Source organism: Chitinolyticbacter albus (genome assembly GCF_024437655.1).
Taxonomy (GTDB): domain Bacteria; phylum Pseudomonadota; class Gammaproteobacteria; order Burkholderiales; family Chitinibacteraceae; genus Chitinolyticbacter; species Chitinolyticbacter albus.
Window position 1 is genome coordinate 1 of the sequence record NZ_JANBVF010000019.1, and the last position, 55,608, is coordinate 55,608.

Below are 55,608 nucleotides of genomic sequence, written 5' to 3' on the forward strand. Positions count from 1 at the left end.
GGCCCTCGTCGGCAGCGCCGAGGAAGTGGCGGCGCTGGTGAAGGAATACCACGCGCTCGGCATCGAGACCTTCATCCTCTCAGGCTACCCGCACCTGGAGGAATCGTACCGCGTGGCCGAGCTGTTGTTCCCGCTGCTGCCGCTCGATCACCTGCCGCCGCCGCAGAAGCAGAATTTGACCGGTCCGTTCGGCGAGGTGATCGCCAACGACATCGTGCCGGTTGCACGCCAGCCCGCGCCCGTAGCGTGAGGATAAGACGATGAGCGTTGCCAACACCCTCTACAAACGACTGGCGCCGTGGGCCGTGCCCGTGCTGCTGATCGCCGGCTGGCAATGGGCGGCCGTGGCCGGTCTGATCGGCAGCCGCATCCTGCCGCCGCCCTTCGATGTACTGAAGGCCGGCGTGACGCTCGCGCAATCGGGCGAGCTGTGGATCCACCTCAAGATCAGCTTCTGGCGCACCGCCATCGGCTTTGCCATTGGCGGCGGCCTGGGGCTGCTCTTGGGGCTGATCACTGGCATGTCGCGCCGGGGCGAGCTGCTGCTCGACACCAGCGTGCAGATGATCCGCAACATTCCGCCGCTGGCGCTGATCCCCCTGGTGATCCTGTGGTTCGGCATCGACGAGGGCGCCAAGCTGTTCATGGTCGCCTTCGGCACGTTGTTCCCGGTCTACATCAACACTTATCACGGCATCAAATCGGTCGATACGGGCCTCGTCGAAATGGCCAAAAGCTACGGCCTGAAGGGCTGGCCGCTGTTTCGCGACGTGATCCTGCCGGGCGCCTTGCCCAGCATCCTCGTCGGCGTGCGCTTCGCCATCGGTTTTGCCTGGATCCTGCTGATCGTCGCCGAGACCATTTCGGCGAGCTCAGGCATCGGCTACCTCGCGATGAACGCGCGCGAGTTCCTGCAGACCGACATCGTGGTGCTCGCCATCCTGCTCTACGCGCTGCTCGGCAAGGCCAGCGATGTGCTGGCCCGCCAGCTGGAACGCATCTGGCTGCGCTGGCACCCGGCCTACCAAGGATGAACGCCATGACCCAGACCACGCTTGAACCCGGCCTTGGCGTCGCCCTCGCCATCCGCGGGCTCGCGCGCCGCTTCGGCACGCAGACCGTGCTGCACGACCTCGATCTCGATATCAGCGCCGGCGAGTTCGTTGCCATCGTCGGCCGCTCCGGCTGCGGCAAATCGACGCTGCTGCGGCTGATCGCCCAGCTCGATACGCCAAGCAACGGCAGCATCGCCGCCGATGGCACGCCGCTCGCCCGCTCCGGCATCGATACCCGGCTGATGTTCCAGGATGCGCGCCTGTTGCCTTGGAAGACGGTGCTGGCCAATGTCGGCTTGGGCCTCACCGGCAACTGGCAGGCCAGGGCACGCGAGGCGCTGGCCGAAGTGGGCCTCGCCGAGCACGCCGACAAGTGGCCCAGCCAGCTCTCCGGTGGTCAGCGGCAGCGCGTGGCGCTGGCGCGCGCGCTGATCCACCAGCCGCAGCTGTTGCTGCTCGACGAACCGCTGGGCGCGCTCGACGCGCTGACCCGCATCGAGATGCAGCAGCTGATCGAACGCATCTGGCAGCACCACCGCTTCACCGTGCTGCTGGTGACACACGACGTAGAGGAGGCCGTTGCCCTGGCCGATCGGGTGATCCTGATCGAAGCGGGCCGCATCGGCCTCGATACGCCGGTGGCACTGTCGCGCCCGCGCACCCGCAGCGCCACAGGCTTCGCGACGCTGGAAGAAAACATCCTCAACCGCGTGCTGCAGCAGCCGGAAGGCCGGCCCAGCACGCCACCCGCCGAACCCGCCATCGCACCCGGCGCACTGCGCTGGGCACTCTAACCAGGTCGCCGCCGAGGCTCGCAACGGATCTCGGCGGCACCCGGCCCTTCGCCTTACCTTCCAGGAGCACCATCATGAGCATCAAGTCGATCAATGTCCGCAACCAGTTCCGCGGCACCATCAAGGAAATCATCGAAGGCCCGGTGGTCTCCGAAGTCGATGTGGCGACGCCCGCCGGTATCGTCACCTCGGTAATCACCACCCGCTCGGTCAAGGAACTCGATCTGAAGCCGGGCAGCGAAGTGATCGCCTTTGTGAAATCGACCGAGGTCTCGATCGCGACGCTGTAGCCCGTCAGGCCACCTGCAGCCGGCGCGCGGCCACGCCGGACAGCGCGAGCTGAATGCAGAATGCGGTCGCCAGCGCCGGCAACGATGCACCCACGTCGCCGGCGTTGCGGCTGACCAGCTGATAGACCGCGATGCCGGCCAACCACGCCACCAGCGCCGGCCATGCCACAGCGCGGCCATCGGGCTGCTTAGGCGTCAGGCCGTGGTGCGCGATCACCACGCCGAACAGCGGCACGAACACCGAGCCGATCAGCAGCAAAAAGCCTTCGTAGTCGTGGATCGGCAAGATGGCGGCGAGCACGGTGGCCAGCACCGCCAGCGCTGGGCCCAGCCGGCGCAGCGCAAGCCGGGGCGCGAGGCTATGCGTCGAAACCGATGCCGAATAGAGATCGCCATAGGCGTTATCGACCTCGTCGCACAGCACCAGCGCCAGCGCGATGGCGCCGCCGCTCGCCAACAATATGGTCGCCATCATGTCTCCGCCCGGATGCAGCGTGGCGATCAGCACGCCGAGCGAGAAGCACCAGGTATTGGCCAGCAGATAGCCGACGACTATGCCGCCGGCCGCGCCGCGACCGCTACGCCCGTAGCGGGTGTAGTCGGCCACCAGCGGCAACCAGCTGATCGGCATCGCAATCGCCAGATCCACCGCGGCGCCGAAGCCCATGCCGCCGGCGCCCGGGCGGGCGAACAACACGTCCCAGCCGGTTCGGTTTGCCTCACCCAGGAACTGCCAGGTGAGCCAACCCAGCGCCAGCAGCATCAATGGCAGGCCGATATGGCGCACCAGCTTGCGCACGATGCCGACCATGGACAGCGACAGCAGCGCAAGCAGGATGGCGCCAACCAGCAGCGTGGCCGCCAGCGGCGCCTCCACCCCCAGCTGCTGCCGGGTGATGGCGTTGATGCCGTCGCGCAGCACCACGATCTCGAACACCGCCCAGCCGATCAGCTGCAGCACATTGGCCGACACCGGCAGCACCGCCAGGCGGCTACCCAGCGCGCCGTGGATCAGTCCGGCACTCGCCAGGCCCGATTGCGCACCGAGCCGGCCCACCCAGGCCAGCAGCGCCACGCCGACCAGCGAGCCCAGCACGATGGCACTCAACGCCTGCGCGAACGACAGCGCGGGCACGAGAAAGGTGCCGGCCTGGATCACCAGAAGGCCGACGCCGAGGCTGCCCCACAACGTGAGATGGTCGAAGAAGCCGAAGCGGCGCTCGGCAGCGGGGATCGCGCTGAGCGCGGAATTGACGGGTTGGGACATGGCCTATCCAAAGCAGTGATGCAAAGCGGATCGGCCAGGAAGCGGTATGAAGACGCTTCCCTACGCTGGCACGACCCAGATCAGGTTCAACGGGTCGGCGCGTGGCGCCTCTCAGCCGCGTAAGCGGCCCCCCGAGCGGGGTCCACCTTGGCATGCATGACAAGGCCGGTCAAGCCGTGGCACGCACCGCCCCCGCTTGCTGCCCGTGCGAACCAGTTTATTGAAGTTGCAATTCCTGCCCTTGAAAACTACTACTTCAGACCACGCCCGCCCCGTCTGGCGTTCCTCTTCGAGGCTAAGCATGAACAATCTCAAGCAGTGGGTCATCTGGCTGGCAGTCACCCTGGTCGGCGCAGGTTCATTCGCCATGCTGGCGCTGTCACGCGGCGAGCAGGTCAATGCCGTGTGGTTGGTGCTGGCTGCCATCGCCTGCTACAGCATCGCCTACCGCTTTTATTCGAAATTCATCGCCGAGCGCGTGTTCGAACTCGACGATACCCGGCTCACGCCTGCGCAGCGGCGTAACGACGGGCTCGATTACGTGCCTACCAACAGGTGGGTGCTGTTCGGCCACCACTTCGCCGCCATTGCGGGCGCTGGGCCCCTGGTTGGCCCTATCCTCGCGGCGCAGATGGGCTTTCTACCCGGAACGATCTGGATCCTGGTCGGCGTGATGCTGGCCGGCGCGGTGCAGGATTTCCTGGTGCTGTTCATTTCCAGCCGGCGCGATGGCCGCTCGCTCGGCGAGATTGCCAAGCAGGAACTCGGGCCTCTTACCGGCATCATCGTGATGATCGGCGTACTGGGGGTGATGATCATCATCCTCTCGGCACTGGCGCTGGTCGTCGTCAAGGCCTTGGCCGAGAGCCCCTGGGGGGTCTTCTCCATCGCCGCCACCATTCCCATCGCCATCTTCATGGGCGTCTACATGCGCTTCATCCGGCCAGGGCGCATTGCTGAGGTGTCGGTCATCGGCTTCGTGCTGATGATGCTGGGCATCATCTACGGCGAGAACGTCGCCGCCAGCCCGACCTGGGGGCCGCTGCTCACGCTGACCGGCCCGCAGCTGACGCTCGCACTGGTGGCCTACGGTTTTATCGCGTCCGTGCTGCCGGTGTGGCTGCTGCTCGCGCCGCGCGACTACCTGTCGACCTTCCTCAAGATCGGCGTGATTGCCGGCCTGGGCATCGGCATCCTCTTCTCCATGCCCGAGCTGAAGATGCCTGCGCTGACGCGCTTCATTGATGGCTCCGGCCCGGTCTTCGCGGGCCAGCTCTTCCCTTTCCTGTTCATCACGATTGCATGTGGCGCCTGCTCGGGCTTTCACGCGCTGGTCGCGTCGGGAACCACGCCCAAGCTGATCGAGAAAGAGAGCCACATGCGTCTCATCGGCTACGGCTCGATGCTGTGCGAATCGGCGGTCGCGATCATGGCGCTGATCTGCGCATCGGTGCTCGACCCGGGCATCTATTTCGCAATGAACGCACCGGCCGCCGTGATCGGCAGCACGGTGCAGAGTGCATCCGAGGTCATCAACGGCTGGGGTTTCGTCATCACGCCGGAAATGCTGACGCAGATCGCCAAAGACGTCGGCGAGCACTCCATCCTGTCGCGCGCCGGCGGCGCCCCCACCTTCGCCGTCGGCATGTCGCACATCATCGCCGAGATCTTCAACAGCCGGGCCATGATGGGTTTCTGGTACCACTTCGCCATCCTGTTCGAGGCGCTGTTCATCCTTACCGCGGTCGACGCCGGCACGCGTGCCTGCCGCTTCATGGTGCAGGACACCGTGGGCATCGTCGTTCCTGGCCTCGCACGCAGCACCTCGTGGTTCGGCAACCTGGTCGGTACCGCGGTAGCGGTGAGCTCGTGGGGCTTTTTCGTCTATCAGGGCGTGACCGACCCGCTCGGCGGGATCAACACGTTGTGGCCGCTGTTTGGCATCGGCAACCAGATGCTGGCGTCCATGGCCTTGCTGTTGGGCACCGTGGTGCTGTTCAAAATGAAGAAGCAGCACTACGCCTGGGTGACGGTGCTGCCCACCGTATGGCTTTTCATCACATCCATGACCGCGGGCTGGCAGAAGATCTTTCACGAAAGCCCGGCAATCGGCTTTCTCGCCACTGCCAACAAGTTCAAGGCCGCCATCGCCGACGGCACTGTCCTCGCGCCCGCCAAGAGCATCGAGGACATGGGTCGCATCGTGTTCAACAACCAGATCAATGCCGTGCTGTGCGGCTTCTTTATGCTGGTCGCGGTGGTGATGCTGATCTCCACCATCATCCACATCCGCAAGGCGCTCGGCCAAGCCCACCCGACCGTGCACGAAGTGGGCGGCCCAGCTGCGGAGGGTGCCCGTGCTTGATCTCAGCGGCATCCTCCCCTCCACTCGCCGCGCGAGTCCGGCTGACGACGCGTCATTGCAGGACGCCTACGAGCAGTACGTCGCCGGTCTGCGCGCCAGCCAGCCCGGCAGCACCCCGATGCAGCCCGACGACTTCCGGCGCCTCAGCCTCGGTTCCGACTGGCTGTCCGGCGTAAAGGATGCCGCGAAGAAGGTGGTGCAGACTTGCCGGCTCATGGTCGGCATCCACGACTACGAGTACTACCTGGCCCACATGCGCGAGCGCCACCCCGAAGCCACTCCCCTCACTCGCAATGCCTTCTACCGCTACTGCCTGGAAGCGCGCTACCCCGGCGAAGGCCGCCCGGGAGGCAGCCGCTGCCCGTGTTGAGCCGAGGACGTTGAGCAGACCTTCGTGAACCTGCCCCAGGATCGCATTTATTGGCATGCGTGACCGGGCTAGCCGCGAACGCGCCTGAGCGCAAGGACCGCAACTTCATGGTGTCCCCTTGCCTCGCTTGTGCCTGGCAAGGGCTGACGCGATTCAGCCTGGCGTCTCGCAGCCGAGCAAGCGCCCCCAAACGGGGGCCACCTTGGAGTGCGGAGCAAGACCGGCCAAGCCGCATGGCGGCCGACGCTTACTGACCAGAATAGTCAGCATCTATTTGGTCGCAGCCTTATTCCACAACGCCATACACATCAAATTTTATAGTCTTTGCCGAGATATCAAGCGCGGCGATAATCGGCACATCCCACTTTCCGGAACCCATCATGATCAAGCGTGCCTCCACCCTGCTCGTCGCCTTTGCGCTCGTCGCTCAGCCGGCCTTTGCCGACGTGACGCTGCTCAATGTTTCTTACGATGTGATGCGTGACTTCTACAAGGACTACAACCCGGTCTTCACCAAGTATTACGAGGCCAAGTTCAAGGACAAGGTGACGCTGCAGCAATCGCACGGCGGCTCGTCCAAGCAAGCGCGCTCGGTGATCGACGGGCTGGAAGCGGATGTGGTGACGATGAACCAGAGCCTCGACATCGATGCCATCGTTGAGAAGGGCAAGCAGGTGAATCCGGGCTGGGAGAAGGAGCTGCCGAACGAGGCCTCGCCGTTCTCCAGCCTGCAGGTACTGATCGTGCGCAAGGCCAATCCCAAGGGCATCCGCGATTGGAACGATCTCACGAAGCCCGGCGTACAGATCATCGTTCCCAACCCCAAGACCAGCGGCAACGGCCGTTACACCTACCTCGCGGCCTGGGGCTACGCCGCCAAGCTGCCGGGTGGCAACGATGCCAAGGCCCGCGACTTTGTGACCGCGCTGTTCAAGAACGTGCCGGTGCTCGATTCGGGCGGCCGTGCCGCCACCACCACCTTTATGCAGCGCCAGATCGGCGACGTGCTCATCACCTTCGAGAATGAAGCCGAGATGATCGCGCGCGAGTTCGGCCGTGGCGGCTTCGAGGTGGTCTACCCATCGATCTCGATCGATGCCGACCTGCCGGTGGCGGTGGTCGACAAGGTGGTCGACAAGAAGGGCACGCGCAAGGCGGCCGAGGAATACCTGAAGTATCTGTGGAGCGCCGAGGGCCAGACGGTGGCCGCACAGAACTACCTGCGTCCGCGTGATGCGGCCGTCGCCAGCCGTTTCGCCAAGCAGTTCCCTGCCGTGAAACTCTTCACCGTGGCCGATTTCGGCGGCTGGGCCAAGGCGCAGAAGACCCACTTCGACGACGGCGGCATTTACGACCAGATCGCGGCCAAGGTCGCCGGCAAGTAAACCCGCCGGTTGCGGCGCGGGCCACAAACCCGCGCCGCCCGGTGCCGTACCGCGTTACCACTAACAACAATAAGCTTTTCCGCCTGGAGTCCTCATGGCTTTCAAACAACACAGCGTGCTGCCAGGCTTTGGCCTGTCGCTGGGCTACACGCTGCTCTACCTCTCCATCATCGTGCTGTTGCCGCTGACGGCGCTGGTGGTCAAGTCCTCGGACCTGACCTGGCCGGCGTTCTGGGCGGCGGTGGCCGATCCACGCGTGATCGCCACCTACAAGGTGACCTTCGGCGCCTCCGCGCTCGCGGCCACGCTCAATCTGTTCGCCGGCCTGCTGCTGGCCTGGGTGCTGGTGCGCTATCCCTTTCCCGGCAAGCGACTGATCGACGCGCTGGTCGATCTGCCGTTCGCACTGCCCACCGCCGTGGCCGGCATCGCACTCGCCACGCTGTATGCCCCCAACGGCTGGCTGGGCCAGTACCTGGAGCCGCTCGGCATCAAGGTGGCGTTCACGCCGCTGGGCATTGTGGTCGCACTGACCTTCGTCACGCTGCCTTTCGTCGTACGCACCGTGCAGCCGGTGCTGCAGGATCTGGAGCACGAGCTTGAGGAAGCCGCCGCCAGCCTGGGCGCCACCCGCTGGCAGATCTTCTGGAAAGTGATCCTGCCGATGCTGCTGCCGGCGCTGCTCACCGGCTTCGCGCTGGCATTCGCCCGTGCGGTGGGCGAATACGGCTCGGTGATCTTCATCGCCGGCAACATGCCTTTCGTTTCCGAGATCACGCCGCTGATGATCATTTCCAAGCTGGAGCAGTACGACTACCTGGGCGCCACCGCCATTGCCGTGGTGATGCTGGGTGTGTCGTTCGCGCTGCTGTTCATCATCAACGGCTTGCAGTGGTGGTCCGCCAAGCGTCTGGGCAGGAGGAAATAACATGGCCGGTGCCATCAACAATACCCCGCGCTCCGTCGTGACCACCGAGTCGCGTCCGGTGCGCTATCTCTTGACCGGCCTCGCGCTGCTGTTCGTCGGCCTGTTCCTGGTCATCCCTCTGTTGTCGGTGTTCGTCGAAGCGCTGCGCCAGGGCTGGAAGCTGTATCTCGCGGCGCTGGTCGAGCCCGATGCGCTCTCCGCGATCAAGCTCACGCTGCTGGTCGCCGTAATCTCGGTGCCGCTCAACCTGGTGTTCGGCGTGGCGGCCGCCTGGGCGATCGCCAAGTTCGAGTTCCGCGGCAAGAGCCTGTTGATCACGCTGATCGATCTGCCATTCTCGGTGTCCCCGGTCGTCGCCGGCCTGATCTACGTGCTGCTCTTTGGCGCGCAGGGCTGGTGGGGGCCATGGCTATCCGACAACGACGTGAAGGTCATCTTCGCCGTGCCCGGCATCGTGCTCGCCACCGTGTTCGTCACCTTCCCTTTCGTCGCCCGCGAGCTGATTCCGCTGATGGAAGCGCAGGGCAGCGACGAGGAACAGGCCGCCATGGTGCTCGGCGCCTCGGGCTGGCAGACGTTCTGGCGGGTGACGCTGCCCAATATCAAGTGGGGCCTGCTCTACGGCGTGATCCTCGCCAACGCCCGCGCCATGGGCGAGTTCGGCGCGGTATCGGTGGTATCCGGCCATATCCGCGGCCTGACCAACACCGTGCCACTGCACGTCGAGATTCTTTACAACGAATACAACTTCGTCGGCGCCTTCGCCTGCGCATCCATCCTCGCCCTCTTGGCGCTGGTGACGCTGGCGGCCAAGAGCTATGTGGAATGGCGTAGCGCGCGCCTCGCCCTCGAAGACCAACGCAACGCCCTGAACGACCAGTAGGTCGCCGGCAAGGACACATCATGAGTATCGAGATCAAGCAGATCAGCAAGCGCTTCGGCCAGTTCCAGGCGCTGAACGACATCAACCTCGACATCCAGGGCGGCGAACTCCTGGCGCTGCTCGGCCCTTCCGGCTGCGGCAAGACCACGCTGCTGCGCGTGATCGCCGGGCTGGAAACGCCGGACGCCGGCCAGATCCTGTTCCACGGCGAGGACGCCACCGACACCCACGTGCGCGAGCGCCAGGTCGGCTTCGTGTTCCAGCACTACGCGCTGTTCCGCCATATGACCGTATTCGAGAACGTGGCCTTCGGCCTGCGCGTGCGCCCGAAAAAGACCCGGCCGTCCGAAGAGGCGATCAAGAAGAAGGTGCACGAGCTCCTGGAGCTGGTGCAGCTTGACTGGCTGGCCGACCGCTATCCGGCCCAGCTCTCCGGTGGCCAGCGCCAGCGCATCGCCTTGGCCCGCGCGCTGGCGGTGGAGCCGCGCGTGCTGCTCTTGGACGAGCCGTTCGGCGCGCTTGACACCAAGGTGCGCAAGGAACTGCGCCGCTGGTTGCGCCGGCTGCACGACGAGATGCACATCACCTCGGTGTTCGTCACGCACGATCAGGAAGAGGCGCTGGAAGTGGCCGACCGCGTGGTGGTGATGAACAAGGGCAGGATCGAGCAATCGGGCACGCCGGCCGAGGTCTACGATGCGCCGGCCACCCCTTTTGTCTACCAGTTCCTCGGCGACGTGAACCTGTTCCATTCCCGCGTGCACGAAGGCTGGGCCGAAGTCGGCGGCACCCGTTTCGCCGCGCCCGAAGCCGGCGACAAGGCCGTGATCTACGTGCGCCCGCACGAGATCGATCTGGCGCGCAACGCCAGCAACGACGCGCTCGCCGGCATCGTCACCCACGTGCGTCTGCTGGGCGCCACCGTGCGGCTGGAAGTGAAGACCGACGCGCACGAGGCACTGGAGGTGGAGCTGACGCGCGAGCGCTATCAGGCTGAGCGCTGGGCTGTGGGCGACGCGGTCTGGCTGACGCCGCGCGAGGCGCGCGTCTACGGCGCGTAAGTACCGACTCACCTCGCCTAGCGGCCCGGTGCAGATGCATCAGGCCGCTTGCATCGGTTTGCGGAAAACCGGGCTGTTGCGGCGGAGACGCACGCAGATGTCGCCGCTTTGCTTGCAAGTAACTTTCCTGCAATATCCCCTTGCCTGCCCGAAACGGAAATGCGTTTTCCATACGGGCAGCCGGGACGCCACAGGGCGCCCCGCAGACCAATACAGGATCAGGGAGCAGGGAAAATGGCAGGATTATTGGGCATGTTGTTCATGCTGGCGGTTGTGGTGTTCATCTTCGCCGCGCAATGGAAAATCTATACCAAGGCGGGCCAGCCGGGCTGGGGCTCGCTGGTGCCGATCTACAACCTTTACCTGCTGGTGAAGATCGCCAAGCGCCCGGACTGGTGGATCGTGCTGGTGCTGATCCCCGTCGTCAACCTGGTCGCTCTCATCATACTGACCTTCGACATCGCCAAGCACTTCGGCCGTGGCTCCGGCTTCGCCCTGGGCATGCTGTTCCTGTCCTTCATCTTCTACCCCATCCTGGCCTTCGGCGACGCGAAGTACGACGCGACTCCGGTCGCCGCCTGATACTCAGGCGGATGGAACGAACAAGGCCCGCAGATGCGGGCCTTGTCGTTGGCAAACCGGCTTGAGTCAGACCGGCGTGGCATCCAGGCGCAGCCGCGTTTGCGCAATACGCGTCTGCAGCAGAATCCGGCGCAGACGTTCAGCGACGGCCGGACCAGGGCGCAGCGCGGCGGCCGTACTGTCGGCGCAGGTGAGGGCCGCGAGCCGCTTGTACGCAAGCAGCGCCGCTCTATGGTCGTCACGGCTCAGCGCCAGATCGGCCAGCAGATCGGCCACATCACGCTGCAACGCCGCCATGCCGCCCTCGCTGGAAAGCCGCATCGCCTCCTGCAGTGCGGCGTCGGCCTCGTCCAGCATGCCCAGCCGCAGATAGCTGCGCCCCAGCGCCAGCAGCACGTGGCTCAGGCCCCACAGGTTCTGGTTGTCGCGGTGTATCGCGAGTGCGCCTTCGAGCGCCTCGCGCGCCGCCGGATAATCGCCGCGCGCGTAATGGATCAGGCCATGATAGCTGCGCACTTCGGCCTCCCACACCTGGTTGCGCACCGCGCCGCGCAGCAGCGCCCCCGCCTCCTGCAGCGCCACCAGTGCCCGGTCATACACCTGCTGCCGGTAGGCATCGCTTGCGATATTGATCAGCACTTCGCAGCTGAGGTAGGGATCGCCGTGGGGATCGGCCAGCTTGAGCGCGAACTCGTGATAGGCCAGCGCCGTGGCGTAGTCCTCGATCGCGTAATAGACTTTGCCCACGCCCAGATAAACGCGTGCGCCATTTTCCACATCGTGTAGCGCATGCACGCGCGACAGGCTGTCCAGCCAGATGCCGAGCGCACGCTGGTAAGCGCCGGCCGCGTAGTAGGCATGCCCCAGCTGCAGCTGCGCCTCGATCATGTCGCGGTCGCGCCGCGCCTCGTCAAACAGCGAGATCGCCGCGCGGAACGCCGCCTGCGCCCGCGGCAACGCGCCAACATGCTGGTGGGCATGGCCCAGCGTGACATAGGCCTGGGCCACGATGGTCGAATCGCCCAGGCGCCGCGCGCGCGCCAGCCAACCCGATATCACTTCGGGTTTTTCCGGCGAGCCATGGCGCGCCGCCTCGATCAGCGGGTTGAATTCAGCCTGAAACTGCGCCAGCGTCTGCATCAGATCCCCGACTCCACCGACACACGATTGCGGCCGTTACGCTTGGCCATGTAGAGCGCGAGATCGGCGCGTGAAAACAGGATGTCACTGCTGTCGCCGCCGGCGAGCTCGGCACAGCCCACACTCACCGTGACCGCCAGGCCCGGCTCCAGTGTGCCCCACTGGAAGGATTCGACCCGCTCGCGCAAACGCTCTGCCGCATCGCGCGCGCGCGCCAGCCCAGCGCCTGGCAGCAACAGCGCGAACTCCTCGCCGCCATAGCGTGCCAGCAGATCGACACTGCGACGTTCGTCACGAAACAGCGTGGCGCCGGCGCGCAGCACCATGTCGCCCACCGCGTGCGAGTATCTATCGTTGATCTGCTTGAAATGATCGAAATCGATCAGCAACAGCGACAGCGGCTGCTGCCGAATCTCGGCTTCGGCCAAGAGCTCGGGCAGGCGCTCGTTCAGCGCGCGGCGGTTATAAACGCCGGTGAGCGCATCGCGATACGCCGCCTCCTGCAGCTCGCGCATGCGCAAGCGCCCCGCGTCGCTTTCCTCACGCAGCTGCCACAGTTCGATCTCGGATGTCAGCAGCTTGAGCCGCGTCTCGATATGCGCCAGCCGCCGGTTCGATACCGCCCTGCGCCTGCGCTGGCCCGCGATGCGCTGCTGGCGCTGGTAGTACTCGACGTAATGCCGGGTCGCGCGCACGAAATCGCCGCGTGCCTCGAACAGGCCGGATAACGCCAGACGCGCATCGCGGCTGAGCAGCGGTGAGCTGAGCTGCTCGGCCAGCGCCAGCGCCGCCTGCAAGGCCTGCTCCGCCGCGTCGTCCTCTGCCGCGCTCAGCGCCAGCCGCCCCAATGCCAGCAGGCTTTCTGCCTGGCCCGCCGCGTTGCCGGCCTGTCGCTGCAAATGGAGCGCCGCTTCGAAACAGCCGCGGGCACGATCGGCATCGCCGGACGCCTCCGCCAGCACGCCATAGAGCTGCTGCAGCCTGGCATGCAGTGGCAGGTGCTCGACCATCGCGCGCTGGCCGTGTGCGACATCGAGCGCGGTTCGCGCCAGCGCAAGCTCGCCCAGCGCGATCAGCGCCGCAGCCAGATCGATATGCGCGCGCATTGCCACCGGCCGGCCATGGGCCAGCCCACAGCCGAGCTCGATGAGCTCGTAGGCCTGAGCCGCTTCGCCCTGTTCGAGATGGAGCTCGCCCAGCAGCAAACAGCCCTCGATGGTGATATCCGGTTCGCCCGCCACCCGTTCCAGCGCGCCCACCCAGGCGGCCATGGCGTCGTTGTGCGCGCCCTGTGCCGCGTGCGCCTGGCCGATCAACAACTGCACCCGCGCCGCAGCCATTACGCCCGACTTGAGCGCGGTCTTCTGCAGACGTTTGAGCTGGGAAAGCGCCGAGGCCGCCTGCCCCTTGCCAAGCAGGGCAGCGGCGAGCGCCAGTTGCGCATTCAGTGCCGCATCGGTCGATGCGCCGGCCACGCGGGCGGGCTCCGCCGCAGAGGCGGGCTTGCAGGAAGTGCCGGCGGAATTCAGGCGGGGGGGCCGGGATGTCATGCAGAAGGCTGGCTCGATTTTGAGCCGCGATAGTGCAGACCGAAACTGCGCTTTGCAAGCAAAAAGCGCCAGGCGTGTGCGGGTGCTCACAACGTGCAAACCCGCGCCAAACCTTGAAACCGCTTACATTGCGGTATAGACCGGACCGCTGCCGCCCTCGGGTGTGATCCAGACAATATTCTGTGTCGGATCCTTGATGTCGCAGGTCTTGCAATGCACACAGTTCTGCGCGTTGATCTGCAGCCGGGTGCCGTTCGCATCGGTGACAATTTCGTACACACCGGCCGGGCAGTAGCGCTGCTCGGGCGCGTCGAACTGCGGCAGGTTATACGCCACCGGCACGCTCGCGTCCTTGAGCGTGAGGTGCACCGGCTGGTTGGTATCGTGCGCGAGGTTCGACAACGCCACCGAGCTCATCCGGTCGAAACTCACCACATTGTCCGGCTTCGGATACGCGATCGGCGGCATCTGGGCGGCGGGCCTGAGGCTCTCGTGATCGGCCTTGCGGTGCTTCAGTGTCCACGGCAGGCGGATGCCGGCTGCGCCCAGCCATAGCTCAAGTCCGGCCAGCGCCATGCCGCCCATCGTGCCGAAGCGCGACAGCATGGGCTTGATGTTGCGCACCATGTCGAGCTCGCGCCCGACCCACGAGGCCTTGAGCGCCACCGGGTAATCGGCGAGCTCATCCTGGGCGCGGCCGGCGGCCAGCGCGACGACGACCGATTCGGCCGCCAGCATGCCGGACTTCATCGCGTTGTGCGTGCCCTTGATGCGCGGCACGTTCACCATGCCCGCAGCGCAGCCGATCAGCGCGCCACCAGGGAAGACGGATTTGGGCCAGGCCTGGATGCCGCCCTCGCTGATGGCGCGCGCGCCGTACGAGAGGCGCTCGCCACCGGCCAAGAGCTTGCGAATCACCGGGTGGGTCTTGAAGCGCTGGAATTCATCGAACGGCGACAGGTGCGGGTTGGCATAGTCCAGATGAACGACAAAGCCGATCGCCAGCAGCTGCTCGCCATAGTGATAGATGAACGAGCCGCCCCCGGTATCGTTGGTCAGCGGCCAGCCCAGCGTGTGCTGCACGTGGCCCGGTCGATGCTGGGCGGCGGGGATGCGCCACACTTCCTTGATGCCGATGCCGTGCTTCTGCGGGCCGCACTCGGCGCGCAGCTGCAGCTTTTCCTCCAGCTGGCGGGTGAGCGAACCGCGCACGCCTTCGGCAAACAAGGTATACGGCGCGCGGATTTCCATGCCCTGCGCGAACTGCGCGGTCTCGCGGCCCTCGGCGTCGCGGCCCATGTCGCCGGTGATCACGCCCGCCACCGCGCCGTTGTCGTCGAACAGCACTTCGGCTGCGGCAAAACCGGCGTAGATCTCGACGCCCAGCGCTTCGGCCTCGGCGGCCAGCCACTTACAGGTGTCGCCCAGGCTCGCGATATAGGTGCCATGGTTGCGCAGCATGGGCGGCAGGCCCCAGCCGGGCAGCGTGTACGACTGGTCTTCGTCGAGAATGAGGAATTCGTCGCCGGTGACGGCAGTCTTGAGCGGCGCACCACGCGCCTGCCAGTCCGGAATCAGCTCATTGAACGCGATCGGATCGATCACTGCGCCCGACAGGATGTGCGCGCCGACTTCGGCGCCCTTCTCCAGCACGCAGACGCCCACCTCCTGCCCGCGCTCGGCCGCCAGCTGCTTGGCGCGGATCGCGGCCGACAGCCCTGCGGGACCGGCGCCGACGATCAAGAGGTCGTAATTCATCACATCGCGTTCCATCGCTCATCCTTGGCATTCAATCCGGGTAACCCGGCATTTTAGCGGGCGAGGCGCCACCGGTCAGCGGCGCGCGGACAAAAACTGTGCGAGGTCAAGACAGGAGGTCCACCCAAGCTTGCCAGCGCCACGGCCAAGTGGCCGCAATGCGGCCCGGCAAAGGCGTAGCTGGCGCCCCTGCCGTGCTCGCCAATCGCTGCGTTACGGCAACACCGGCAGCGTGATTTCGTCGCTGCGGCTCACACCCTCGGTCATCGCGCGACACAGTGCAACGAACTCGCGCATGCCCGGCGTCTGGTACTTCTGCTTGTGCCAGACGAAGCGGAACTGGCGGCGCAGGTCGAGTTCCGGCGTCTCCACCGCAACGAGATTGCCGCGCAGGAAATCCTCACGCAGTGCCAGTCGCGAGATGCAGCCCATGCCCAGGCCCGATTCCACCGCACGCTTGATCGCTTCGGTGTGCTCGAGTTCGAGCCGAATATTGAGGCCGTTGTGCTGGTTGCGCAGCGCGTGATCGAACGTCTCGCGCGTGCCCGAACCATGCTCGCGCAGGATCCACGGCTCGGCCAGCAAGTCGGCCGTGCCGGCGCTGCCACGCCGTGCCAGTGCATGGCCGGGCGCGGCGAACACCACCAGTTCGTCCGCCACCCAGGTCTGCATTTCCAGCTCGGGATGGTGCGCCTCACCTTCGATCAGGCCCAGATCGATGCTGTAGTCGGCAACTTCTTGCACGATGGTCGCCGTGTTGTGTACGCCCAGCTTGACCCGGCTTTCCGGATGGCGCTGCATGAACTGCGAGATCAGGATGGTGGCAAGATAGTTGCCTATGGTCAGCGTGGCGCCGATGTGCAGCTTGCCGAAACCCTCGCGGCCTTCGAGCAGCATTTCCACTTCGCGCGCCTGATCGATCAGCGCCGCAGCGCGCGGCAGCAGGCGGCGCCCCAGCGTATTGAGCTGCAGCGTCTTGCCGACGCGGTCGAACAGCTGCACGCCGAACTGGCGCTCGAACTCGCCCAGTGCCGTGCTCGTGGCCGATTGCGACAGGTTGAGCTCGCGCGCCGCGCTCGACACGTTTTCCAGGCGGCCGATGGTGACGAAGATTTCCAGCTGGCGCAGCGTATATCTCACTTGGCTCTCATATCTTTATCCCAGATAAGGGATGTCGGAAGAATCTACATTTTAGATATTCTATCCGCCACCACCCGCCGCGGCAAACCGCGAGCGGACTGCTTTGCCCGTGATCAATAGAAGATGCGCGCTACCAGGCTACGAACAGCAGCCACCAAGCCGTGGCGAACGGCGCGAGCCCCGCCAGTAGCGGCAGCATGGCCACGCCGCGCCGTGCCAGCGATGCCCCGCGTCGCCCGGCCAGCCGCCACAGCAGCCGCAACGACCAGGCCAGCGCCAACGCCAGCAACGTGAAGCGCGCGTCGTTGGCCCAGCCCACCGGCACCGATTCGTGCTTGAGCAGTGTGATCGTGGTGGCCGACAGGCCCAGGAACACGCCGCTGCCGGCGGCCGGGATCAGCCCCTGCGCCAGCCGGTGCAGGCTCAGCGCATCGCGCCCCGGCAGCAGCCGATCCGCCAACCACAGCGCGGCCAGCAGCGCGCCGCCGATGACTGCGGCGCTCGCCGCGATAAAGCCGACGATGGTCGCGCCATCGAGCCACGAGAAGCTGTCGGCGACCTCGGGGTAATGGGTGAGCAGCCACCACGGCGCGTTGTCGTTCAGCGGCCAGTAGATATCGTGCTCGATCAGCCAGGTGGCGGCCCATTGCTTGGCCGCGACGAACCATGGGCTGGCGCTCCAGAGGAAAGCGCCGACGGCGAGCCCCATCATGCCGAACACGATCAGCGCGGTCTGCCAGCGATCACCGGGTGCGATCTCGACGATCTCCTCCTCCACGCTGCGTGGGACGAGCGCAATGGCGTCGCGATGGCCACTGCAGCGGCCGCACATATGGCAATCACCGGCGCCCTGCATATGCCGCAGCGGCAGCAGCGGCGCGCAATTCACCGGGATCACCCGGGCGTTGCCGTGGCGGCGCCACTGCTGCTCGTCGACGCGGTAGCGCCACGGCGCGAGCTTGGCGAGCACGGTGAACACGCCATTCACCGGGCACAGGTAGCGGCACCATACGCGCTTGCTGCGGCCGAACCAGAAGCCGACAACGATGGCCCCGGCGGTGGAGCCTCCCAGCACCAGCAGCACCGCGAGCGGGTATTGATAGACACTGACCAGTTGGCCGTAGACCGTGGTCAGCGCGAACGCCACCAGTGGCCAGCCGCGCCAGCGCACCCAGCGCGGGATCGGGCGGCCACGGCCACGCTCGCTGGCCCACTCGGTGAGCATACCCTCGGGGCACAGCCAGCCGCACCAGGCCCGGCCCAGCAGCGGCATCGACACCAGCACGAACGGCCACCAGATGCCCCAGAACGCGAACTGCGCCGCCACAGTCAGGTGGTTGAACACCCGCGCGTGCTCGTCCGGCAACGGCAGAAACACCGGCACCACGATCAGCGCCACATAGACCAGTACCACGCCCCACTGCAGCTGGCGCAGCGCGCGTTGGTGCCGGCGCAGGAAGTCGCCGAAGGCGAAGGTGGCGTGGGACAGCGCGATCATGTCAGCGTGCCGCGCGCCGCAGCAGCGACACCGAGGCGGCCCAGAACACCAGCCAGGTCAGCAGCACCGATAGCGCCGGTTGCGCGCGGTAGCCGGCGAAATCGGCCAGCAGCTTACCGAGGCCGCCACTGTCGTCGAGCAGCGCCGAGCTGTTCCACAGCGGATCGACCAAGCCCGGCAGCGTGCCGATGGACACCAGCTTCTCCAGCCCGCCGACCAAGAGCGAGCCCGCCAGCAACAGCAGCAATACTTCGGTCACGCGGAAGAACAGCCGCCAGGTGATAAAGCGGCTTGAGAGCTGCAGCAGCCAGAAGGTGGCGAAGGCACCCACCAGCCCCACTGCGCCGGCCGCGGCATAGTGCAGCAGCTCGCCGCCCTGCGCGGTGGCAATGGTGCCGTAGAGGAACACCACGGTTTCGCTGCCTTCGCGCGCCACGGCGATGGTCACCAGCAGCAACAGCCCCCACCAGTTGGCCCGCGCGACATTGTGTGCGAGGCCTGATTCGAGCTCGCGCTTGAGCGTGCGGCCGTGGCACCGCATCCAGTACACCATCTGCACGATCAGCGCGGCGGCAACTAGGCTCATGCCGGCATGGAAATACTGCTGGCCATCGTCCGACAGAAACGTGGCTACGCCCAGGATCAGCAGCGCCAGCACGCCCGACAGCGCCAGACCCGCCGCCACGCCGCCCCACAGGTAGCGCAGGCCAGACCGGCCAGCAGGGTTGGCGCGCAACCAGGCATAGAGGATGCCGACGACCAAGAGCGCCTCGACGCTTTCGCGCCAGACGATGAAGAGAACCTGTTCCATGGGGAAACCTGCCGGACTACTTGATCACCAGCACGCCCTTGGCCTGCGGGTGGAAATCATCGAAATAGACATGCTGCGCGGGGCTGGTCGGGTTCACCACCACGAAGGAGGTCACGCCGGGGCCGAGCACCTTTTCCTTGCGCAGCGAAATGCTCTCGAACTCCGCCGGCGACTTGCCGGCATTGGTGATCTCGAGCTTGAAGCGGGTACCCGCCGGCGCCTCGATCCGCGGCGGGCTGATGGTGCCGTCGCGGAGGGTGATCTTGAACACCGGCAAATCGGCTGCCTGCACCGGCACCGAGCACAGGACCAGCACGCTCGCCAGCGCGCCAATGCGAACAGCCGGGCCGCCCATTTCAATACCCGCCCTTCTTGCCGGTGCCGGCGTAGGCGAACTCATAGTTGAGCTCGAACGGGGCGAACCACGCGCCGACGCCGGTTTCCTTGTCGACATGGCGGCCGAAGTGCGCCATCGGGTTCTGTGACGGCGGCAGGATGGTGTATTTGAGCTTGTACTTGCCCGGGCCTTCCAGCTTCACGTTGTCGCCGTAGTGCGGGCCGTCGCTCGCCACCATGGGCATGAAGTCGCCCTTGATCACGTTCTTGCTGCCAACCTTCTGGATCTCGTACTTCACCAGCAGATAGGGCATCCACTCGCCTTCGGCAAAGCCGTTCGGGTTGTCCTTCATCGCGTGGATGTCGGCTTCCAGGTGCACGTCCGATTGCTCGACCGCGCGCATCATGCCCGGCGGGTCCATCTTGATCGGCTGCAGGTAGACGGCACCGATCTCCATGCCCGCCTTGATTGCGGGCTTGCCGATCGGGTACTCGGCGGCCTGAGCCAAACCTGTGGCACACAACAGCGCGAGCATCATGAATCTCATCGGAATACTCCTGGTTGGCGGAAACGACGCCGGATGATAAACCGCTGATCCTATGAGCCCAACCTTATCGAGAACCATTCTTGATCGTGAACAATAATTAATTTTATTTCGCCACATGCGAGGCCAGGCGCGGCAAACTCAACGCCCCCCCCCCGAACCCGCCGCCATGGGAACGCGTATTGAGCTATATCATTAACTCAGATAAAAACGATATAACAAATCTACTTCACAGATAACGCGTCGGACCATATAATTCGCTGCAAAGTGAATAGCCAGGACCTGGAAAATGAAAGCACTCGTGGCCGTAAAGCGCGTTGTTGATCACAACGTGCGCGTGCGGATCAAACCCGATGGCTCCGGCGTCGAGACCGCCGGCGTCAAGATGAGCATCAATCCCTTCGACGAAATCGCCGTCGAGGAAGCACTGCGTCTGAAAGAGCGCGGCGTGGTGAGCGAGATCGTTGCCGTGACCCTCGGCGAGGCGGTGTGCCAGGACGTGCTGCGCCATGCGCTAGCCATGGGTGTGGACCGCGTGATCCTGGTCGAGACCACCGCCGAGCTGCAGCCGCTGGGCGTCGCCAAGCTCTTGAAAGCCATCGCCGAGCGCGAGCAGCCGCAGCTGGTGCTGCTGGGCAAGCAGGCGATCGACGACGACGCGGGTCAAGTCGGCCAGATCCTGGCCGCCTTGCTGGGCGCGGCGCAAGGCACCTTTGCTTCCAAGATCGATATCGCTGGCGATGAAGCCATCGTTGTGCGCGAAGTGGATGGCGGCACCGAGACCGTGGCGCTGAAGCTGCCGGCGGTGATCACGGCCGATCTGCGCTTGGCGGAGCCGCGCTTCGTCAAGCTGCCCAACCTGATGATGGCCAAGAAGAAGCCGATCGAGACCCTCGCCGCCGAGAGCCTGGGCGTCGACTTCGCGCCGCGCATCAAGCGCACCGCCGCCGCCGAGCCGCAAGTGCGCGCCGCCGGCGTCAAGGTGGCCAACGTGGCCGAGCTGGTCCAGAAACTGCGCGAAGCGAAGGTGATTTGATGACGACCCTGATTCTTGCCGAACACGACGGCCAGCAACTGAAACAAGCGACCCGCCAGGCGGTGACCGCCGCGCAGGCGTGGAACGCCCCGGTCCACCTGCTGCTGCTGGGTAGCGACACCAGCGCCGCCGCTGCCGATGCCGCCAAGGTTGCCGGCGTGGCGCAGGTGATCCGCGTCGATGCGCCGCATCTTGAGCATGCTCTGGCCGAAGACATCGCCAGCGTGCTGGTCGCGCTTGCCGGCGATTACCAGGTGCTGCTCGGCGCCCACACCGCCTACGCCAAGAACGCGCTGCCGCGCGCTGCCGGCCTGCTCGACGTGGCGCTGATCGCCGACGTGATCCGCATCCAGGCCCCGGCCACCTATGTGCGCCCGGTGTACGCCGGCAACGTGCTCGCCACCGTGCAAAGCAGCGACGCGCTGCAAGTGGTGACCATCCGCACCACCGCCTTTGACGCCGCGGGCAATGGCGGCAATGCCAGCATCACCACGCTGGCCGCACCGGCCGCGACCAGCGCAGCGCGCTGGGTGAGCGAAAGCCGCAATGTCAGCGATCGCCCTGAACTTGCCACCGCCCGCGTCGTGATCTCGGGTGGGCGCAGCCTGGGCGAGCGCTTCGAATCGGTGCTGGGCCCGCTTGCCGCGCAGCTGAACGGCGCGCTGGGCGCCACCCGCGCCGCGGTCGATGCCGGCTTCGCGCCCAACGACATCCAGATCGGTCAGACCGGCACCGTGGTCGCACCCGAGCTCTATATTGCTGCCGGTATTTCCGGCGCCGCGCAGCATCTGGCGGGGATGAAGGACAGCAAGGTCATCGTGGCCATCAACCACGATCCGGACGCCGCGATCTTCCAGGTGGCCGACTTCGGCATCGTTGCCGATCTGTTTGACGCCGTGCCGCAACTGACCGCCGCATTGAAACAGTAACCGAAGGCCGGGATAATCCCGGCCTTTGCCGTCGCGGCCGCTTGGCGCCGCAGTAGCGCTTAACGAACATCACCAATCAGGATTTGCAATGAGTGCCTTCGCTTCCGAACGCGTTCTCTCGGTACACCACTGGAACGACACGCTGTTCAGCTTCAAGACCACGCGCGACCCCGCCCTGCGCTTCGAGAACGGCCAGTTCGTGATGATCGGCCTGCAGGTGAACGGCAAGCCGCTGATGCGCGCCTACTCGATCGCCAGCCCGAACTACGAAGAGCACCTCGAATTCTTCAGCATCAAGGTACAGAACGGTCCGCTGACCTCCGTCCTGCAGAAGATCCAGGTGGGCGACGAGCTCTTGGTGTCGCGCAAGCCGACCGGCACGTTGGTGCTGTCCGACCTGAACCCGGGCAAGCACCTGTACTACCTCTCCACCGGCACGGGCCTCGCGCCGTTCATGAGCCTGATCCAGGACCCGGAAGCGTACGAGCAGTACGACAAGATCATCCTGGTGCATGGCGTGCGTGAAGTGAGCGAGCTCGCTTACGCCGACTTCATCGAGAAGGAACTGCCGAACAACGAGTTCTTCGGCGATGCGGTGCGCGAAAAGCTGATCTACTACCCGACCGTGACCCGCGAAGCGTTCCGCAACCAGGGCCGCCTGACCGACCTGATCGAATCGGGCAAGCTGTTCACCGATATCGGCCTGCCGCCGCTGAACCCGGAAACCGACCGCGCCATGCTGTGCGGCAGCCCGGCGATGCTGAAGGACACCTGCGATCTGCTGGACGCGCGCGGCTTCAAGGTCTCCAAGCGCATCGGTCAGCCCGGCGACTATGTGATCGAGCGCGCCTTCGTCGAGAAGTAAGCGCCTCCGCCGCCGCGATGCCGGCGGCAGGCACGATCAGCGCAAGGGGCCGGCAACGGCCCCTTCGTTTTTGCCTCATCCGGAACATGCCATGCTCAACTTCATCTTCATAGGTAGCCTCAACCTGCTGTTCGCCGTGGTGCTCGGCGCCTTCGGCGCGCACGGCCTCAAGGCGCGCCTGTCGGTGGAACAGCTTGGCTGGTGGCAGACTGGCGTGCAGTACCACAGCTGGCACGCACTAGGCCTTATCGCCATCGGCCTCTTGCTGCTGCAAGCGCCCACCGCCGCGGCGCGGCCAGCCGGTTGGGCCTTGCAACTGGGCATCGTGCTGTTCTCAGGCTCGCTCTACGCGATGGCGCTGGGTGCGCCACGCTGGTTCGGCGCGATCACGCCGCTGGGCGGCACGGCCTTTATCGTCGGCTGGGGCCTGCTGGCCTGGGCCGCATGGAAGCTGGGGCAGTGATGGACCACACCCACCAGATCGCAGCCCTCAGCGCCATGCTGGCGCGCGGCCAGGACAACGCGCTGCTGCGCTTTGGCCTCGGCCAGGCGCTGCTCGCCGATGGCCAGGCTGCGGATGCGATCGTGCACCTGCGCGCCGCCATCGCGCACGACGCGAAGTATTCGGCGGCGTACAAACTGCTGGGCAAGGCGCTGGCAGTAATGGGCGATACGGCTGCTGCGGCCGACGCTTATCGTGATGGCATTGCCGTGGCTGAAGCGCGCGGCGACATCCAGGCCGCGCGCGAGATGAAGGTGTTCCTCAAGCGGCTGGGCTGACCAATCGCAGGACGCCGCCGCGCAGCGGGGGCGGCTAACGCTCCGACATGCCGTAGCGACGCGCCAGCCGCTCGATATCACCGGCCTGCTCCAACTCGACCAGCGCCCAGTTGACTGCGGTCACGCTCCACGGCGAGTGCGGCGAAACCAGGCACTGCGTCTGCACCACCGAGAACGGCACCTTGCCGATCGCATACTGCACCCGTTCCGCCGGGGCGTCGCGGAAGTAGCCCTCGATCTCGGCCTCGGACATGATCAGCACATCCGCCATGCCCAGCCGGACCCGGCGAAACAGGTTTTCGACGCGGGTGTCGTCAAGGCGCGTCGCACGGCCGGTGTCGAACAGCGGCTGAATCGGTGCGAAGTGGTAGCCCAGCATGACCGCGATGCGCTTGCCGACGAAATCGTCAGGCGCCCTCTGTGGTACCGGCTGTTCCGCCAGCGTCACCGCCCGCTCGACCTGCGGCAACACATGGCGAGTCCAGCCGCCCACCGCCTGCGGCGACCAGGTGGGGCTGGAATAGCACATGATGTCCGCCTCGCCCCGCGCCAGCGCCTGCTCGATGCGGCGGCGCGAAAACAGCGTGTGCTGCGCCTTGCTGCCCAGCTGCTGCGCAATCAGATCGCCCAGCTCCTTAAGCAGCCCTCCGGTCACACGCTGGCCACTGAGCGTGACCAGCGGATAGCCCATGCCGGCGGTATGGGCCATCTTGAGCGGCGCAGCGCTCGCGCAGGGCACGACCACCGCGGCAAGCAGCATCCAGACAATGGCAAGCGATAAGGGACGCGGATTCATAAAGGGTGCTGGCGTTGTAAGGGAAGCATCATAACGTCGATCAATATTCGCAGAAATACCATGTCTGCACCGCCACTACCGCCAGGCGGGCGCATGCGACAATCGCGACATGATCTCCTCCCAGCCCTTCCTGGCATCGTGGAGTGGCGGCAAGGATGCTTGCCTCGCCTTCCATCTCGCACTGGCCTCCGGCCACCGTCCGGTGGCGCTGATCAATATGCTGAACGAAACCGGCGAGCGCTCGCGATCGCACGGCCTCTCGCCCGCCCTCCTGAACGCCCAGGCCGCCGCACTCGGTCTGCCGCTTTTGACAGGCAGCGCGACGTGGGCCGGCTACGAAACCGAGTTCGTCGCCCGACTGCTCGAAGCACGCGAGCTACACGGCGCCACAGCCGCAGTGTTCGGTGATATCGATCTGCAACCGCACCGCGACTGGGAGGAAATGGTCTGCGCGCGTGCAGGCCTCTCCCCGCTGCTGCCGCTGTGGCAGCGCAGCCGGCGCGAACTGGTCGAGGAAATGGTCGACAGCGGCATCGTGGCGCGCATCGTCTCCTGCAATGCCGCGCTGGGGCCGGACTTTCTCGGCCGCGCCATTGACCGCACGCTAATCGCCGAACTCGAAGCACTGGGCATCGATGCCTGCGGCGAGAATGGCGAATACCACACGGTGGTGCTGGACGCCCCCGCCTTCAACGCCGCCATTGCCGTCCGGCAAGGTGCGCGGCAACGCCACGGCGACTACTGGTTCCTCGATCTCTCACTCGTCTGATCCGCGCAGCCTGCGCGGTAGTTTGCACAGCCACTTCCACCACTGTGTGCGCTCCTAGCGACAAGGCTAGGCCGTCATGGCCCGGCATGTCGCGCACGCGTTGCTATGGCCATGCTTGATCCCGATCAATAGTTTTTATTCACTAAAAACTTATAAACGATCAATTGGACCAATCAGCATACGACCGGGATACTTCATCCCGTCGCTGCAACGCAGCATCCACCTCAAACCAGGAGCATCCGCATGTTGAAGAACCACGAAGGCCAACGCGTCCCCAACGTCACCTTCCGCGTCCGCGAAAACAACGATTGGAAGAATGTCACCACCGACGAGCTGTTCAACGGCAAGACCGTCGTGGTGTTCTCGCTGCCTGGTGCCTTCACCCCCACGTGTTCCTCCACCCATCTGCCGCGCTACAACGAGCTGGCACCGGTGTTCGCCAAGCACGGCGTCGATGCCATCCTCTGCGTATCGGTGAACGACACCTTCGTGATGAACGAATGGGCCAAGGACCAGGAATCGCAGAACATCGTGATGATCCCGGACGGCAATGGCGAATTCACCGAAGGCATGGGCATGCTGGTCGACAAGGCTGACCTGGGCTTTGGCAAGCGCAGCTGGCGCTATTCGATGCTGGTGAAGGATGGCGTGGTCGAGAAGATGTTCGTCGAGCCGCAAAAGGAAGGCGATCCGTTCGAAGTATCGGACGCCGACACCATGCTGGCCCACATCGCCCCGTCGGCCAAGACGCCAGACCAGGTGGTGGTGTTCAGCAAGGAAGGCTGCCCGTTCTGCGCCAAGGCCAAGCAGCTGCTTTCTGACAAGGGCTTCGAGTACATCGACCTGCCGCTCGATCACAAGGTGCGTGGCAAGGTACTCGGCGCCGTTTCCGGCAAGATGACCGCGCCGCAGGTGTTCATCAACGGTGAGCTCATCGGTGGCTCGGAACAGCTCGAGGAATACCTCGCCGCCGCCTAAGAGTCACTAACAAAACCCTGCTGGAGGCGTTGCGCTCACTCGGCGTACACCTCGTACTGCCTGCGACCGAAGGGAGTCCGGTTCATCGCCGTTCACGATGTTTCACGCGCCTTTCCAGCACCGTTGTACTGGGATTTGTTAGCCGCTCTAAGCCGCGCGCAGCAACACCCGGTGGCGGATGTTTCGCCGCACTTCCCGATCGCCGGCCAGCCCGGCTGGCGATCGGTCCGACAGCCTTCGGACCCGGCCTCATTCTGATCGCGTGATGCCGGGTGCGACGGTTGCGCCAGCCGCAATCCCACCCTTGCCAGGAGCCCGCCATGACCCAGAATACCCGCCAAGTCGATGTCGCCGTGATCGGTGCCGGCACCGCCGGCCTTGCCGCCTACCGCGCCGCCCGCTCCGCCGGCAAGACCGCGCTGCTGATCGAAGGCGGCCCCGGCGGCACCACCTGCGCCCGCGTCGGCTGCATGCCATCCAAGCTCCTGATCGCCGCGGCCGATGCCGCGCACGAGCTGCGCCACACCGCCGCCTTTGGCGTACGCATCGATGGCGACATCGTGATCAATGGGCGCGAGGTGATGGACCGCGTGAAGCGCGAACGCGATCGCTTCGTTGGCTTCGTGCTGCGCAGCGTCGACGGCATCCCTGCTGATGACAAACTCGCCGGCTACGCCCACTTCATCGACACCAGCACGCTGCTGGTCGGCACCACCCGCGTAGAGGCCGGCAGCGTGGTGATCGCCACCGGCTCCAGCCCCAGCGTGCCCGATGCCTTCACCGTGTTTGGCGATCGGCTGGTGGTGAACGACGACGTGTTTTCCTGGGATGCGCTGCCGCGCCGCGTCGCTGTGTTCGGCCCTGGCGTGATCGGCCTGGAGCTGGGCCAGGCCTTGTCACGGCTCGGCGTGATCGTGCGCGTGTTCGGCCGCAGCGGCCACATCGGCCCGCTCACCGACCCGGCCATCCGCGACTATGCCAATGCCACCTTCTCCACCGATTTCGCGCTGAACGCCAATGCGCACATCGAGCACATGGGCCGCGACGGCGACGAGGCAGTGATCCGCTTTGTCGGCCGCGACGGCGAACCGGTGACCGAGCGATTTGACTACGTGCTGCTCGCCACCGGCCGTACGCCGAACGTGAAGAACCTGGCGCTGGAAAACACCGGCATCGCGCTCGATGAACGTGGCGTGCCGCTGTTCGATCGCGACACGCTGCAATGCGGCGACAGCCCTATCTTTGTCGCCGGCGACGCCAACAACGTGCTGCCGCTGCTGCACGAGGCCGCCGACGAGGGCAAGACCGCTGGCAACAACGCAGCCCGTTACCCGGCCGTCGCGCCCGGCCTGCGCCGCTCACCGATCGCCATCGTGTTCAGTGATCCGCAGATCGCCATGGTTGGCGCCCGCTTTGCCGATCTTGACCCTGCCCGCATCGTGGTCGGCGAAGTCAGCTTCGAGGATCAGGGCCGTAGCCGCGTGATGCTGAAGAACAAGGGCCTGATGCACGTCTATGCCGACAAGGAGAGCGGCACTTTCCTCGGCGCCGAGTGGATAGGCCCGCGCGCCGAGAACATCGCGCATACGCTCGCTTGGGCGCACCAGATGCAGCTCACGGTGCCGCAGATGCTCGACATGCCGTTCTACCACCCGGTGATCGAGGAAGGGCTGCGCACCGCGTTGCGCGACGCGGCGGCGAAGTTGGCTGGCTGAAAGCGGCAGCATCGGCGCCGGAGGCGTTTGTGCTCGCTCTGGCGATCCAGCCTTCCCATATTGTCGGCACCGTGGGGTGCGCAGGAACCAGCTTCAGCGGTGAACAACACGCCCGCCGCTGAAGCACGCACAGCAATCAATGCAAGCGATCCAGCGGGCTAGCCACGCCTCGCCCACCCCGGTTCAGCACATGCGTATAGATCATGGTGGTGCGCACGTCGGCATGGCGCAGTAGCTCCTGCACCGTGCGAATGTCGTATCCCGATTCCAGCAGATGCGTGGCAAAGGAATGGCGCAAGGTATGCGGCGAAGCACGCTTCACCAGTCCCGCCGCACGGGCCGCTGACTTGAGCGCGCGTTGCAGCCCTTTCTCGTCCAGATGATGGCGCTTGATCACACCATCGCGCGGATCGGCGCTGCGCCGCACCGACGGAAACACATACTGCCAGCCCCATTCGCGGGCAGCTTGCGGATATTTACGTGTCAGCGCAAAAGGCAGATATACCTCGCCGTATCCTGCCTCCAAATCATCCTTGTGCAACTGGTGCACCTTCGCCAGATGCGCCTGCAACGGCTCAACCAAGCTGGTCGGCAACATCGTCACCCGGTCCTTGAAGCCCTTGCCCTCCCGAACCACGATTTCGCTTCGCGAGAAATCCATGTCCTGGACCCGCAGCCGCAAGCCCTCCATCACCCGCATCCCAGTGCCGTACAGTAATCGCGCCAGCAAACCCCAGGTACCCTGCAAACGCCCCAAAAGGCTCTGCACTTCCTGCGTTGTCAGCACGACCGGCAAACGCTGCGGCTGCTTGGCCGCCACCAGATCAATCAACCATGGCAAGTCGATCTGCAGCACCTCCCGATAGAGAAACAACAGCGCTGACTTGGCTTGCGACTGTGTCGACGCCGCGACATGACGTTCTACCGCGAGATATGTTAGAAATGCCTCGACTTCCGGCTTACCCATTTCAACGGGATGCTGCTTGCCATGGAAATGGATGAACTGCCGAATCCAGCTCAAGTAAGCCTCCTCGGTACGCAAGCTGTAGTGCTTGACCCGTATGCGATCACGAACTTGGTCCAGGAGGCGCAGCGGCTTTGCGATATCGGATGCCATGGCGTGTTTGCTCTTTTCATTTAGGGAGCCTAAAACCCTGCATAGTGGCGTAAAGCCAGTAACGGCAAGGGTTGGCAGCTAAATGGTTAGGGCACAACACACCCTAAAACTTACAAACCGCACCGTTTAGGGTGTCTACTTAACGTTGGGCATCATGAACCAAGCTGCAGCCATTGCGAGAGAGTTGATCAGTCGAATTCCCGGCGAAACGCGGTGTAGGTCCGGGAAGGTTTTCTATTCCGGGAGGATGGCGTTCACAACGTCAGCATCGCTGTATGTACTAGGCCTCAATCCGGGCGGCGATCCTGAGAAACAGGAAGCCGAAACTGTTGAAAGCCATACAGCCGCTGTGTGGGAGCAACTTCCTACCGATTGGTCGGCGTATCGAGACGAATCTTGGAGGAACTCCCGTCCAGGGAGCTCTGGCATGCAACCTCGTGTCCTGCACCTACTCGAAGGCCTCGGCCTATCGGCTGGTCAAGTGCCGTGCAGCAATCTTGTCTTTGTTCGCTCGCGCAGAGAGAGCGATCTCAAATTGGAGATGCGAACGCTAGCTGATTTGTGTTGGCCGTTCCATTCGTTCGTTATCCAGCAGCTTCGTCCGAGTACAATCCTCTGCTTCGGCAAGACAGCTGGCCAATACGTCCGAGGCAAGATTGGTGCAAAAGAGCTATGTGGTGAGTTTGTCGAAGACAACAATCGCAAATGGCGCAGCACAGCATACGTGGGGAATACTGGTCTTAAAGTCGTCGTTGCCACTCATCCGAGCATCGCGGATTGGCGCAACCCCGCCACCGACCCCACGTCACTTGTTAGAGGCATGCTGCAATGACACCCAACTCTTCAATTGAGAGGACGTGCCCCGGCAAGCCGGGTCACCCCTCTCATCTCAAACGTTAGGCGCGGCGCAAATTCATTTTCAAGGTTTTCGCTCTTTTCATTTGCTGCTGGTTTTCTATTTTGCTTTGGTTTTCTTTTCGGTATTGCAGCGGTGCATTCCGCTGATTTTTAAGTTTCTGCTTCCTGGCTGGCGCCGGCACAGCTTTGTGGCAGTTGAACTTGAAGCGTTGTCTCCGCAAAGCATCAGCGCCTCAGCTCTTGCTTCCCGCTCGTGGTATTTGGCTTGCGGCCGTGGTAATTTCTCAGCAGTTTCGTCGCGGTTCTCGCTCACGCTGTTGAGCTGCGGAGTTTTTAATCAGGTTGGGCAACATCCAGCAATGTGGTACGCCTAACCCTTCGCTCAAGCGGACCAGCCAAAGCTGCGATTTGTCCGTCCGCTTAGCTCAAACGTTAGAGGCTGAGAGTGCTCCTGCCGAATCCGTTTCTCCAAGTACCGCCCTTGTGGGGCGCTCTTGTCCTGAAGCCGGACAAAGGTGCTGTGATTGTCGTTGACGATAGACAGGTTTCCACCAAAGACCTGAAATACCCGATATCAGGCATGTCGGCCTACGTACTGGGCGCCAATGCAAGTTCTTTTGGGTTGATCTGCGAACACGTAGACGTTGAGAGACTTGACTTTTACCAGATGAGGGTTGCCGACCTTTCGCCTCTTCGTCGCGTTCAAAGCCTGAAGCACCTCGCGATCCGGTCCAATTCACAAGTATCCGAGATTGAAGCCTTGTCCGACCTCGGCTTAGAAACTCTCATTCTCGAGCACACCCCTAAAGTCTCTGACCTTGCCCCCATCGGTAAGATTTCTGGGCTCAAAGCACTTGCCTACACAGGTGGAATGGACAAGGCGAACACGGCCTTGACTTTGGATCCCTTGACTGATCTGGGCGAGCTCGAGGAAATTGACATCAGAAACATCAGAATCGTGGCGGAAGGGGTTGAGCCCTTGGCTAGGTGTAGGAGACTAAGGCGCCTGTATATTTCAAACCAACACCCGACGGAGGAAATTGCTTATCTGGCGGCCAAACTTTCGGGGACCAGCTGCTCACTTTTCAAGGCTTGGACGTCCGTCCAGCCGCTTTCCGAAACTAATAACAATGTCATGGTCACTGGCAGTAGAAAGCCGTTTCTACACCTAGAGCGTGACGCCGAAAAAATACGTCGCTACGAGCAAGAATTTGAGACGTTGGTCAAGCGGTTTGCCTCTAACAAGTCGTTCCATCGGACGGCCTCCGGCCGCCGCTGAACTCCGACGTTAGGCACATGAACGATCTCGACTCTTCTATTCCTTTCTCACTCATCGGAAAGCCACTTGCACAAGCATCTTCGGAGTGGGAAGAGGTTCATGGCGAACTAGTCAAAGTGCAAAAGAATTTATTTGCCATTCTCGACGACACCGCGGATGGAATGGCGCGGGGTGAAATGCCGATTCATGGCATGCTATGGGCTGTCTCAACTGGAGCCGCACTGCGCGCTTGGTTTTCCGAAGTCGAGGCCGATGATGGGGCTACTGCTCTCTATGTGGTTTCGCCCCAATTAACCTTCAAGCCCGTCACGTACTCAGCCATACTTTCATATTTGAAAATCTCTGATTGCCCGTATGTTGAATCAGCCTCCTATCGAATCATGTCGGATGGAAAGTTTGTTCACAAGTTGATTGAAACCAAGGGAACAACTTATTTCTTTCGTGACCAAGAGATCACAGATTTAGAGGCTGCGTATGCGATATTGCACACTAGGGCCTAACACTTCAGCCAACCGGACGCCAAACTGCTATGCAGTTTGGTTCCCTCCGCTGCGCTCCGGCGCCTGTTACTTTCAACGTTAGGCATATTTTATGCGGCTGCATCCGAATGCCAAGATGGTCGATATAAGAATTGTAGAAGTGCCTTATCAATGGAAAGGGATGGTTCCTGCTCGTGAAACCAATTCAGAAGCAAACTCTTGTTTCATCATTCTATTACATGAACCATCAGGTACTCAGCACATGGTAAAGGTTGATGGCCAAGTCTCAGACACTGAAGTTATTGCACGCCTTAGAGCCAAGGCGAAAATAGAATTTGTCAAGTTGCTACTTGGTGATGCCTAACCTTTCGGTCAACTGGACAGCCCAAAGCTACACTTTGGGTTCCCTCCGCCGCTGCGCAGCTCCGGCTGCCAGTTACTTCCAACGTTAGACATCTACTTTCTTTTGCATAGGGGAGCCCAACATGAAAATCAAAGCTACTGGCCTCGTCATTGTTACTGCATTGCTTCTCGTCGGATGCGATAGCAGTACAAAAGCCGCATCTCTCGAAAAGAAAGTCGAAGCTCTCGAAAAGCAACTTGGCGATCTTCAGCAAAAGGTTGAGATTCAGCAAATGGTGAGTGGTTTGGACAAGGTAGCGTTCCTAACACCTGGCTCTGATGGGTACTCCGTAGTTAAAAGTGATCTTGGCAATTTGACGGTTTCAATTGCAGATATTCAGCCCTATGCAAACGGCAGCAAAATTACGTTGTTATTCGGCAACCTAACTGCAGCAACGATTGATGGTCTTAAAACAAAGCTGGAATGGGGTTCGATCGATAAAAGCGGGATGCCAAATTCCGCGGAGGCAAAATCTAGAGACGTAACCTTCAATGAACCACTGATTAGCGGCAGTTGGACAAAGTCAGACGTGGTCCTAGAGGGTATACCGCCAGCGGACTTAGGCTTCGTTCGATTGCAAGATGTAGGTCACCGTGGGGTGCGGTTGCGGCGATGACGCTAAAAATGCCTAACCTTTCGGTCAAGTGGGACCGTCTTCCGGCGTGCCGCCTCCAGACGGCCCCTTACCTCCAACGTTAGCAACTGTGTTGAACGTCAAGCCCTGAGGCATCCCATGACCCAATACTTCCAAATCAGACGACAGTTCATCGCGCTGGGCGCGGGCACCGCAATCGCAATTCCGCTGGCTCTGGTCGGCGCGATCTTGACGCCCACTGACCCCGACGCGCCCTCATTCGCGATAGGCCCCATGGGTCATACGCCGGTAGGACCCATTCTATTGCTGCTGATCGCAGCGATCCGATTTTTGGGATTCGCGGCGAATATGCTCAACTATCTGGCCATAGTCCTTGCCGTGGTTGTCGCCACATCACTCATCCATGACGCAGTGAAACTCAAGCTCTGGCGAACGAACAAGAGCGCCTCTTTGCTGGGCCAGGCACTGGGTACCGTTGGCGCCTGGTACTTTCTCGTGAGCTCCGTGAGCGAGCCTATCGTCCTCGCCATCGTGCCGCTGCTCTCTGTGCTCGCCGGCCTGTTTGTCGCATTGGTCGCGCTGGTTCTCTGTCGTGACCTCGGTAAAACCGAGGAGGTCCATGCCTGACAGGTCAGCCAACATAGACGCTCAACGGCGTCCGCCGATGTCGCCGACCCGCTCCTTGGTCACCAGGTACCTTCACCGTTAGAGCACAGAATGCAGATCGATAGCGGCGACTTTCGAGCAGCCCTTGGCCAGGGCGTCAATTGGGATGAGAACGTCTTTCGTTACTGCACATTCATGCAAGTGACTGACGAAGGCGTTCACGTTACCTCAGAGTTCATTGATTGCCAGTTTGAAGAATGTGGCTGGTACTGGGGTCTGTTCAACTTGGCTACATTCGTGGGCGTTAAGTTCAAAGGCTGTACTTTTCGCGGCTGCTCGTTCTCGGACTGTCGGTTTGTCGAGTGCGAGTTCGACGCGTGCGATTTCACGCCCGATAATCTGGGCGGGGGGTGTTCGTTCGAAGGAAGTCGCTGGTATGCCTGTCACCAGAAAAATTGCCGTGGGCTGGAGGACGTCTTTTAGAACTCGCTCGAATCCATCATTCCAGCGGCCCTCCCGCGGCCGCTGAACTCATTCGTTCGCCCCCAACAGGATCCCCATGAAAACCGCCGTCCTAGTCATTGATGTTCAGCAAGCGCTATGTACTGGCAAATGGTCAGCTTTCGACATTGATGCCGTTGTGGATCGAATCAACTCCATTGCTGGCCAGGCAAGAACTGCCGGAGCGCCTGTCTTTTTCATCCAGCATGAGGAAAATGAAGGTCCATTCGTTTTCAATACCAACGGATGGCAACTCTATGAGCGCCTGAAAGTCGAGCCGGGAGATGTTCGTCTTCGCAAGACGGCATGTGACTCATTCCACCGGACAGAACTGCAATCGCATTTGCAATCGCTCGGAATCACCGATCTCATCATTTGTGGCTTGCAAAGTGAGTTTTGCGTTGACTCCACAGTTCGTGGCGCTTTGGCTCGCGGCTATCCGGTTGTGCTAGTGGCTGATGGGCATTCCACTTTGGACAACAGTGTTCTTCCAGCAGCCACGATCTGCGCTCACCACAACGCGACGCTGAAAAGGCTCGGCAGCTTCGGCCCCAGAGTCTCCGTCACTCCAGCAACGCAGGTACGCATCGAGGTTTAACCCATGCGTTGAGAGGAATGTCCGAGAGCCGTCGCTCTTGTCCGCCCCTCATGTCAAACACTGGGCCATTAAGGCGACCACGAAATCACATGCAATTGCTACTAGTCTGGCGGTTCGTACTCCGGCCCGGTTTAACCAGCAATGCGTTAATTCGATATTTCTCCAATCGCTATCAATTGGAGAGGTTAGCTGAGGTTTCAATATACCTACTGAATGCTTCACTGGTATCAATCGTTGGCAGTGCGTGGTTATTCACAACATCAGACAGTGGCTTCGGCGCGGGCCTGGCAGCCAGCCTTTTTTGCCACTCGGCAATTCCGTGATTGCAATCACTTTTGCGCTTGCGATTGCTCTATTTAGCTCCAAACCCTGGAGAACACCGGGCAGCGTAGGCGTTGATGATCGCTGATTGGGCGTGCCAAACGTGGCTTTGACCACCTAAGTTCCGTATATCAGATAAGGAACAGCATGTTTGAACCCACGATCGATCGGACTATACAAAGCCCAGTTTGCACCATGGTTCGTGGAACGGAACCATTCCAGATTCACAGCCAGGCCTTTAAATGCAGGTTCAATTCGCCTCAGAAATACACCATCAACCGCTCGTCGAGCTCCTGCTGGCGCTTCACCGCTACTACAACGAAAAATCGAGTGTCTCCGAGGATCTGGCGCGCGCTTATCTGGTTGATACCTTGCTGGCGCCGGATTCGCCGCTGCAACGTGTCATCGCGAGCAGAGGTGGCGGGATCGTGCTTGGATTCGCCGCGATTTCATTCACCTACTCGCTGGTTGATCTCGCACCCGATCGGCGCCAGCAGTGCTGGCTGAAGGAGCTGTATGTGCGACGCCGCGCTGACCAATGTGGCCCCCGGCTGACCCTTGGCGGCCATCTGGCGTGACGATCCTCTGATTCACGCCGCCGGGCATGGCCTGGTCTATCGACATGCGGCTCAGTCGGCCTTGCTCTCCCGCAATGTCATTAGCCAGTGGTCATCGCAAACCAAGGGCACACACGAGCATGCACAGATGCTGGCTGACCCTACCCGCCTCGGATCTGGAGGCGATTGCACTGGTGGCGTCGCAGGGCAACCCGAAGGCCGAGGGGTCGGATTTGCAGGGGCCGTAGCAACCGCCCGCCCGTCGTATTTTCGGGCGACACCGGTGTCCTTTTGGGGAAAAGGGGCGCACCCTGTATTGGTGCTTCATTCTGCACGCATAGCCGCGCTGGCTACCAGTGGGACTTCGGTAGCTTTGGATTTTCCTACCATAGCGTGGCCTGTCACTCCAAACCGATATCCCGCCCTCTTGCTCCAGTCCACGCTTGGCTTGGTGCCAGTGCCTTCAAAATGCTTTTAAGCCATGACTGCGCAGCTGAAGCGACTGACAGTGCGCTGCTACGCAAGATAGGTCTCAGGTGCGCCCAATCATTTACCTGAGCCATGGACAAGTAAGGTTTCCTCGCGAGCACGCGCATCGCCGCAACCGACGCATAGATGCTGGCAGTGTTTGCCGGCAAGCAAAATCCGAAATTGAGAGATAGAACATGAACCTTACCAATATCCTGGTACTGAATATAAAGCGACCGCTGAAAGTCGATACCAAGGCAAGATCGTTGACCCCGCCGTCGGCACAAGAGCAACGCGCCGCGAATCAACCGGTTGTTACGCGGTCATACGACTGGTCTCAGCATCGCTTGTGAGCGGACAACGAGGTCGGCATCGCATGCGCGCACTGGAGCCCGCTTTGATTTCGGGATGAAGGCCCTTCCGTTCCCAAGCATCCCACGCCAATGACGGCATTTTTGGCGCTGCGCCGCTATTAAGATCATTCATCTACTGGCCAAATAGGCGGCACCCCAAGCAGTTACAATCTGGCAGCACAACTCAACGTCGCCGCCTACCACCTGCGCAATTCAACCGAGCTGTTCTTTGAAATTGTGTTTACTCCAACTTATCTGCTTGTTGGTTCCCGTCGTTTACTGAGCTGGCAATTGTAGAAACGCCGACTGGCTGAAAGCCAGTCTACGGCCCAGGAGATGAAAATGGAAACCACCAAGCAACAAAATACACGGTTGCGCCTACGGGTGCACCAGCTGGAGGAACTGCTGCACACTGTACAGTACGATGCTCACCACGATCACCTGACAGGTCTGGCAAACAGAGCGCTATTGCTAGACCGGCTCGGTGTTGCGATCGCAATGGCGGATCGGCTGCATCATCTGGTTGGCATACTGGCCATTGACCTCGATGGCTTCAAACTGGTCAACGACGAGATGGGGCATCAGGCGGGTGACCAGATTCTCCAGATCGTATCTACGCGCCTTGTCATGTGCGTGCGCGTTACGGATACGGTAGCGCGCATGGGCGGAGATGAATTCGTCATCGTCTTGCCCAATACGAGTGGCAGAACCCTTGCTATTGTCCGCGACAAGATTAACCGATCTCTCACCCAGCCTTATCTGCTGAATAAACGCGAAGTCGTTTTAGGCGCCAGTATCGGTAAATTCATACAGAGCGAATTACCGTCGTTGCCTGAGGATATGTTGGCAGAGGCAGACGACGACATGTATCGGACCAAGCAGCTACGCCGCCACGCCAAGGAATTGCCGGAAATGTGGAGAGACATCGCGGCTACCGGGCTCTATGCCCCAGCTGGCGTTACCCCACATTAACCCGCCGGATTAACTTACCCGAACAACAGAGACCGGCATGGATGGTTGCCACATGAAATGCGACGTCTAGGGCGCCAGCGCTAGCTCAACCGCATTCGCCTGGACTGCCCCGACTTCCGTTGGCAACATGGCCCCATACCGAAACGTCTCGTCCTGCGTGAAGCTGCCCACCAGGGTGCATCTGGCCCAAACGTTCTGCGTCGCATCACAAATGCAAGTTCAACTCGCCTCAGACATACATCATCAATCGCTCGTCGAACTCCTGCTGGAGCTGCACGGCTATTACAACGAGAAATCGAGCGTCTCCGAGGATATGGCGCGCGCCTATCTGGTTGATACCTTGCTGGCGCCGGATTCGCCGTTGCAACTGGTGGTCGCGAGCAGAGGTGGAGGAATCGTGCTTGGATTCGCCGCGATTTCATACACCTACTCGCTGGTTGACCTCGCACCCGATCGGCGCCGGCAGTGCTGGCTTAAAGAGCTGTATGTGAGGTCCGCCGAGAGAGGCACCGGAGTGGGCAGGGCCCTCATGGTGTGGGTGGCCCGGCATGCGCTCGCCCACGGATGCAGCAGAATCGACTGGCCGGTCAAGGCATCGAATGTGCGAGGAATGGCCTTTTACGAGCGCCTGGGCGCGGCACGGGTCGAGGATAGGTTGAGCTATCGGCTTGCCGAGCCGTGCCTCGGTCATCTCGCGGCGGAATATACAATGTGACTTCCAAGCCCCGTCGGGCGTACATGCGGCGCCGACCGGTGTCGGCCCGCCGCTTGGACACAAGCCGCCATACCGAACGCCCGCCGTGTGCCGCTTTAATGCGGGTTGCAACACCGGGCAAATCATGGTCGTTCACATAGGAGTGCCGTTTTTGACCATCCTCGTATTCATCCTCTTTGGCCTGCTGTGTGCATTCAGCGTGCTGTACGCACTCGGCGCCCCGGTTGCGCGCCAGGAGCGTCTCATTGCGGATGCCCGGGTGTATGAGGCCTTTCTTCAGCCCGATGCCTTGCTCGGCTTGACGATCGAACAGCTCGAAGCGATCGCCGGGCCGTGCGAGCAGCGGGATTACTGGGATTACGGCGATGTGTCCGCCACCTGGCGGGCAAGCCAGGTGCAGTACGACGTCTGGTTCAGCAAGGGCCACTGCGCCAAGATCACGCGCAGCATCAAGGACTGATGACTGACGTTTTGTCACGCCGCCGACGTTGATGCGACGCGGCATCTGACGCTAAGCTCGTGGGTTCGCGAATCAGGAGAACAAGATGGCCAGCCTGCCCAAGATTTTCATCGACGGTGAACACGGAACCACCGGTCTGCAGATTGTCGAGCGCCTTGCCGGGCGCACCGATCTGCAACTCTTGAGCCTACCCGTCGAGCTGCGCCGTTCGGTCGAGCACCGCAAGGCGCTGCTGAACGAGGCCGACGTGGTCATCCTCTGCCTGCCGGATGATGCCGCGATCGAATCGGTCGCCATGATCACGAACCCAGCCGTGTGCGTGATCGACGCCTCCACCGCCCACCGCGTCGATCCGGCCTGGGTCTACGGTTTTCCCGAGCTCGCCGCCGACCAGCGCGCCAAGATCCGCGCCAGCACCCGCATCGCCAATCCCGGTTGTTATGCCACCGGCGCCATCGCGCTGCTGCGCCCGCTGATAGCGCGCGGCCTGCTTTCTAGCGACACCGCGCTCAACATCATCGGCGTTTCCGGCTACACCGGCGGCGGCAAGGCGCTGATCGAGGTGCACGAGAACCCCGAAGCCGAACCATTCGCCTTCTACGCGCTGGGCCTGTCGCACAAGCACCTGCCGGAAATCCAGCATTGCACCGGCCTTGCCACCAAGCCGGTATTCCTGCCCAGCGTCGGCCACTTCCCCACTGGCATGCTGGTGGCGATTCCGCTGCACGCGTCGCAACTGAATGGCTCGGCCGAGGATGCCGCCAAGGCACTGGCGGACTGGTACGCCGGCGAGCGTTTTGTGACCGTGGCTCCCCTCAACAGCCAGGACGTGCTGGAGCGCGATGCCTTCCTGCGTGCCGATACACTCTCGAATACCAATCAGCTGCAGATCCTGCCCTACTCCAGCAAGAGCGGCGGCGAGCTGGTGCTGATCGCCCGCCTGGACAACCTGGGCAAGGGCGCTTCCGGCGCGGCGGTGCAGAACCTCAACATTCTGCTTGGCCAGGACGAGGCGATCGGGCTGTAAGAGCAGCTAACAAAACCCTTAAGCGTCGCCGCACCCACTTGCCGTACGCCTTGTACTGTCTGCGACCGAAGGAAGTCCGGTTCATTGCCGTTCAGGACATTTCGCGCGTCAGCCAGAACCGCTGCGCTGGGTTTTGTTTGCCGCTCTAAACCACCCACTCCGGCAGCAAGAACAAAGCCCGGCGTTGCCGGGCTTTGTTTTGTGCAGCAGCTGCGCCCCAACGCTTGTGTGCCTGAGCCGATCACGCCAATATCCGCTCATGCTTTTGTCCTATGCCGGAGGATGCCCACCATGCTGGAGTTGAAAAGAGTCACGCGAACCTTCCCTTCGGTCAGTATTGCGTCGCAATCAGGCGGGCTGCCGGTGGAAGTCGCGCTGATCACTCAGCTGGGCCACGGCGCAGGCGATCACATCTACCAGGGCGCCATCGCCCGGCAACAGGCGCACACCGAGTTCGTCGACGAGCTCGAGGAGCCTTCAGCCAAACTGGCAGGCACCGACTTCACCAAGGGCGACGCCACCTCGCTCTACTCGTTCGCCGTCGGCCCCAATGGCCACCCCTTCCATCGCCACGCCGGGCACCGGGTATTCACCGCCATTTCCGGCAGCGGCGGCGCACAGCTGCGCTTCAGCACCGCCTCACCGCAAGAGATCGCTGCCCATCCCCAACATTTCTTCGATTGCCTGCACTTCGTCAACATTCCGCCGGACTGCCTGTTCACGGTTCGCTTCGGTGGCGAAACCTGGCACCAGTTCTGGCCGCTGGCGCATAACAAACTGCATCCCACTTTTTTTGCGCTGTCCTGCCATACCGACGAACTGGGCGGCAATCTATCGCCCGAGTTGCGGCAACAGGTGCTGGCCAACCAGGCCACCATCCCGGCACTGACCGAGCTGCTGCCAACCACGGTCATGGCGCTGCTGGAACAGACCCCGCTGGAGCGGCGCACCGTGAATACCACGGCGCTGTCGCTGGATGCACCCCCCGGATCGCTGCAGGCGCTGCTCTGCCAGGCCGCGCGCTGCAGTACCGGCCTGCTGCGCGGCGCCTGGGGCCGCTGGCGCGGCGCACAGGGTTATCTCGCCGACAATCGGCCGCGCCCCCAAGTGATGGCGCTGGGCCAGCCTCCCCACGGCTCACTGCTGCTGACACAATTGCAGGCGCATACGCTGCATCATGAGGACACGTTTTGCCTGGTGCTGGTCGACCGGAATCTGGTCCGGCTGGGGCCAGCGGCCCTGCTCAGCAAGCTGCTGCAAGGCTTCCTCGACAACCCTCCGGCTGGCGTCGGGCGGATGATGGCGCTACGCAATGTGCTGGTCCGACCGATGGGTCTGCGCACGTCGCCGTTGGGCTGCCCGGTATCGTCGCTGCTCTCCAAGGATTGCAGTCTGTTGTTCGACCAGCGCTTCCCGGTACTGGACCAGGCCGTGTCGTCCAACCAGGCACAGGTGGTGCTCGGCGCCGACGACAAGCACCTGCTGTTCCGCTCCTGCGTCGGCGTATCCATCATCGGCGACGATCAGGTTTGCTTCACGCTCGGCACCCGTGTGCATTGCAAGAACCTGTTCGGACGCTTTTACATGGCCGCGATCAACAGGGTGCATCGCAGTTACATCACGCCAACCATGCTGCAACTGGCGGTGGAGCACCTGAGCGGTATGCCCGACCAATTCATCGCACCCCTGCCGTTGCAAACTCAAAGCTAAGCTACGACGCGGCCCACTCCTTTCGCGCACTCATGTCCTTTCTATCGCTCAACCCTGACAACATCGTCAACTACGCCGCGCTCTATTGCGCCGTCTTCAACGCACCGCCCTGGCACGACGGCTGGAGCGAAACCGCCGCGCGCGAGCGGTTGCTGCACTTCTCCCGCTTCCCGCGCTTTGCCGGGCTGGCGCTGCACGATGGCGATACCCCGATCGCGCTCGCCTTCGGCTGGGGCGAGCGCTGGATAGCTCACTGGAGTTTTCACCTGAAGGAGCTCTGCGTGGCACCGCAGTTGCAGGGACAAGGCCACGGGCAGCAGCTGCTGGCCGAGTTCGAGCGCCAGCTCGCCGAGGCGGGCTATGGCGAAACCTTTTTGCTCACCGGCGCTACCGTGCCGGCGCGTGCCTTCTACGAGCGCAACGGCTACCGGGCACAGGATCAGGTGGTGATGGGCAAGCCACTGCCGGCCTGAGCGGGCGACTCACGCCCGACCAGGACGGCAGCTTCAATCATGCCTGGGCACCCAGATCAGCGCTTCGCCATCGAGCACCGGCTCGCCGCGTACCGAGCAGACAGTCTTGATCCGCACCCGCTGCTTCTCCGGGAATAGCTCGATCACTTCGGCGGTCGCGCTCACCGTCTCGCCGATATGCACCGGCTTCAAAAAGCGCAGGCTTTGCGACATGTAGATGCAGCCGGGGCCCGGCAGCTTCATGCCGATCACCGAAGACAGCATGCTGGCGGTGAGCATGCCGTGCACCACCCGCGCACCGAAGCGCGTTTCGGCCGCGAACTCGGCATCGATGTGCATCGGGTTGTTGTCGCCGGTTAGGCCGGCGAACAGCACGACATCGGTCTCGGTCAAGGTCTTGCGGTATTCGGCGGTCAGGCCGATCGTCAGTTCTTCAAAAGAATAAGGCATGAAAGGCTCCGTTCTGGATCGCCTTCCGAGCATATGCTGCAATGCAGCAACTAGCTACCTTCCCTTCCTGACCTCGATCAAACTTGAGCCCGGCAAGTGCCAAAAATAGTTACGGTAATCCGGCTCGACGACTAGCGCTTGAATCCGGACCCCTTCCTCGCCACAATGTGCGCAGGCCCGTGCAGCCTGCCGCTTGCGCCCGTCCGGGATGGTGAATGCACGCACACTTCACACTCCGATCCGTTGCCCCGCGAACGTTTCGGTAATGCAAGCACCGACCGTACGACGTTCGCTCCTGCATAGGATCTTGCCATGCGTACTTTTCGCGACGCCAAATTACTGGCGAAGTCGCTGCGCGCCGGCCTTGCGCGCAAAGCCATTGAACTCAGCCACGGTGAATGCCTGGACCTCGTCGCCCAGCAATTCGAATGCGACAACTGGAACGTGCTGTCTGCCAAAATCGAGGCCGAAAGCCAGCCCGATGCGCGGCAGACGCTGCCCATCCCGCAAGGCTGGGTCCGGGCCGGCTCACGCCCTGATCTTTACCTGATGGGGCTCGACACCGCCGTGCGCCATCACGATCGCCCGACTGCCGTGATCCGCTGCGTGCTGCGCGAGGAAGCCGCCCGCATCTACGACAAAGACCCCGGCTTCGGCACGTTGATGCAGACCATCAAGGCGCAGCCCTACCGTGGCCAACGCTTGCGATTGCGCGCTGCGCTGCGCACCGAGGCGGCGCGGTCCGTGCAAATGTGGTTGCGCATCGACAGCAAGTTCACCCGGGGCATCCGCTTCGACAACATGGACAACCGGCCGCTGCGTGGCAGCCACGAATGGACCACGGTGGACATCGTGCTGCAGGTGCCGGAGGAGGCCGAACAAGTCAGCTATGGCTTCTTCGTCACTGGCACCGGCGCTGCCTGGGCCAGCGGTTTCGCACTGGAAGTGGTGGACCGCGATGTTGAGGAAACCGGCAGCGCTGCGGTACAAGTGCTCGAAGTGCCGACCAACCTCGACTTCAGTCTTGCCTGAGTAGCAACGAAGTGCCGCCATTCCAGCGGCGGCACGCACCGAAGAAGCTATTGCACTGCGGCTCGCACAGCGCCATCAGCACCTGCGCGAGCCGCGTCTCTATGAAGGCGGCGAGGCTTGCCCGGCAGCCCGCTTCGTCGTGCCAGTGGATCAGGTCGATGCCGTCCCGCCCTGCGCGGAACAGCTGGTAGCCGGCAAAGCCGGGTTGCGCCCGTAGCCAGGCGATCATCTCATCGATCAGCGCTTCGAAATGGTCGACCTCGGTTGCGGCAAGCAAGCGGAACTGCACGATCTGGCTGAACATCAGGCCTCCAGTCATCAACAGAAAAGGAAAACCCGGCATCGCCGGGTTTTCTTCGATTTGCTGCTTGGAGCGGCTGACAAAACCCAGCGCAGCGGTTCTGGCTGACGCGCGAAACGTCCTGAACGGCGATGAACCGGACTTCCCTCTGTCGCAGACAGTACAAGGTGTACGCCAAGTGAGCGCGACGTAGCCAGAAGGGTTTTGTCAGCCGCGCTTAGTGGCAGCTGCAGGCGCCGCTGCCATGCACCGGTGTGTAGACCTGCGCCGCCGCGACCACCAGCTTGCGGCCCTCGGCCAACGCGGCGCGTGCTTCGCGGGTGGCGGCCAGCATGTTGGTAAGCGCCGCCTCGGTTTCCGGCCAGCCGCGGGTCTTCAGGCCGCAATCCGGGTTGATCCACAGACGCTCCGCCGGCACCACGTCCAGCGCCTTGGCGATCAGCCGCAGCATCTCGGCCACCGGCGGCACGCGCGGGCTGTGGATGTCGTACACACCCGGGCCGATCTCGTTCGGATAGTGGAAGGTACCAAAGGCTTCGAGCAGTTCCATGTCCGAGCGGCTGGTCTCGATGGTGATCACGTCGGCGTCCATCGCAGCGATTGCCGGCAAGATGTCGTTGAACTCCGAATAGCACATGTGGGTGTGGATCTGCGTGCTGTCGACCACGCCCGATGCCGACACGCGGAAGGCACGGCCCGCCCATTCCAGATAGGCATCCCAGTCGCCGCGCTTGAGCGGTAGGCCTTCGCGGAACGCTGGTTCGTCGATCTGGATGACCTTGATGCCCGCCTGTTCCAGCTCAACCACCTCGTCGCGGATCGCCAACGCGATCTGCAGGCAGGTCTGCTCGCGCGGCTGGTCATCTCGCACGAACGACCACTGCAGGATGGTCACCGGGCCGGTCAGCATGCCCTTCATCGGCTTGGTGGTGAGCGATTGCGCGTAGCGGCTCCACGCCACCGTCATCGCCTTCGGGCGCGATACATCGCCGAAGATGATGGGCGGCTTCACGCAGCGGCTGCCGTAGCTCTGCACCCAGCCGAAGCGGGTGAAGGTGAAGCCGGCCAGTTGCTCGCCGAAGTACTCGACCATGTCGTTGCGCTCGGCTTCGCCATGCACTGGCACGTCCAGCCCCAGCGCCTCCTGCTGCTCGACCACCAGCCGAATCTCGGTCTGCATTGCGGCGATGTAGTCGGCCTCGGGCAATTCGCCGCGCTTGAAGGCGGCACGGGCGGTGCGGATTTCCTTCGTTTGCGGGAAGGAGCCGATGGTGGTGGTCGGCAGCGGCGGCAGCTTGAGCCAGGCATGCTGCTGCTCGGCACGTTGCGGATAGGCGCTGGCGCGTTGTGCGTCGTCGGACGTCAACGCGGCGACGCGGGCCTTCACCGCCAAGTTGTGGATGCGGCGCGAAGTCAGCCGGCTCTTGACGACGACATCGCTGGCGGCGAGCTGCGCGGCCACAGCGGCGCGCCCCTGCTCCAGCGCGGTCTTGAGCAGCGCCACTTCGCCGAGCTTCTGCTTGGCGAAGGCCAGCCACGACTTGAGTTCGCCATCGAGCGCGTCCTCAGAGTCCAGGTCGACCGGGCTGTGCAGCAAGGAGCAGCTCGAGGCCACCCACAGCCGCTCGCCGAGCCGCGCCTGGGCCGCTTCCAGCGTGACCAGCTTGGTGGAAAGATCGGCCGCCCAGATGTTGCGACCGTCGATCACGCCGGCGGACAGGATCTTATCCTGCGGCCATAGCGCGAGCAGCGCATCGAGCTGTTCGGGCGCGCGCACCAGATCGATATGCACCCCCGCCACCGGCAGCTGGGCCAGCAACTCGGCATGCGTGGCCACGCTGTCGAAATAGGTGGCAAGCAGCAGCTTCACGCCACCTTGTGCCAGCTCGCGATACACCGGCTCGAACGCAGCAAGCCAGGTCGGTTCCAGCGCCAGGCCGAGGATGGGCTCGTCGATTTGCAGCCAGTCGACGCCCAGCGCGGCCAGCTTGGCCAGGATGCGGCGATAGGCCGGCAATACGCGACCGATCAGGCCGAGCTTATCGAGGCTGGGCGACTTGGCCTTGGCGAGATGCAGGAAGGATAGCGGCCCGAGCAGCACCGGCTTAACCTTGTGGCCCTGGGCCAGCGCTTCCTGCACCTCATGGAAGAACCAGTCCACGCCGCCGTCGAAGCGGGTGTGGTCATCCAGCTCCGGCACGAGGTAGTGGTAGTTGGTATCGAACCACTTGGTCATTTCCAGCGCCGGCTGGCCGGCGTTGCCGCGTGCCAGTTCGAAGTACTGCTTCAGCGTGAGCGTACCGGCGTCGAAACCGAAGCGGCTGGGCAAGGCGCCTAGCAGCGCAGCGGTACCCAGCACCTGGTCGTACCAGGCGAAATCACCGACGCTGACAAAGTCGAGCCCGGCGTTCTTCTGCCATTGCCAGTGGCGGCGGCGCAGCGTGCTGCCGACGGCAGCAAGCTCGGTCTCGGCGATCTCGCCACGCCAGTATGCCTCCACGGCAAGCTTCAGCTCGCGCTGGCCACCGATGCGCGGGAAGCCCAGTACATGAGCAATAGTCATTGCAATCTCCATATTCCATGAATGTGTTTTGCATCATCCGCATCGAACACATATGATTCAAACTCATTCTTTTCACGATCAGCATGAGAGATATTCAATGCAATCATTGCTGGAACTGCGCCATCTGAAAACACTGCTCGCCATCCGCGAGGCGGGCAGCCTGACCCGTGCCGCGGAACGCCTGTATCTGACGCAATCGGCGCTGTCGCACCAGATCCGGCTACTGGAGGAGCACTACGGCTTGCCGCTGTTCGTGCGCAAACAGCCACTCAAGCTCTCGCCCGCCGGGGAAAAGCTGGTGCAGCTCGCCAGCGAGGTGCTGCCACGCGTAGCAGCCAGCGAGCGCGACATCGCCAAGCTGCGCGAGGGCGAGGCCGGCAGCCTGCGCATTGCCGTGGAATGCCACACCTGCTTCGACTGGCTGATGCCGGCGATGGACACCTTTCGCGAGCGCTGGCCGGAGGTGGAGCTCGACATTGTCTCCGGCTTTCATGCCGACCCGGTCGGGCTGATCTTCGAAGACCGTGCCGATCTCGCCATCGTGTCCGAGCGCGAGGACGAAGCGCGTATCGCCCATTTCCCGCTGTTCGCCTACGACATGGTCGCCCTCGTCGCCCGCGATCATCCGCTGGCCGACAAGCCGGTGCTGGAAGCCACCGACTTCGCCGACGAGACGCTGATCACCTACCCGGTGCCGGACGACATGCTGGATCTGGTGCGCAAGGTGCTGCGTCCTGCCGGCGTGAACCCGAAGCGCCGCACCACCGAGTTGACGGTGGCCATGCTGCAGCTGGTGGCCAGCCGCCGTGGCATCGCCGCACTACCGCGCTGGAGCGTGCAGCACTATCTGGAGCGCGGCTACATCGTCGCCAAGCCGATCACCACCGCGGGGCTCACTTCCGAGCTCTACGCCGCCGTGCCGCAAGAACGCGCCGACACCGCCTACCTCACCGAGTTCGTCGCGATCACCCGCGAAGTGAGCCTCGCCAGCCTGCCCGGCATCCAGCTGATCACCGTGTGAGGCACTGCCGCAAGCCATGGCGGCAACGGCAAGTTTTGCCGCCCGTCTCATCCGCTTGCCGTATCGCCCGGTGGCGACTCGCTGATTTGCGCCCGGCTTAGGACGTTGCTTTCACACGATCAGCCCGGCTGATCGACTGCCAAGGCAGGCTGGGCGCGCATTTGCCGCTCTGCCTGCTTGCAGCACCGACGCTCATCGTCGGGCCCGTAAGCTCCTGGCATGGCTTTTGCATGACCTCTCGCGCAATGGGCGGCCCGCATGGCGTGGCTGCCGAATCGGGCACGGCGCGTGGCGTCGGCCGACAGACGGACCGTCGCTGGCCCGCCAAGGAGAACCGTGATGCAAGTCATCAACACCAACATTCCATCGCTGAATGCGCAACGCAACCTCGACAAGAGCCAGGGTGACCTGAATCAATCGCTGCAGCGCCTGTCATCCGGCTTGCGTATCAACAGCGCCAAAGACGATGCCGCAGGGCTTGCGATCTCGGAGCGCATGACCAGCCAGATCCGCGGCTCCACCCAGGCGCAGCGCAATGCCAATGACGGCATCTCGCTGGCGCAGACCGGCGAAGGCGCACTGGCCCAGATGGGCGATATCCTGCAGCGCATTCGCGAATTGGCGGTGCAATCGGGCAACGCCACCAACTCGGCGGGCGATCGCGAAGCGATCAACGCCGAAGTCAGCCAGCTCACCAGCGAGCTGGAGCGTTTCGCCCAGACCACGCAGTTCAACGGCCAGAAGCTGTTCGACGGCACTTTCACCGCTGCCGTCTACCAGATCGGTGCCAACACCAACGAGACCATACTCGCCACCACCACCAATCTGCGTACCAACCAGTACGGCAGCTATCAGATCGGCGCAGGCAATGGCACCGGTGCCAAGACCATCAGCAATGTGCTGACCTCGGGCAGCACCTTCGCGCCTGGCGCCAGTGGCATCGTGAACGCAGCGGGGGTCGCCGTTGCCGCCTCGGGCACCTTCAGCATCAACGGCATTTCGATCTCGGTCGACGACACCGACATGGCACGCGAGATCGCCGCCAAGATCAACCAGGCCGGCACCGGCGTGAAAGCCAGCGCCCGCACCGAGACCGTGGTGTCGATGGGCAGCGGCACCTTCTCGCTGGCACTCGCCTCCAAGAGCAGCACCTTCCAGTCGGTGACGTTCAATGTCGACGACAGCAACAACAACGGCAGCATCGATGCCGACGAATACGCGCAGGCGGTTTCCGCGTTCAATTCCAAATCGTCGCAGACCGGCGTGACCGCGCAGGTGGAAACCTTCACCGACACCACCGGCACCACGCGCTATGGCGTGAAGCTGGTGGCCGAGGACGGCTCCAATATCGCGCTGAGCTCGGCCAGTGGCATCGCCAGCGGCATCGGCGGCTCGATGGAGGTCTGGAACTACGACACGGCGTCGTCGAGCGGGCTCTCACAGCGCCTGGCCAGCGGTGTCGTCTTTAGCGCCGGAAGTACCGGTTCGGCCTACTTCGCTGGCCAGGTCGTGCTGAACGCAGCGGAATCGTATTCGATCACCACCGACACGGCGGCCTTCACGTCCGGCGTGTTCTTCACCGCAGTGGATGGCACCTCGGTGTTCGGGTCGGGCATGTCCTTCCAGGCCGATCTCAAGACCGTGGAAACGCTGGATGTATCGACGGTGGAAAATGCCACCCAGGCGCTACGCATCGTCGATGACGCGCTGACCGCGATCAACGACCAGCGCGCCAAGTTCGGTGCCCTGCAAAGCCGCTTCTCCGCGACCATCGCCAACCTCGCGACGACGACCGAGAACCTCTCGGCCGCCCGTAGCCGGATACGCGATACGGACTTCGCCGCCGAGACCGCCAACCTCACGCGGGGCCAGATCCTGCAACAGGCGGGCACCGCGATGCTGGCACAGGCCAACCAACTACCTCAGCAAGTACTGAGCCTGCTGCAAGGCTGATCTCACGCACCAACGCAGCAAGGGGCGGCCACTCGGCCGCCCCTTTTTCATTGAATGCCGCATGAAGGCGGCTTTGCCGCTGTTTTCCAATGCGGTGAATGTGCTAACCTGCCCTTTAATTTCTTACGGATTTTGACGATGGCGAAAGGCAATATCTTCGTGGTCACCGCACCGTCGGGCGCAGGCAAGACCACGCTGGTGGCGGCGCTGCTGGCTGCAGATCAGAACGTGCAGCTGTCGATCTCGTTCACCACCCGCGCACCGCGTGCCGGCGAGGTGCACGGCAAGGACTACCATTTCGTCGAACGCAGCGAATTCGAGCGCATGATCGCCGCGGGTGAATTGCTGGAGTACGCCGAGGTCTACGGCAACTACTACGGCACCTCCAGGACCTGGATCGAATCGGTCGTCGATAACGGCCGCGACATCCTGCTGGAAATCGACTGGCAAGGTGCGCAGCAGGTCAAGCACATCTTCCCTGACGCCGTCGGCGTGTTCGTGCTGCCGCCCGCCGTCGAGGTACTGGAAGCGCGCCTGCGCAATCGCGGCAAGGATAGCGAGACCATCATCGCCCAGCGCATGGCCGCAGCGCGTGAGGAAATGAGCCACTATTCCGAGGCTGATTTCATCATCGTCAACGAGCATATCGACGAAGCGGTACGCGACATCGTCTCGGTGGTACGTGCGATCCGGCTACGCCTGCATACACAGCGCATCCGCCACGGCGCGCTGCTCAACGCGCTCAAGGCCTGAGCCTGCCGCCCCTTACGCCGCCCCGCCTCGCGGGGCGGTCTGCGTTTCTGGTACACTCCAGGCTAACTGTTTCTCGTTTCAAGACAAGGATTTTCCCATGGCCCGCGTAACCGTTGATGATTGCCTGCCCCGCATCGAAAACCGCTTCGATCTGACCCTCGCCGCCGCCTACCGCGCCCGCCAGATTGCCAACGGCTCCACGCCGCAAATCGATGCCCCGGGTCGCGACAAGCCCACCGTGCTTGCCTTGCGCGAAATCGCCGCTGGCATCATTGGTCGCGACATCCTCACGCGCACCCGGACCTGATCACCGGATAGCCGCCATGGAACCGGCGCTGGCCGCTGCTGACGTTCCCGAACTCGCCGGTTCCGCACCGGCGATACTGGCGGCGGCCAACCGGTTCCTCAGCGAGGAAACGGCCTACCTCAGGCCGGAAGATCGCAGTTTCCTCGCCTCTGCCTTCAAGTTCTCCGAGGCCGCGCACCGCGGCCAGATGCGCCGCACGGGCGACCCGTACATTTCGCATCCGCTGGCGGTCGCCGGCATCCTGACGAACTGGCATCTCGACGCCCAGGCGCTCGCCGCCGCGCTGTTGCACGACGTGATGGAAGACACCGGTGTCTCCAAGCTGGAGCTCACCGAGAAATTCGGCCGCCACGTGGCCGAGCTCGTCGACGGCATGAGCAAGATCGACAAGCTCGAATTCCAGAGCACGGAAGAAGCGCAGGCGGAGAATTTCCGCAAGATGCTGCTGGCGATGGCGCGCGACTTGCGCGTGATCCTGATCAAGCTCGCCGACCGGCTGCACAATATGCGCACCATGGACGCGATGCGCGAGGACAAGCAAAAGCGCATCGCCCGCGAGACGCTGGAAATCTATGCGCCGATCGCCAACCGCATCGGCCTGAACAGCATCTACCAGGAACTGGACGATCTCTCGTTCAAATACCTGCACCCGCGCCGCTACGACGTGCTGTCCAAGGCCTTGAAGGCCGCGCGCGGCAACCGGCGCGAGGTGGTCGGCAAGATCCTCGACAACATCAAGCTCAAGCTGTCGGATGCCGGCATCGACGCCAACGTCACCGGCCGTGAGAAAAACCTGTTCAGCATCTACCGCAAGATGCAGGAAAAACACCTCAGCTTCTCCGAAGTGTTCGACATCTACGGCTTTCGCGTCATCGTGCGCGACGTGCCCACCTGCTACCTAGCGCTCGGCGCGTTGCACAGCCTGTTCAAACCGATCGCCGGCAAGTTCAAGGACTACATTGCGATCGCGAAGTCCAACGGCTACCAGAGCCTGCACACCACGCTGTTCGGCCCCTACGGCACGCCGATCGAGATCCAGATCCGCACGCACGAGATGCACCGCATCGCCGATGCCGGCGTCGCCAGCCACTGGATGTACAAGTCCGGCGACGAAAGCTTCTCCGACGTGCAGCAGAAGACCCACCAGTGGCTGCAGTCGCTCTTGGAGCTGCAATCCGAATCGGGCGACGCGGTCGAATTCCTCGAGCACATCAAGGTCGACCTGTTCCCCGACGAAGTCTACGTCTTCACGCCCAAGGGCAAGATCCTGTCGATGCCGGCCGGCGCCACCTGCGTCGACTTCGCCTACGCCGTGCATACCGATATCGGCAATCGCTGCATCGCCGCCAAGGTCAACCACGAGCTGGTGCCGCTGCGCACCAAGCTCAGGAATGGCGATCAGGTCGAGATCGTCACCGCCGCCCACGCCAAGCCCAACCCGAGCTGGCTGACCTTCGTCACCACCGGCAAGGCGCGCAGCCATATCCGCCATTTCCTCAAGAACATGCGGCACGAGGAAGCTGTGCTGCTCGGCGAGCGGCTGCTGCTGCAAGCCATGACCACGCTGCTGCCCAACGCCATCATGCCGTCGGACGAGGTATGGGAGCGCTGGGTGAAGGAAAACAACGCCAGGAGCCGCGACGAGGCATTGGCCGAAGTGGGCTTGGGCAAGCGCCTTGCCGTCGTCGTCGCCAAGCGGCTGCTGCAACTGTCCGGCCAGTGGCTGGAAGAGCCGGCGCCCGGCAAGAAGCCCACCGCCGTCACCATTCGCGGCACCGAGGGCATGGCGATCCAGTTTGCCCGTTGCTGCAACCCCATCCCGGGCGACCCCATCATTGGTTTCTTCAAGAAGGACCAGGGCCTCGTCATCCACACCCACGACTGTCCGCTGCTGTCGGGCGGGCGCGTCGATTCGGACAAGCTGATCGACGTCGAGTGGGATCCGGCCGTGGCCCGGCTGTTTGACGTACCGGCACGGGTGCTCGCCGAGAACACCCGCGGTGCGCTCGCTGAGATCGCCGCCGCCATCGCCGAAGCCAACGCCAACATCGCCTCGGTCGCCACGCAAGAGCAGGGCGGTGACGAGCGCTATATCCAGATCCAGTTCACGCTGCAGGTCCACGACCGCATCCACCTTGCCCAGGTGATGAAGCGCCTGCGCGCGCTGCCTTCGGTCTATCGCATCCAGCGTACCCGCAGCAGTTAAGCGCTCAGACCGGCGTGGTTGCCGTGCTCTCGGTCGCAGTGCACGACCTATGCGTTGCGCCTCAGACGGCGGGCACCATCGGCAAGGTGACCACCAGCGTCGTCGTCTTCTGCTCGTCGGACACCTCGAACGCAATCTGCCCGCCTTGTGCCTCCGTCAGGCTCTTGGCCGAATAAGCACCGAGGCCCGTACCGTGGGGTTTGCCATGGGTGACGTATTTGCCGAAGAACGCATCCCTGATCTCGGCCGGAATCACGCCTTGATTGACGATGGTGATGCGTAGCATGTCCTGCCAGGTGACCGCGATACTGACCCGCGAGTTGGCCGGAGCCGCTTCGCAGGCGTTCTTGATGAGATTCTGGAAGATCGAGTACGACAGCATGGCGTCGCCCAGCCCCCGGGGCTCGACCTCCCCCGGCGATACGCCCGCATCGACGGCAATCGCAATGCGCTTGCCAGCAAATGTCTTTCGGGAAATATTGGCAATGCGATGCAGCATGTCGCCGATGTCCATCGGCTGGGGGTCGAGCTCGAAACGCCCGGTTTCGATCTTATAGAGCTCCGCCGACAGGTTGATCATGTTGAGCAGCTTGAGCGTTGCGTCTTCGATCACCCGCACCGTTTCAGCCTGGCTGCCGGTCAGCATGTCATCGTTCGCCAGCTCCTGCACCAGGCTGATGACGCCCGCCAGCGATCCCTTCATGTCGTGGCGAGTGAGATTCTCCACGTCCTCCCGGATACGCGCGGTCTCCAGCAGGCTATCGTAGTTGCTCTGGGTTTCCTTGCGCAGCATCACGTAACGGATGAAATTGCGCACCCGCAGCTGCAACTGCTCCGGGACGATGGGCTTGGTCACGAAATCGACCGCACCAAGCGACATGCCCTTGAGTCGCGCATCATCGCCATCCATTGCCGTGACGAAGATGACCGGGATCGTTGCCGAGTTGGGATACTCGCGCATGCGCTTGGCCACTTCGAACCCATCCATGTCCGGCATCATCACGTCGAGCAACACCAGGTCCGGCGGTTGGTCGGAAAAGCAGATGCTCAGCGCCGCTTCGCCGGACGATGCCACCCGCACGCGGTAATCGCTCTTGAACAACTGCGCCAGCAACTGCAGATTGTCTGGCGCGTCGTCCACCAGCAGGAGGACGGGCCGCTCCTCCCGCGCCTCGACTTCCTTGGGCGGGGCGGCACTGTCTCGCGTCACCGGCTCAGCAACGTTGGCCGAATTCAGCGGCGTACGTATCTTGCGCGACAGGGCGCGCTCAAGGCTGGCGGCCAGTCGATCGGGGGTATAGGGCTTGACCAGCAGATCGCTGACCCCACACTGGATCGCCTCCTCAATGCGCTTGCGGTCGGCCTCGGCCGTGATCATGACGAAGGGCAGGCGCCACAGGGCGTTGTCGCTGCGCACGGCCTTGAGCAGTTCGATACCGGTCATGACTGGCATGTTCCAGTCCGACAACACGATGTCGAAGCGCTGGCTGTTCAGCGTTCTCAAGGCTTCGGCACCATTGCTGACCATCGTCACGCGGTCTATGCCGAGCATGCGTAACTGGGTCGCGGTCACCTTGCGCATGACCTCCATATCGTCCGCCATCAGCACCGTTAAATCCTTGAATTGCTGCATATCCATTTCTTCCACGTAGTTTCAGCGCACTCGCACCCCGGCGGCCGTAGTCCCGTCGGGAAAACGCAGCGCAATGTCCAGAAATTCATCCTGGATATCGACGAACGCATCCAGAATATCGGGATCGAAGTGCACACCGCGACCGCCCACAATGATGTCGACCGCCGCCTCATGCGGCGTGCGTTCCTTGTAGATGCGGCGACTCGTCAGCGCGTCATAGACATCGGCCAGCGCCATCAGCCGGGCGCCGAGCGGAATGGCCTCTGCGACCAGCCCTTGCGGATAACCGCTGCCATCCCATTTTTCATGGTGGGACAGGACGACTTCCTTGGCCAACCCGAAAAACTCGCCCGGGAGTTCCAGCGCGCGTTCGGCCTGCTCCAGCGCCTCGTAGCCCCGCGTGGTATGGGCCCTCACGCTGGCAAATTCTTCTTCTGTCAGCCGGCCAGGCTTGAGCAGGATTGCATCGGGGATGCCGGCCTTGCCCAGATCGTGCAAAGGCACGGCCTTGGACAATCGCGCGATGTAGTCGTCGCTCAATCGCGATGCAAAGCGCGGGGCTAGGCGCAAGCGCTCGGCCAGCGCGCGCACATAGTGCTGCGCGCGGCGGCCGTGATCGCAGGCTTCCACGTCGCGCTCGGCGAGCGAGGCCAGCGCCAGCAGGGTGGCATCGCGCTCCGCCTCGATCTCGATCAGGCGATGCGCCACCTCGTGCTCCAGATGGACATTCTGGTCACGCAGCAAATCGGACATCGCCTTGAGCGCCAGCTGAGCGCGCACGCGCGCCAACAGGATCACGGGAGAGAACGGCTTGACGATGTAGTCGGCTGCGCCGAGCTCAAAACCCAGCAATTCGTGCTGTGCATCGCAGCGGGCCGTGAGAAAAATCACCGGAATCGCCGCGGTCCTGACATTGGCCTTGAGGCGGCGGCAGGTCTGGTGGCCGCCCATGCCCGGCATCGTCACGTCGAGCAGGATCAGGTCCGGCGGATCGGTCACCGCCACCAGCAGCGCCTGTTCGCCGCTGGTGGCCACCTTGATCTGGTATTCCGGTTGCAGCAGCCCGCCAATCAGCGCCAGGGTATCGGGGCTGTCGTCCACAATCAGGACTACCTGGCGTCCTGGTTTGAGGTCGGCATTCATCCGACTTCGTCCAGTTGTCGCGCTTGCATGCCAGCCTCCAGCTCAGCCAGTGCGGCGGGAAAATCGAAGCGCGTGATCGCCTGGGCGAGCGGGGCAAAATGCTGCGCCAACGCACTGCGCAACAACGCGCCCTCTGCCTCCAGCATATCGCTGGCTTCAATGTCGTTATCGCAAAGCAAGGCCTTGAGCCGTCTGCACGCCCGGCTCGCGGCGAGAACATCGTAGCTGGCGGCGGCTTCGGGCACCGTTTCCGCCGGCAGTACTGCTCGCAATGCCGCGAGCAAGGACTGCAAGGCCTTGTCCAGCCTATCGACCTGCGCGCGTATTTCCGTCTGCGGCGCTAGGCGCCGGATCGTCTCCTCGGTCGAGGCGGCCGCCGCGGCGACTTCCGTCGCGCCGATGTTGCCCGCCACGCCCCTGAGCGTGTGCGCCATGCGCTCGACTGTCACCATATCGCCCCGATCCAGCGCCGCGATCAAATCGGGAATGCTGTCACGCTGCCCGGCGACAAACCGCCGCAGCAGGCCCAGGTATACTTCCGATTTGCCCAGCACACGCCTTAATCCGCCCGCCGCATCCAACCCCGCCACCTGTTCCAGCATGGGCATTGCCGCTGGGGCGGCAGGCGCGGACGCGATCGTTACCCCCATCGTCGGGCCGAGCCAGCGCAGCAAGGTTTGCCACAGCTGCTCGGGTTCGATCGGCTTGGCCAGGTAGTCGCTCATGCCGGCATCCAGGCAGCGCTGGCGATCGCTCTCCATTGCGTTGGCCGTCATCGCGACGATGGGCAAGACGTGGCCCGCGCTGCGGATTTCACGCGTCGCCGTCAGCCCGTCCATCACCGGCATCTGCATGTCCATCAACACCAGATCGTAGGCGTTCGCCGCCACCATCGCGACCGCGATCTCGCCCTGCACCGCCAGATCGACCGTCACGCCAGTCGCGGCCAGCAGTTCCAGCGCCACCTGCTGGTTCAGCTCGTTGTCCTCGACCAGCAACACCCGCTTGCCGTGCAATGCCTGCAGCGAGGGCGCCGCGCGAGCCGGCGTGCCCGTTGCGACATCGCCGCCCATGGTCCGGATCAGGCAATCTCGCACCTGAGACAGGCGCACTGGCTTGGACAACAAT

57 protein-coding genes, 1 pseudogene and 1 riboswitch (1 of these 59 only partly in view) are annotated in these 55,608 nt (G+C 63.0%); of the genes and pseudogenes, 41 read left to right on the forward strand and 17 right to left on the reverse strand.

The annotated features are described in order from the left end of the window. The 4 genes and pseudogenes from NLI84_RS12530 to NLI84_RS12545 form a co-directional block, all read left to right on the forward strand. Positions 1-250, forward strand: a pseudogene (locus NLI84_RS12530) (alkanesulfonate monooxygenase); the annotation flags it as partial. 10 nt (positions 251-260) lie between these two features. After that, complete coding sequence (ssuC, locus tag NLI84_RS12535; protein WP_255990650.1) at positions 261-1,034, forward strand: aliphatic sulfonate ABC transporter permease SsuC; 774 nt, start codon at positions 261-263, stop codon at positions 1,032-1,034. Between the two features lie 5 nt (positions 1,035-1,039). After that, the gene (locus tag NLI84_RS12540) at positions 1,040-1,849 is read left to right on the forward strand and encodes an ATP-binding cassette domain-containing protein (protein WP_255990652.1); all 810 of its coding nucleotides are present in this window, start codon (positions 1,040-1,042) and stop codon (positions 1,847-1,849) included. A 74-nt stretch (positions 1,850-1,923) separates the two neighbouring features. Beyond that, positions 1,924-2,139, forward strand: a complete 216-nt coding sequence (locus NLI84_RS12545; RefSeq protein WP_255990655.1) for a TOBE domain-containing protein — start codon at positions 1,924-1,926, stop codon at positions 2,137-2,139. A 4-nt stretch (positions 2,140-2,143) separates the two neighbouring features. Here the strand turns inward: NLI84_RS12545 and NLI84_RS12550 are convergent, their stop codons facing one another. Beyond that, positions 2,144-3,406: a cytosine permease gene (locus NLI84_RS12550; RefSeq protein WP_255990656.1), complete on the reverse strand. Its 1,263-nt coding sequence runs from the start codon at positions 3,404-3,406 to the stop codon at positions 2,144-2,146. A gap of 40 nt (positions 3,407-3,446) precedes the next feature. Beyond that, a riboswitch (TPP riboswitch) is annotated at positions 3,447-3,550 on the reverse strand. A 157-nt stretch (positions 3,551-3,707) separates the two neighbouring features. Between NLI84_RS12550 and NLI84_RS12555 the strand changes: the two genes are divergently transcribed. From NLI84_RS12555 to NLI84_RS12585, 7 genes are all read left to right on the forward strand, one after another. Continuing rightward, the gene (locus NLI84_RS12555) at positions 3,708-5,771 is read left to right on the forward strand and encodes a carbon starvation CstA family protein (protein ID WP_255990658.1); all 2,064 of its coding nucleotides are present in this window, start codon (positions 3,708-3,710) and stop codon (positions 5,769-5,771) included. Further along, on the forward strand, positions 5,764-6,141 hold the full coding sequence (locus NLI84_RS12560) for a YbdD/YjiX family protein (RefSeq protein WP_255990661.1): 378 nt from the start codon (positions 5,764-5,766) through the stop codon (positions 6,139-6,141). Before NLI84_RS12555 ends, NLI84_RS12560 begins: the two co-directional genes overlap by 8 nt. Before the next feature lie 380 nt (positions 6,142-6,521). Beyond that, on the forward strand, positions 6,522-7,526 hold the full coding sequence (locus NLI84_RS12565) for a sulfate ABC transporter substrate-binding protein (RefSeq protein WP_255990662.1): 1,005 nt from the start codon (positions 6,522-6,524) through the stop codon (positions 7,524-7,526). A 94-nt stretch (positions 7,527-7,620) separates the two neighbouring features. Continuing rightward, complete coding sequence (cysT, locus tag NLI84_RS12570) at positions 7,621-8,454, forward strand: sulfate ABC transporter permease subunit CysT (RefSeq protein WP_255990664.1); 834 nt, start codon at positions 7,621-7,623, stop codon at positions 8,452-8,454. A gap of 1 nt (position 8,455) precedes the next feature. Continuing rightward, positions 8,456-9,337, forward strand: a complete 882-nt coding sequence (gene cysW, locus NLI84_RS12575) for a sulfate ABC transporter permease subunit CysW (protein ID WP_255990665.1) — start codon at positions 8,456-8,458, stop codon at positions 9,335-9,337. Positions 9,338-9,357: 20 nt separating this feature from the next. Next, positions 9,358-10,398 (forward strand): sulfate/molybdate ABC transporter ATP-binding protein, encoded by a 1,041-nt coding sequence (locus tag NLI84_RS12580; protein WP_255990667.1) that lies wholly within the window; start codon positions 9,358-9,360, stop codon positions 10,396-10,398. A 234-nt stretch (positions 10,399-10,632) separates the two neighbouring features. Beyond that, the gene (locus NLI84_RS12585) at positions 10,633-10,980 is read left to right on the forward strand and encodes a DUF5684 domain-containing protein (RefSeq protein ID WP_255990669.1); all 348 of its coding nucleotides are present in this window, start codon (positions 10,633-10,635) and stop codon (positions 10,978-10,980) included. A 66-nt stretch (positions 10,981-11,046) separates the two neighbouring features. On the opposite strand, the gene NLI84_RS12590 is transcribed toward NLI84_RS12585, so the two are convergent. From NLI84_RS12590 to NLI84_RS12625, 8 genes are all read right to left on the reverse strand, one after another. After that, the gene (locus NLI84_RS12590; protein ID WP_255990671.1) at positions 11,047-12,120 is read right to left on the reverse strand and encodes a tetratricopeptide repeat protein; all 1,074 of its coding nucleotides are present in this window, start codon (positions 12,118-12,120) and stop codon (positions 11,047-11,049) included. Then, a complete protein-coding gene (locus tag NLI84_RS12595; RefSeq protein ID WP_255990672.1) occupies positions 12,120-13,670 on the reverse strand; it encodes a GGDEF domain-containing protein in 1,551 nt (516 codons plus the stop codon). Before NLI84_RS12595 ends, NLI84_RS12590 begins: the two co-directional genes overlap by 1 nt. A gap of 123 nt (positions 13,671-13,793) precedes the next feature. After that, a complete protein-coding gene (locus NLI84_RS12600) occupies positions 13,794-15,443 on the reverse strand; it encodes an electron transfer flavoprotein-ubiquinone oxidoreductase (protein ID WP_255990674.1) in 1,650 nt (549 codons plus the stop codon). A 198-nt stretch (positions 15,444-15,641) separates the two neighbouring features. Continuing rightward, positions 15,642-16,568: a LysR family transcriptional regulator gene (locus NLI84_RS12605; protein WP_255990676.1), complete on the reverse strand. Its 927-nt coding sequence runs from the start codon at positions 16,566-16,568 to the stop codon at positions 15,642-15,644. A gap of 130 nt (positions 16,569-16,698) precedes the next feature. Further along, positions 16,699-18,066 (reverse strand): 4Fe-4S binding protein, encoded by a 1,368-nt coding sequence (locus NLI84_RS12610; protein WP_255990677.1) that lies wholly within the window; start codon positions 18,064-18,066, stop codon positions 16,699-16,701. 1 nt (position 18,067) lies between these two features. Then, positions 18,068-18,877: an FTR1 family iron permease gene (locus NLI84_RS12615; protein WP_255990678.1), complete on the reverse strand. Its 810-nt coding sequence runs from the start codon at positions 18,875-18,877 to the stop codon at positions 18,068-18,070. Positions 18,878-18,893: 16 nt separating this feature from the next. After that, positions 18,894-19,277 carry a cupredoxin domain-containing protein gene (locus NLI84_RS12620; protein ID WP_255990679.1) on the reverse strand — a complete coding sequence of 128 codons (384 nt, stop codon included), beginning with the start codon at positions 19,275-19,277 and terminating at the stop codon, positions 18,894-18,896. Then, positions 19,234-19,761, reverse strand: coding sequence for an iron transporter (locus NLI84_RS12625; RefSeq protein WP_255990681.1), 528 nt, complete (start codon positions 19,759-19,761; stop codon positions 19,234-19,236). Before NLI84_RS12625 ends, NLI84_RS12620 begins: the two co-directional genes overlap by 44 nt. A 286-nt stretch (positions 19,762-20,047) precedes the next feature. On the opposite strand from NLI84_RS12625, the gene NLI84_RS12630 reads away from it, so the two are divergent. The 5 genes from NLI84_RS12630 to NLI84_RS12650 all read left to right on the forward strand — a co-directional run bounded on the left by NLI84_RS12630 (position 20,048) and on the right by NLI84_RS12650 (position 23,368). Next, complete coding sequence (locus NLI84_RS12630; RefSeq protein WP_255990682.1) at positions 20,048-20,794, forward strand: electron transfer flavoprotein subunit beta/FixA family protein; 747 nt, start codon at positions 20,048-20,050, stop codon at positions 20,792-20,794. Then, entirely contained in the window at positions 20,794-21,723 is a 930-nt protein-coding gene (locus NLI84_RS12635; protein ID WP_255990685.1) for an electron transfer flavoprotein subunit alpha/FixB family protein, read from the forward strand. Before NLI84_RS12630 ends, NLI84_RS12635 begins: the two co-directional genes overlap by 1 nt. 88 nt (positions 21,724-21,811) lie before the next feature. Continuing rightward, on the forward strand, positions 21,812-22,588 hold the full coding sequence (locus NLI84_RS12640) for a ferredoxin--NADP reductase (RefSeq protein ID WP_255990689.1): 777 nt from the start codon (positions 21,812-21,814) through the stop codon (positions 22,586-22,588). 91 nt (positions 22,589-22,679) lie between these two features. Continuing rightward, the gene (locus NLI84_RS12645; RefSeq protein WP_255990694.1) at positions 22,680-23,051 is read left to right on the forward strand and encodes a DUF423 domain-containing protein; all 372 of its coding nucleotides are present in this window, start codon (positions 22,680-22,682) and stop codon (positions 23,049-23,051) included. Next, positions 23,051-23,368, forward strand: a complete 318-nt coding sequence (locus NLI84_RS12650; protein WP_255990695.1) for a tetratricopeptide repeat protein — start codon at positions 23,051-23,053, stop codon at positions 23,366-23,368. The genes NLI84_RS12645 and NLI84_RS12650 overlap by 1 nt, the downstream gene beginning before the upstream one ends. 34 nt (positions 23,369-23,402) lie before the next feature. Here the strand turns inward: NLI84_RS12650 and NLI84_RS12655 are convergent, their stop codons facing one another. Next, the gene (locus NLI84_RS12655; protein WP_255990697.1) at positions 23,403-24,164 is read right to left on the reverse strand and encodes a substrate-binding periplasmic protein; all 762 of its coding nucleotides are present in this window, start codon (positions 24,162-24,164) and stop codon (positions 23,403-23,405) included. Positions 24,165-24,273: 109 nt separating this feature from the next. Here NLI84_RS12655 and NLI84_RS12660 point away from each other — a divergent pair, with 109 nt between their 5' ends. The 3 genes from NLI84_RS12660 to NLI84_RS12670 all read left to right on the forward strand — a co-directional run bounded on the left by NLI84_RS12660 (position 24,274) and on the right by NLI84_RS12670 (position 27,626). After that, on the forward strand, positions 24,274-24,933 hold the full coding sequence (locus NLI84_RS12660) for a Dph6-related ATP pyrophosphatase (protein WP_255990699.1): 660 nt from the start codon (positions 24,274-24,276) through the stop codon (positions 24,931-24,933). 243 nt (positions 24,934-25,176) lie between these two features. After that, complete coding sequence (locus NLI84_RS12665) at positions 25,177-25,911, forward strand: glutathione peroxidase (RefSeq protein WP_255990700.1); 735 nt, start codon at positions 25,177-25,179, stop codon at positions 25,909-25,911. 320 nt (positions 25,912-26,231) lie between these two features. Beyond that, positions 26,232-27,626, forward strand: a complete 1,395-nt coding sequence (locus tag NLI84_RS12670; RefSeq protein ID WP_255990702.1) for a dihydrolipoyl dehydrogenase — start codon at positions 26,232-26,234, stop codon at positions 27,624-27,626. A 136-nt stretch (positions 27,627-27,762) separates the two neighbouring features. Here the strand turns inward: NLI84_RS12670 and NLI84_RS12675 are convergent, their stop codons facing one another. Beyond that, positions 27,763-28,743, reverse strand: a complete 981-nt coding sequence (locus NLI84_RS12675) for an integron integrase (protein WP_255990705.1) — start codon at positions 28,741-28,743, stop codon at positions 27,763-27,765. 427 nt (positions 28,744-29,170) lie between these two features. Between NLI84_RS12675 and NLI84_RS12680 the strand changes: the two genes are divergently transcribed. From NLI84_RS12680 to NLI84_RS12755, 16 genes are all read left to right on the forward strand, one after another. Next, positions 29,171-29,575 carry a uracil-DNA glycosylase family protein gene (locus tag NLI84_RS12680; RefSeq protein ID WP_255990713.1) on the forward strand — a complete coding sequence of 135 codons (405 nt, stop codon included), beginning with the start codon at positions 29,171-29,173 and terminating at the stop codon, positions 29,573-29,575. 25 nt (positions 29,576-29,600) lie between these two features. Next, a complete protein-coding gene (locus NLI84_RS12685) occupies positions 29,601-29,975 on the forward strand; it encodes a hypothetical protein (protein WP_255990714.1) in 375 nt (124 codons plus the stop codon). 107 nt (positions 29,976-30,082) lie between these two features. Next, positions 30,083-30,880: a leucine-rich repeat domain-containing protein gene (locus NLI84_RS12690; protein ID WP_255990716.1), complete on the forward strand. Its 798-nt coding sequence runs from the start codon at positions 30,083-30,085 to the stop codon at positions 30,878-30,880. Positions 30,881-30,897: 17 nt separating this feature from the next. Further along, on the forward strand, positions 30,898-31,380 hold the full coding sequence (locus NLI84_RS12695; protein WP_255990718.1) for a hypothetical protein: 483 nt from the start codon (positions 30,898-30,900) through the stop codon (positions 31,378-31,380). Positions 31,381-31,471: 91 nt separating this feature from the next. Next, entirely contained in the window at positions 31,472-31,723 is a 252-nt protein-coding gene (locus NLI84_RS12700) for a hypothetical protein (protein WP_255990719.1), read from the forward strand. 121 nt (positions 31,724-31,844) lie between these two features. Further along, positions 31,845-32,378, forward strand: coding sequence for a DUF3251 domain-containing protein (locus NLI84_RS12705; RefSeq protein WP_255990721.1), 534 nt, complete (start codon positions 31,845-31,847; stop codon positions 32,376-32,378). 117 nt (positions 32,379-32,495) lie between these two features. Continuing rightward, a complete protein-coding gene (locus NLI84_RS12710) occupies positions 32,496-32,984 on the forward strand; it encodes a hypothetical protein (RefSeq protein ID WP_255990723.1) in 489 nt (162 codons plus the stop codon). A gap of 90 nt (positions 32,985-33,074) precedes the next feature. After that, the gene (locus NLI84_RS12715) at positions 33,075-33,446 is read left to right on the forward strand and encodes a pentapeptide repeat-containing protein (protein ID WP_255990724.1); all 372 of its coding nucleotides are present in this window, start codon (positions 33,075-33,077) and stop codon (positions 33,444-33,446) included. A gap of 76 nt (positions 33,447-33,522) precedes the next feature. Next, positions 33,523-34,062 carry a cysteine hydrolase family protein gene (locus tag NLI84_RS12720; RefSeq protein ID WP_255990725.1) on the forward strand — a complete coding sequence of 180 codons (540 nt, stop codon included), beginning with the start codon at positions 33,523-33,525 and terminating at the stop codon, positions 34,060-34,062. 563 nt (positions 34,063-34,625) lie between these two features. Then, complete coding sequence (locus NLI84_RS12725; protein ID WP_255990726.1) at positions 34,626-34,961, forward strand: hypothetical protein; 336 nt, start codon at positions 34,626-34,628, stop codon at positions 34,959-34,961. Positions 34,962-36,103: 1,142 nt separating this feature from the next. Beyond that, complete coding sequence (locus NLI84_RS12730) at positions 36,104-36,733, forward strand: GGDEF domain-containing protein (RefSeq protein WP_255990728.1); 630 nt, start codon at positions 36,104-36,106, stop codon at positions 36,731-36,733. A 157-nt stretch (positions 36,734-36,890) separates the two neighbouring features. Then, a complete protein-coding gene (locus tag NLI84_RS12735; RefSeq protein WP_255990729.1) occupies positions 36,891-37,448 on the forward strand; it encodes a GNAT family N-acetyltransferase in 558 nt (185 codons plus the stop codon). 151 nt (positions 37,449-37,599) lie between these two features. Then, complete coding sequence (locus NLI84_RS12740; RefSeq protein ID WP_255990730.1) at positions 37,600-37,908, forward strand: hypothetical protein; 309 nt, start codon at positions 37,600-37,602, stop codon at positions 37,906-37,908. 85 nt (positions 37,909-37,993) lie between these two features. Beyond that, the gene (gene argC, locus NLI84_RS12745) at positions 37,994-38,935 is read left to right on the forward strand and encodes an N-acetyl-gamma-glutamyl-phosphate reductase (RefSeq protein WP_255990737.1); all 942 of its coding nucleotides are present in this window, start codon (positions 37,994-37,996) and stop codon (positions 38,933-38,935) included. A gap of 291 nt (positions 38,936-39,226) precedes the next feature. Next, complete coding sequence (locus tag NLI84_RS12750; RefSeq protein ID WP_255990738.1) at positions 39,227-40,645, forward strand: DUF2867 domain-containing protein; 1,419 nt, start codon at positions 39,227-39,229, stop codon at positions 40,643-40,645. Between the two features lie 32 nt (positions 40,646-40,677). Continuing rightward, entirely contained in the window at positions 40,678-41,118 is a 441-nt protein-coding gene (locus tag NLI84_RS12755; protein ID WP_255990741.1) for a GNAT family N-acetyltransferase, read from the forward strand. 33 nt (positions 41,119-41,151) lie between these two features. Here NLI84_RS12755 and NLI84_RS12760 read toward each other — a convergent pair whose 3' ends face one another. After that, on the reverse strand, positions 41,152-41,568 hold the full coding sequence (locus tag NLI84_RS12760) for a MaoC family dehydratase (protein ID WP_255990743.1): 417 nt from the start codon (positions 41,566-41,568) through the stop codon (positions 41,152-41,154). Between the two features lie 312 nt (positions 41,569-41,880). Between NLI84_RS12760 and NLI84_RS12765 the strand changes: the two genes are divergently transcribed. Further along, positions 41,881-42,600, forward strand: a complete 720-nt coding sequence (locus NLI84_RS12765; RefSeq protein ID WP_255990744.1) for a glyoxalase superfamily protein — start codon at positions 41,881-41,883, stop codon at positions 42,598-42,600. On the opposite strand, the gene NLI84_RS12770 is transcribed toward NLI84_RS12765, so the two are convergent. Both NLI84_RS12770 and metE read right to left on the reverse strand, forming a co-directional pair. Further along, positions 42,587-42,904, reverse strand: a complete 318-nt coding sequence (locus NLI84_RS12770) for an antibiotic biosynthesis monooxygenase family protein (RefSeq protein WP_255990745.1) — start codon at positions 42,902-42,904, stop codon at positions 42,587-42,589. The two genes, NLI84_RS12765 and NLI84_RS12770, sit on opposite strands and share 14 nt — an antisense overlap. 214 nt (positions 42,905-43,118) lie before the next feature. Next, positions 43,119-45,464, reverse strand: a complete 2,346-nt coding sequence (gene metE / locus NLI84_RS12775; protein WP_255990747.1) for a 5-methyltetrahydropteroyltriglutamate--homocysteine S-methyltransferase — start codon at positions 45,462-45,464, stop codon at positions 43,119-43,121. Between the two features lie 97 nt (positions 45,465-45,561). On the opposite strand from metE, the gene NLI84_RS12780 reads away from it, so the two are divergent. From NLI84_RS12780 to NLI84_RS12800, 5 genes are all read left to right on the forward strand, one after another. After that, positions 45,562-46,485: a LysR family transcriptional regulator gene (locus NLI84_RS12780; RefSeq protein ID WP_255990748.1), complete on the forward strand. Its 924-nt coding sequence runs from the start codon at positions 45,562-45,564 to the stop codon at positions 46,483-46,485. A 339-nt stretch (positions 46,486-46,824) separates the two neighbouring features. Beyond that, the gene (locus NLI84_RS12785) at positions 46,825-48,438 is read left to right on the forward strand and encodes a flagellin N-terminal helical domain-containing protein (RefSeq protein WP_255990750.1); all 1,614 of its coding nucleotides are present in this window, start codon (positions 46,825-46,827) and stop codon (positions 48,436-48,438) included. Between the two features lie 138 nt (positions 48,439-48,576). Further along, positions 48,577-49,191: a guanylate kinase gene (gene gmk / locus NLI84_RS12790; protein WP_255990752.1), complete on the forward strand. Its 615-nt coding sequence runs from the start codon at positions 48,577-48,579 to the stop codon at positions 49,189-49,191. A 97-nt stretch (positions 49,192-49,288) separates the two neighbouring features. Next, the gene (gene rpoZ / locus NLI84_RS12795; protein ID WP_255990755.1) at positions 49,289-49,498 is read left to right on the forward strand and encodes a DNA-directed RNA polymerase subunit omega; all 210 of its coding nucleotides are present in this window, start codon (positions 49,289-49,291) and stop codon (positions 49,496-49,498) included. A 16-nt stretch (positions 49,499-49,514) separates the two neighbouring features. Further along, a complete protein-coding gene (locus NLI84_RS12800; RefSeq protein WP_255990757.1) occupies positions 49,515-51,704 on the forward strand; it encodes a RelA/SpoT family protein in 2,190 nt (729 codons plus the stop codon). A 61-nt stretch (positions 51,705-51,765) separates the two neighbouring features. Here NLI84_RS12800 and NLI84_RS12805 read toward each other — a convergent pair whose 3' ends face one another. The 3 genes in view from NLI84_RS12805 to NLI84_RS12815 are tightly spaced (at most 21 nt apart) and all read right to left on the reverse strand, a layout consistent with a single transcriptional unit that may run on beyond the window. Then, the gene (locus NLI84_RS12805) at positions 51,766-53,337 is read right to left on the reverse strand and encodes an ATP-binding response regulator (protein ID WP_255990758.1); all 1,572 of its coding nucleotides are present in this window, start codon (positions 53,335-53,337) and stop codon (positions 51,766-51,768) included. Positions 53,338-53,358: 21 nt separating this feature from the next. Continuing rightward, the gene (locus NLI84_RS12810) at positions 53,359-54,480 is read right to left on the reverse strand and encodes a response regulator (protein ID WP_255990760.1); all 1,122 of its coding nucleotides are present in this window, start codon (positions 54,478-54,480) and stop codon (positions 53,359-53,361) included. Continuing rightward, a protein-coding gene (locus NLI84_RS12815; protein ID WP_255990761.1) for a response regulator crosses the window boundary here: on the reverse strand, positions 54,477-55,608 show its final stretch. Its footprint extends 3,452 nt past the window's final position; 1,132 of the gene's 4,584 nt are visible here — the last part of the coding sequence; its start codon lies off the right edge, out of view; the stop codon is at positions 54,477-54,479. The genes NLI84_RS12810 and NLI84_RS12815 overlap by 4 nt, the downstream gene beginning before the upstream one ends.

Excerpts from the sequence above, each read along its gene's own strand:
- NLI84_RS12725 (WP_255990726.1), top strand. The coding sequence starts at position 34,626 with ATGCAGGTTCAATTCGCCTCAGAAATACACCATCAACCGCTCGTCGAG.
- NLI84_RS12700 (WP_255990719.1), top strand. The coding sequence starts at position 31,472 with ATGCGGCTGCATCCGAATGCCAAGATGGTCGATATAAGAATTGTAGAA.
- NLI84_RS12675 (WP_255990705.1), bottom strand. The coding sequence starts at position 28,743 with ATGGCATCCGATATCGCAAAGCCGCTGCGCCTCCTGGACCAAGTTCGT.
- ssuC (WP_255990650.1), top strand. The coding sequence starts at position 261 with ATGAGCGTTGCCAACACCCTCTACAAACGACTGGCGCCGTGGGCCGTG.
- NLI84_RS12710 (WP_255990723.1), top strand. The coding sequence starts at position 32,496 with ATGACCCAATACTTCCAAATCAGACGACAGTTCATCGCGCTGGGCGCG.
- cysW (WP_255990665.1), top strand. The coding sequence starts at position 8,456 with ATGGCCGGTGCCATCAACAATACCCCGCGCTCCGTCGTGACCACCGAG.
- NLI84_RS12550 (WP_255990656.1), bottom strand. The coding sequence starts at position 3,406 with ATGTCCCAACCCGTCAATTCCGCGCTCAGCGCGATCCCCGCTGCCGAG.
- NLI84_RS12580 (WP_255990667.1), top strand. The coding sequence starts at position 9,358 with ATGAGTATCGAGATCAAGCAGATCAGCAAGCGCTTCGGCCAGTTCCAG.
- NLI84_RS12565 (WP_255990662.1), top strand. The coding sequence starts at position 6,522 with ATGATCAAGCGTGCCTCCACCCTGCTCGTCGCCTTTGCGCTCGTCGCT.
- NLI84_RS12765 (WP_255990744.1), top strand. The coding sequence starts at position 41,881 with ATGCGTACTTTTCGCGACGCCAAATTACTGGCGAAGTCGCTGCGCGCC.
- cysT (WP_255990664.1), top strand. The coding sequence starts at position 7,621 with ATGGCTTTCAAACAACACAGCGTGCTGCCAGGCTTTGGCCTGTCGCTG.
- NLI84_RS12645 (WP_255990694.1), top strand. The coding sequence starts at position 22,680 with ATGCTCAACTTCATCTTCATAGGTAGCCTCAACCTGCTGTTCGCCGTG.
- NLI84_RS12640 (WP_255990689.1), top strand. The coding sequence starts at position 21,812 with ATGAGTGCCTTCGCTTCCGAACGCGTTCTCTCGGTACACCACTGGAAC.
- NLI84_RS12610 (WP_255990677.1), bottom strand. The coding sequence starts at position 18,066 with ATGATCGCGCTGTCCCACGCCACCTTCGCCTTCGGCGACTTCCTGCGC.
- NLI84_RS12585 (WP_255990669.1), top strand. The coding sequence starts at position 10,633 with ATGGCAGGATTATTGGGCATGTTGTTCATGCTGGCGGTTGTGGTGTTC.
- argC (WP_255990737.1), top strand. The coding sequence starts at position 37,994 with ATGGCCAGCCTGCCCAAGATTTTCATCGACGGTGAACACGGAACCACC.
- NLI84_RS12715 (WP_255990724.1), top strand. The coding sequence starts at position 33,075 with ATGCAGATCGATAGCGGCGACTTTCGAGCAGCCCTTGGCCAGGGCGTC.
- NLI84_RS12600 (WP_255990674.1), bottom strand. The coding sequence starts at position 15,443 with ATGGAACGCGATGTGATGAATTACGACCTCTTGATCGTCGGCGCCGGT.
- NLI84_RS12635 (WP_255990685.1), top strand. The coding sequence starts at position 20,794 with ATGACGACCCTGATTCTTGCCGAACACGACGGCCAGCAACTGAAACAA.
- NLI84_RS12625 (WP_255990681.1), bottom strand. The coding sequence starts at position 19,761 with ATGAGATTCATGATGCTCGCGCTGTTGTGTGCCACAGGTTTGGCTCAG.
- NLI84_RS12800 (WP_255990757.1), top strand. The coding sequence starts at position 49,515 with ATGGAACCGGCGCTGGCCGCTGCTGACGTTCCCGAACTCGCCGGTTCC.
- NLI84_RS12760 (WP_255990743.1), bottom strand. The coding sequence starts at position 41,568 with ATGCCTTATTCTTTTGAAGAACTGACGATCGGCCTGACCGCCGAATAC.
- NLI84_RS12805 (WP_255990758.1), bottom strand. The coding sequence starts at position 53,337 with ATGCAGCAATTCAAGGATTTAACGGTGCTGATGGCGGACGATATGGAG.
- NLI84_RS12695 (WP_255990718.1), top strand. The coding sequence starts at position 30,898 with ATGAACGATCTCGACTCTTCTATTCCTTTCTCACTCATCGGAAAGCCA.
- NLI84_RS12730 (WP_255990728.1), top strand. The coding sequence starts at position 36,104 with ATGGAAACCACCAAGCAACAAAATACACGGTTGCGCCTACGGGTGCAC.
- NLI84_RS12750 (WP_255990738.1), top strand. The coding sequence starts at position 39,227 with ATGCTGGAGTTGAAAAGAGTCACGCGAACCTTCCCTTCGGTCAGTATT.
- NLI84_RS12655 (WP_255990697.1), bottom strand. The coding sequence starts at position 24,164 with ATGAATCCGCGTCCCTTATCGCTTGCCATTGTCTGGATGCTGCTTGCC.
- NLI84_RS12595 (WP_255990672.1), bottom strand. The coding sequence starts at position 13,670 with ATGACATCCCGGCCCCCCCGCCTGAATTCCGCCGGCACTTCCTGCAAG.
- NLI84_RS12590 (WP_255990671.1), bottom strand. The coding sequence starts at position 12,120 with ATGCAGACGCTGGCGCAGTTTCAGGCTGAATTCAACCCGCTGATCGAG.
- NLI84_RS12665 (WP_255990700.1), top strand. The coding sequence starts at position 25,177 with ATGTTGAAGAACCACGAAGGCCAACGCGTCCCCAACGTCACCTTCCGC.
- NLI84_RS12630 (WP_255990682.1), top strand. The coding sequence starts at position 20,048 with ATGAAAGCACTCGTGGCCGTAAAGCGCGTTGTTGATCACAACGTGCGC.
- NLI84_RS12755 (WP_255990741.1), top strand. The coding sequence starts at position 40,678 with ATGTCCTTTCTATCGCTCAACCCTGACAACATCGTCAACTACGCCGCG.
- NLI84_RS12810 (WP_255990760.1), bottom strand. The coding sequence starts at position 54,480 with ATGAATGCCGACCTCAAACCAGGACGCCAGGTAGTCCTGATTGTGGAC.
- NLI84_RS12545 (WP_255990655.1), top strand. The coding sequence starts at position 1,924 with ATGAGCATCAAGTCGATCAATGTCCGCAACCAGTTCCGCGGCACCATC.
- NLI84_RS12720 (WP_255990725.1), top strand. The coding sequence starts at position 33,523 with ATGAAAACCGCCGTCCTAGTCATTGATGTTCAGCAAGCGCTATGTACT.
- NLI84_RS12680 (WP_255990713.1), top strand. The coding sequence starts at position 29,171 with ATGCAACCTCGTGTCCTGCACCTACTCGAAGGCCTCGGCCTATCGGCT.
- NLI84_RS12670 (WP_255990702.1), top strand. The coding sequence starts at position 26,232 with ATGACCCAGAATACCCGCCAAGTCGATGTCGCCGTGATCGGTGCCGGC.
- metE (WP_255990747.1), bottom strand. The coding sequence starts at position 45,464 with ATGACTATTGCTCATGTACTGGGCTTCCCGCGCATCGGTGGCCAGCGC.
- NLI84_RS12770 (WP_255990745.1), bottom strand. The coding sequence starts at position 42,904 with ATGTTCAGCCAGATCGTGCAGTTCCGCTTGCTTGCCGCAACCGAGGTC.
- NLI84_RS12780 (WP_255990748.1), top strand. The coding sequence starts at position 45,562 with ATGCAATCATTGCTGGAACTGCGCCATCTGAAAACACTGCTCGCCATC.
- NLI84_RS12650 (WP_255990695.1), top strand. The coding sequence starts at position 23,051 with ATGGACCACACCCACCAGATCGCAGCCCTCAGCGCCATGCTGGCGCGC.
- NLI84_RS12615 (WP_255990678.1), bottom strand. The coding sequence starts at position 18,877 with ATGGAACAGGTTCTCTTCATCGTCTGGCGCGAAAGCGTCGAGGCGCTC.
- gmk (WP_255990752.1), top strand. The coding sequence starts at position 48,577 with ATGGCGAAAGGCAATATCTTCGTGGTCACCGCACCGTCGGGCGCAGGC.
- NLI84_RS12540 (WP_255990652.1), top strand. The coding sequence starts at position 1,040 with ATGACCCAGACCACGCTTGAACCCGGCCTTGGCGTCGCCCTCGCCATC.
- NLI84_RS12660 (WP_255990699.1), top strand. The coding sequence starts at position 24,274 with ATGATCTCCTCCCAGCCCTTCCTGGCATCGTGGAGTGGCGGCAAGGAT.
- NLI84_RS12555 (WP_255990658.1), top strand. The coding sequence starts at position 3,708 with ATGAACAATCTCAAGCAGTGGGTCATCTGGCTGGCAGTCACCCTGGTC.
- NLI84_RS12785 (WP_255990750.1), top strand. The coding sequence starts at position 46,825 with ATGCAAGTCATCAACACCAACATTCCATCGCTGAATGCGCAACGCAAC.
- rpoZ (WP_255990755.1), top strand. The coding sequence starts at position 49,289 with ATGGCCCGCGTAACCGTTGATGATTGCCTGCCCCGCATCGAAAACCGC.
- NLI84_RS12705 (WP_255990721.1), top strand. The coding sequence starts at position 31,845 with ATGAAAATCAAAGCTACTGGCCTCGTCATTGTTACTGCATTGCTTCTC.
- NLI84_RS12620 (WP_255990679.1), bottom strand. The coding sequence starts at position 19,277 with ATGAGTTCGCCTACGCCGGCACCGGCAAGAAGGGCGGGTATTGAAATG.